Raw genomic sequence first — 57,671 nt, 5'->3', positions numbered from 1 at the left:
AGCGGGCCCGAAGGGCATCTACCACGAGACCCGCGCCGACGATCTCGTCGTGAAGGCCATCCGGGAGCTGCTGCGCCGCAACCCGGACCTGGACCCCGCCAGGATCGACGAGGTCGCCATCGCCGCGACCACGCAGATCGGCGACCAGGGCCTGACGCTGGGCCGGACCGCCGGAATCCTGGCCGGTCTGCCGCAGTCCGTCCCCGGCTACTCGATCGACCGCATGTGCGCGGGCGCCCTGACCGCCGTCACCTCGACGGCCGGCTCCATCGCCTTCGGCGCGTACGACGTCGTCGTCGCCGGTGGTGTCGAGCACATGGGCCGCCACCCGATGGGTGAAGGCGTGGACCCGAACCCGCGCTTCGTATCGGAGAAGCTGGTCGACGAGTCCGCCCTGTTCATGGGCATGACCGCGGAGAACCTGCACGACCGGTACCCCACGATCACCAAGCGGCGCGCCGACGAGTACGCGGTGCGCTCGCAGGAGAAGGCCGCCAAGGCGTACGCCAACGGCAAGATCCAGCAGGACCTGGTGCCGGTCTCCGTGCGCCGCACCAACGCCGAGGCCGGGGAGACGGGCTGGGGCCTGGTCACCGCGGACGAGCCGATGCGTCCGGGCACCTCGATGGAGTCGCTGGCCGGTCTGAAGACCCCCTTCCGTGCCCATGGCCGGGTGACGGCCGGTAACGCAGCCGGGCTGAACGACGGCGCCACCGCCTCGCTCATCGCCGCCGAGGACGTCGCCCGCGAGCTCGGCCTCCCGGTCAGGATGCGCCTCGTGTCCTACGCCTTCGCGGGTGTGGAGCCGGAGGTCATGGGCTACGGCCCGATCCCGGCGACCGAGAAGGCGCTGGCCAAGGCCGGTCTGTCGATCGACGACATCGGTCTGTTCGAGATCAACGAGGCGTTCGCCGTGCAGGTGCTCGCCTTCCTGGAGCACTACGGCATCGCCGACGACGACGCGCGGGTCAACCAGTACGGCGGCGCCATCGCCTACGGTCACCCGCTGGCCTCCTCGGGTGTGCGTCTGATGACGCAGCTGGCCCGCCAGTTCGAGGAGCAGCCGGAGGTCCGCTACGGCCTGACCACCATGTGCGTCGGCTTCGGTATGGGCGCCACGGTCGTCTGGGAGAACCCGAACTTCGAGAACGCAGCCGGAGGCAGCAAGTGAGCTCCACCACCGAGCTTCTGAAGGGTGCGGCCGAGCTGTTCCCCGGTGAGGTCGTCACGCAGGCGCACGTACGCCACTTCGACCTTCCCGCGGGCGCGGGCAGGTTCGCGCTGATCACGCTGGACAACGGCCTGGACCACACCAAGCCGACCACCTTCGGACCGCAGTCGCTGGCGAACCTGAACACCGCCATCGACCAGGTCGAGAAGGAGGCCGCCGAGGGCGCGGTCACCGGTGTCGGCATCACCGGCAAGCCGTTCATCTTCGCCGTCGGCGCCGACCTCAAGGGTGTCGAGCTGCTCGGCCGCCACGAGGACGCGCTGGCCATCGGCAAGGGCGGTCACGACGTCTTCCGCCGCCTCTCCTCGCTCGCGGTCCCGACGTTCGCGTACTACAACGGCGCGGCGATGGGCGGCGGTGTCGAGGTCGGCCTGCACTGCTCGTACCGCACCGTCTCCAAGGCGCTGCCCGCCTTCTCGCTGCCCGAGGTCTTCCTCGGGCTGGTCCCCGGCTGGGGCGGCTGCGCGCTGCTGCCGAACCTGATCGGCGCCGACCGCGCGGTTTCGGTGATCATCGAGAACTCGCTGAACCAGAACCGTCAGCTCAAGGGCAAGCAGGTCTTCGAGCTCGGGATCGCCGACGCGCTCTTCGAGGGCGCGGACTTCCTGGAGCAGTCGCTGATCTGGACCGCGGACGTGCTCAACGGCACGGTCACGGTGGAGCGCCCCGACGTCGACCGCGGGGAGGCCTGGGACCAGGCCGTGGCCCGCGGCAAGGCGATCGCCGACTCCAAGGTGCACGGTGCGGCCCCGGCCGCGTACCGCGCGCTGGAGATCATCGCCGCGGCCAAGGACGGCGACCTGGGCGCGGGCTTCGACGCCGAGGACCGGGCCCTCGCGGACCTGATCATGGGCGGCGAGCTGCGCTCCGGCATCTACGCCTTCAACCTGGTCCAGAAGCGCGCCAAGCGCCCTGCCGGGGCCCCGGACAAGTCGCTGGCCCGCCCGGTCACCAAGGTCGGTGTCGTGGGCGCGGGGCTGATGGCCTCGCAGCTCGCCCTGCTGTTCCTGCGCCGGCTGGAGGTGCCGGTCGTCCTCACGGACATCGACCAGGCGCGCGTCGACAAGGGTGTGGGCTATGTCCACGCCGAGATCGACAAGCTGCTCGGCAAGGGCCGTGTCAACCAGGACAAGGCCAACCGCCTCAAGGGCCTGGTCTCCGGTGTGCTGGACAAGGCCGAGGGCTTCGCCGACGCCGACTTCATCATCGAGGCCGTCTTCGAGGAGATCGGCGTCAAGCAGCAGGTGTTCGCGGAGGTCGAGGCGGTCGCCCCGGCGCACGCGATCCTCGCCACCAACACCTCCTCGCTGTCGGTGACCGAGATGGCGTCGAAGCTGAAGCACCCCGAGCGGGTCGTCGGCTTCCACTTCTTCAACCCGGTCGCGATCCTCCCGCTGCTGGAGATCGTCCGCGGTGAGCGGACGGACGACGCCGCGCTGGCCACGGCGTTCGGTGTGGCCCGCAAGCTGAAGAAGACCGCGGTCCTGGTGAAGGACGCCCCGGCGTTCGTCGTCAACCGCATCCTCACCCGCTTCATGGGCGAGATCCAGAACGTCATCGACGAGGGCACCCCGGTCGAGGTCGCCGAGAGGGCCGTCGAGCCGCTCGGCCTGCCGATGTCCCCGCTGGTGCTCCTGGAGCTGGTCGGCCCGGCCATCGGCCTGCACGTCTCCGAGACCCTGAACCGCGCCTTCCCGGACCGCTTCACCGTCTCCGAGAACCTGGCGGCCGTGGTCGAGGCGGGCAAGCGGGGCTTCTACGTGTACGACTCCGGCAAGCCGGAGCTGGACCCGGAGGTCGCCGCACTCCTGAAGCAGGGCGATGTGGTCCTGTCCGAGGAGCAGACCCGTGACCGCGTCCTGGACGCGGTGGCGCAGGAGATCGGCCTGATGCTGGACGAGGGCGTCGTCGCCGAGGCCCAGGACATCGACCTGTGCCTGATCACCGGCGCGGGCTGGCCCTTCCATCTGGGCGGCATCACGCCGTACCTGGACCGGGCGGGCGTCTCGGAGCGGGTGAACGGCAAGAAGTTCCTGCCGCAGGGTGTGGCGAGCGTGCCGGCGTAACACCCAGCACGTCTTCACCAAAGACACACATGCATGACCGCAGCGGGCCGTACGAGCTACTCGTACGGCCCGCTTTCGTTGACGAAAAGTCCGAAACGTAGCCGGATCGGAATCTTTTCCTTGCAGTCTCAACCTTATTTTCTTGTTAATCTTCACCCCTGCGACACGTTTGTTTCACTCGGCTGTACTGAACGGTGGACGCCCCACCCCCACAATCCGCCGGACCGGGCAAACCCGCGCGTCGCCGTCACAGGTACTGGTTGCTCGCCGAGAGGCCGAGCGGGGGAAGCACGAGGTAGTCGAGCGATGGGCAATCCCGAGACGTCCACCCTCGTGCGTCTCTACCGGCGCGCCCTCCCCCACGCGCTCAGACAACGGCTCGTCAGGATCTTCCCCGCGAACGGCCGGCTGCTCCTCCAGCACGGTCTCGCGGGTCTGGGCAGCGCCTGGCGCGGTCTGCGCAAGCAGCTGGGCCTGCGGTTCAGCAGGCGCCTGCGCCGGGAGGCGCGGCGGCCCGGGGTGCGGCTCGTCTGGTCCGGACGCAAGGTCCGCGCCGCCGAGATCACCGAAGGCCTCACCCCCTCCGTCGCCCGCGCCACCAACCTCCTGCGCGTCTGCGACGTACTGGAGCGGCACGGCATCCCGCACTTCTGTGTGCGGGGCAACTCCGTCACGATGACCGCCGTCGCGGTCCCCGCGAGCGAGCGCGGCCGGGCCGAACGGGCGCTGCGGGTGAGCGCGCTCGCCGAGGGCGCCCTGCTCGCGGGCGGCCCGGCGGGCGGCCGGCCGCTGCGCGCGGATCACCGGGGCTCCTGGTCGCAGCTCGATGAAGAAACGGTTCTGCGCATCTGGTGGCTGCTCACCGACCCCCAGGGCCGGTGGACGCTGGGCCCCAATCACGCCTGTGCGGTCGAGTTCTGGGACGAGCAGGACGGGCTGCTGATCGCCCCCGTCCCCAACCTCACCGCCACCGCCGTGGTCGCCGCCGAAAGCCCCGTGCAGGTCCCGGTCAGCCACTTCTCCGGCCCGGTCAGCGGCGCGGTGGACACCCCGCCTCGGGTGGCCACCCGGTCGGAGTTCACGCTCTCCCTGCCGGACGAGGTCACCTTCCCGGTGGACGCCGTCTACACCTGGGTCGACGGGGCCGATCCCGAGTGGATCCGCCGCCGGGCCACCGCGCTGGGCCGGACCGACTACCACGAGCAGGCCATCAGCGCGGCCCGCTTCACCAGCCGCGACGAGCTGCGCTACTCCCTGCGCTCGCTCCACCAGTTCGCGCCCTGGCTGCGCACCGTCTACCTGGTCACGGACGGACAGACACCGGCCTGGCTGAACCGCGACCACCCCGGCATCAAGGTCGTCCACCACCGCGACATCTTCACCGACGCGTCGGCGCTGCCGACCTTCAACTCGCACGCCATCGAGAGCCAGCTGCACCACATCCCCGGGCTCTCCGACCACTTCCTGTACTTCAACGACGATGTCTTCCTCGGCCGCAGCGTCACACCGGGCGAGTTCTTCCACGCCAACGGGCTCTCGAAGTACTTCCCCTCGAACGCGCTGGTCCCGATGACCCCGTCCTCGCCGCAGGACCCCCCGTCCGAGGTCGCCGCGAAGAACAACCGCGTCGTCATCGCCGGGACCTTCGACCGGGTCCTGACCAGGAAGATGAAGCACGTGCCGCACTCGCTGCGCCGCGACATCCTCCAGGAGATCGAGGAACGCTACGCGGCCGAGCACCTGCTGACGCAGCACTCGCAGTTCCGCAGCCCCGGCGATCTCTCGATCACCTCCTCACTGCACCACTACTACGGGCAGCAGACCAGCCGTTCGGTGACCGGCAAGATCCGCTACACGTATCTGGACCTGGCCGCGCCCAACACCGGGCGGCATCTCAACCGGCTGCTCGCCCAGCGCGATTACCACACCTTCTGCATCAACGACACGGTCGACGACCCCGCTACGGCGGAAGCCCGCACATCGATGCTCAGGACGTTCCTGGAGAGCTACTTCCCCGTACCCAGCCCCTACGAGAGATCCGGACCGGACACCCCGCCGCCTCCCGCGAACCGGCAGACGGCGCAGCGGTCCGAGCAGCACCCAGCACCCCGACCTTTGTGAAGTGGAACGATGACTACTGACCAGCGCATGATCCGCGCAGCAGCTCCGGTGATCGGAGAGGACGAGATCGAGGCCGCCGTACGCGTACTGCGCGGCGGTATGGTCGCGCAGGGCCCCGAGGTCGCCGCCTTCGAGGAGGAGTTCTCGGAGTTCGTCGACGGCCGGCACTGCGTCGCCGTCAACTCCGGTACCAGCGCGCTGCATCTGTCGCTGATGGCGCTCGGCATCGGTCCCGGCGACGAAGTGATCGTCCCCTCCTTCACCTTCGCGGCCACCGCCAACGCGGTCCGTCTCGTCGGCGCGACCCCGGTCTTCGCGGACATCGAGCGCGACAGCTTCTGTCTCTCCCCGCAGGCCGCCGAGGCCGCGATCACCCCGCGCACCGCGGCGATCATGCCCGTACACCTCTACGGGCACCCGGCCGCGATGGGCCCGCTCACCGCGCTGGCCGAGCGGCACGGTCTCGCGATCGTCGAGGACGCGGCACAGGCCCACGCCGCTTCCCTGGACGGCACCCCGGTGGGCGCGTTCGGCGCGGCGGCCTGCTTCAGCTTCTACCCGACCAAGAACATGCACAGCCTTGAGGGCGGCATGATCACCACGGGCGACGCGGCCCTCGCGCGGACCCTGCGCCTGCTGCGCAACCAGGGCATGGAGCAGCGGTACGCCAACGAGATCGTCGGCTTCAACGTCCGGATGACCGATGTCGCCGCCGCGATCGGCCGCGTGCAGCTGCGCAGTCTGGGCACCTGGACGCGGCAGCGCCGCGCGAACGCGGCGGCGCTCGACGCCGGGCTGCGCGGGGTCCTGACCCCGCCGGTGGCACCGGGCGCGGAGCACGTCTACCACCAGTACACGATCCGGGTCGACGGCCAGGGCGGCAAGGACCGCGACACGGTCTCCCGCGAGCTGCTGGAGCGGGGCGTCGGCAACGCCGTGTACTACCCCACTCCGGTGCACCGTCTGACACCGTTCCGGACGGGCGAGAAGGTGCTCGGCTACGCCGTCGGTGAGCTGCCCGAGACCGAGCGGGCCGCCGCGGAGGCGCTGTCCATCCCGGTGCACCCGATGCTCACGCCGCAGGAGCTGGACCGCCTGACGGCCACCGTCAACGAGGTCGTGGAGGCCCGCGCATGAGCACCCCGAAGCCGCTGCGGGCCGGACTGATCGGCCTCGGCTCGATGGGCCGCAACCACGCCCGCGTGCTGCACGGCCTGGACGGCGTCGAACTCGTCGCCGCGGCGGACCCGGTGGCCGGCCCGGACAGCGCCCCCGCGGGCGTGCCCGTGGTGCGGTCGGTCGCCGAACTCGCCGCCGAGGGCATCGACTACGCGGTCGTCGCCTGCCCCACGGCCCTGCACGAGGAGGTCGCGCTCGATCTGGCCGAACGGGGCATCCACGCCCTCATCGAGAAGCCGATCGCTCCCTCGGTGGAGTCCGCCGAGCGGATCACCCGTGCCTTCGGCGAGCGCGGCCTGGTGGCCGGGGTCGGTCACATCGAGCGCTTCAACCCCGCGCTGCGCGAGTTGCGCACCCGGCTGGACCTCGGCGAACTCGGCGATGTGCACCAGGTGGTGACGCGCCGTCAGGGCCCCTTCCCGGCCCGCATCGCCGATGTCGGCGTGGTGTACGACCTGGCCACGCACGACATCGACCTGACCGCCTGGCTCACCAGCAGCCGCTACGAGTCGGTGAGTGCGGCGACCGTGTCGCGCAGCGGCCGTCCGCACGAGGACATGGTGGCCTTCGTCGGGCATCTGTCGGGCGGGGTCGTCACCAGCCACCTCGTCAACTGGCTGTCCCCGCTCAAGGAGCGGGTCACCATCGTGACGGGAGAGCACGGCTGCTTCGTGGCGGACACCCTCACCGCCGACCTGTGGTTCTACGCGAACGGCTCGCAGCCCACCGAGTGGGAGGGGCTGCGGCAGTTCCGGGGCGTCTCCGAGGGCGATGTGACACGGTACGCGATCGTCAAGCGCGAGCCGCTGCTCGTCGAGCACGAGACCTTCCGCGACGCGGTGCTCGGCAAGGAGGCCGACATCGTGACGCTGGAGCAGGCCACCGGGACCGTCGCGGTGGCCGAGGCCGTGCTCGCGGCCGCCGCGAACCGGACCGCGATCGACCTGACGTCCGGCCTGCCACTGGCCTCCGTCTGACCCCGTCCGGTGCCCGGGGCCCCCGCCCGGCGGGGGCCCCGGGCCCGACGGAGTCGTTCCGGCGTCTTGAGGACGCACTGATGTACTGGAGTATTCGGTGATCCACCCGATCAATGCCACGGTCGACCCTCAGCAGCGCCCGCTGCCGCCGGGCCTGCACGAGGTTCCCGTGGGCATGCACCGCCGGCTGGCGCACGTGCAGCCCGGTCTCACGCCGCTGGCGGTGCGCGCGCAGCATCTGTCACTGGTGTCCACGGCGCTGACCCAGGCGGGCGTCGAGCACTTCGTGGTGCCCGGGACCGAGGACACCTCGTCCGCGATCGGTGTCCGGGACGTCCACCGGGGCCGCGTCGCCCAGACGCTGCGTTCGCTGTTCGGCCGGAGCCCCGGGTACATCCAGCGCAAGGTGCCCGTCCAGCGCACCAGCGAACTGCTCCACCTCGGCGCCCGCGAGTCGTCCTGGCAGGGGCTGGAGACCGTCGACGTACTGCGCGCCATCTGGTTCCAGGCCGATCCGTCGGGCGACCTCGTGTACGGCACCGAGTACGGCTGCGACATCGAGTTCTGGCGGGAGGAGGAGGGACGGCTGCTGCCGCCGCGGATCAACCGGGGCGCGAGCTTCCTCCCGGTGCAGGGTGACATGACACTCGTCTCGCCGCACCGCTTCTCCCGGCTGGCGCCGCCGGAGCCGGACCTCCCGCAGAAGCAGCGCCGCTGGGGCCGGAAGCCGGAACGGACCGGGCTGCCGACCCGCCAGGAGTTCGTCTGCACCGGCGCCGACGAGATCACGTTCCCCATCGATGTCGTCTACACCTGGGTGGACAGCGACGACCCCGCCTGGCAGCGCCGCCGTGCCGAGGCGTCCGGCGACGTGTTCCACGAGGAGTCGGCGAGCGCCGGGCGCTACATCAACCGTGACGAGCTGCTCTACTCGATGCGCTCGCTGCACATGTACGCCCCCTGGGTGCGGCACATCTTCCTGGTCACCGACGACCAGGTCCCGCACTGGCTCGACGCGGACGCCGAGGGCATCACGGTGGTCTCGCACCGGGAGATCTTCCGCGAGACCGGCCGGCTGCCGGTCTTCAACTCCCATGCCATCAGCGCCCAGTTGCACCGGGTCCCGGGGCTGTCGGAGCACTTCATCCACTTCAACGACGATGTGTTCGTCGGCAGGCCGGTCACCCCGCACGAGTTCTTCCTGGCGAACGGGGCCTCGAAGTACTACCCGGACAGCGTCCGCATCCCCATGGGCGCGGTCCAGCCGGAGGACCTGCCGCACGAGGTGGCCCGCAAGAACGTCCGGGCCCTGCTGGAGGACCGCTTCGGCCGCACCATCATCGACGCGATGAAGCACACCCCCGTACCGCTGCGGCGCAGTGTGCTGGAGGAGATGGAACGCGAGTTCGCCGAGGTGTTCCGGGCGACCGCCGCCGCGCGTTTCCGCAGCCGGACCGATATCGACGTCGGCACCTGCATGTATCCGTACTACTCCTACTTCACGGGGCGCGGGGTGCCCGACACCATTCCGTACGCCTATCTCCACCTCTCGATGGTGCAGCTCTCCAGGAAACTGGACCGGCTGCTCAAACGGCGTGACGCGGCGGTCTTCTGCGTGAACGACTCCTTCACCACCGAGGACGACGTGGCCGATCAGGAAGCGCTGATCCACCCCTTCTTCGAGGCGTACTTTCCGCTTCCGAGTCCGTACGAGAAGTCCGCGGTCCCGCGATGAAGATCGAATTCCTGGTTCAGAACGCGTATGCCGCGGACGGCGCCACGCGCGCCGTGCTCAATCTCGCGGGGGCGCTCGCCGATACCCACGAGGTCCGCGTCGTCTCGGTGTTCCGCTGGCTCGACCGGCCCGCCATCGCGCCCGCCCACGGGGTACGCGTCGTCCCGCTGCTCGATCTGCGCGAGGGCCGTCGTCCGGACAAGCAGGATGTCCGCCGGCTCACGCCGTCCCGGGTCATTCCGCGTACCCAGGAGATGTCCTGGCGCTACAGCGAGCTGACCGACGACAAGGCCGAGGAGTACCTGCGGGCGAGCCAGGCCCAGGTGGTGGTCGGCACCAGCCTCGAACTGGCCGCCTATGTCTCGCGCTGGGCACGTCCCCGGGCGCTGCGCCTGGGCCAGCTGCACCAGTTGAGCACCGTGCTGTCCCCGCAGGAGCAGAGCCGCGCGTGGGCGGGGCTGGGGCGGCTCGACGCGGTCGTGGTGCCCAGTGCCGCCGAGGCCCGGGAGGTCACCCGGGCGGGACTGCCGGGAGACGTCGCGGTCCACGCCCATCCCGACTGTGTGCCCGACCCCCGGGTGCGGCCCGCCGACGGGCACTCCCGGGTGGTGATGGCGGCCGGGCGGCTCGTCCCGGAGAAGCGCTACGACGTGCTCGTCCAGGCGTTCGCACAGGTCGTGGAACACCACCCGGACTGGCAGCTGCGGATCTTCGGGACCGGTCCGGAATACGGCCAGCTCCGCGGACTGGTCGCCGAACTGGACCTGTACAACCATGTGTTCCTGATGATGGAGGAGCCCCGGCTGGAGGCCCGGTGGGCCGCCGCCGCCATCGCCGCGGGGACGTCGGACCGGGAGTCCTTCGGCCTGTCGCTGGCCGAGGCCATGCGCTGCGGGCTGCCCGTCGTCTCCACCGCCTGTCCGGGCGGGCCGCCGGAGATCGTCCGGGACGGGATCAACGGTCTGCTCACGCCGGTGGACGACGTCGACGCCTTCGCCGCCGCGCTGCTGCGCCTGGTCGAGGACGAACCCGCACGCCTCGCGATGGGGCGTCAGGCCCGCGAGGACGCCCGCGCGTTCGGCCCGGAGGTCTCTGCGGGCCGGTTCGAGAGCGTCATCCGCACGGCCCGCCGCCACCGCCGGCTGGGGCGCCCCGCCGCCGAGGTGACCGTCTCGTGCGAGGTGGCGCGCAACGGGACGGTCGTCCTGCGGCTGGCCGGCGTACGGGAGGGACGCAAGGACCTCGAACTGGTGCTGCGCAAGCGGAAGGCGGCGCGCGGCGAACAGCCCGTCAGGCTGCCGCTGCTGCCCGCCGAGGGGCTCGGGCCGCATCTGTACGAGGCGTTCGTCCCCCCGGACCCGGAGGTGCTGGCGGAGGGCCGCTGGGATGTGCATCTGGACACCGGGGAGGGCCGGCCCGCGAAGGTGCGGCCGGGCTCCCTGGACCTGCGCGGCCTCGGCCCGGTGGCCACCGGGCCCGCGTACACCGTGGTGCAGCTGCCCTACGCGTCCGAGAGCGGCCATCTCGTGCTGCGGACCTGGACCCGCGAGCGGCACGCCGAGGCGACCGAGGTCTGGGTCGACCAGGGGGTCATGCATCTGCGCGGGCTGCTCTACGGCTCCGACTTCGGCGCGGCGGAGCCGCTGCTGCTAATGCGCAGGCGTGGTGTGCAGGAGCCGGGGTTCTGGCTGCCCGGTCTCTCCTCGGGCGGCGCCGACTTCTCCTTCTCGTTGCCCGCGTCCGATCTGGCCGAGCAGCTGGTGGGCCGGCACGAGCTGTGGGACCTGTGGGTGGGCCGGCGTCACGACCCGGTCGTGGCGCGGCTGGGCCGCTTCCTGACGGACGTGGTGGACGTGAAGAGCGTGTTCGCCTACCCCAACATCGTGGTGCCCACCGGCGAGGGGCAGCCGGTCATGGTGAAGCCGTACTACACGGCCGGGACCGAGCTGTCGGTCCGGGTGTCCGAGAAGGCCGAGTAGCGGCGGAGCGTGGACATGACTGGGACAGCGGACGTACGGGAGTGCCCGGCGCGGGAGGCCGTCACCGGCTCACACCCGGAGCCAGCCCTCCAGCGCCATGCCCTGCTGGTCGGCACGCTGCCTGGTGACCTTCAGCCGACCGTCCGGGCCGATCGCGGCGACGACGAGGCGCCCCTCCCGGTCCAGGGCCAGCGCGGGGGCGCCCTCGCAGGGTTCACGGGTGTCCGCCCACCAGGCACCGGCGGATTCCAGCTCGGTGGGGTAGGCGGTGAGGGCGAGGGTCCCCGTCTGCTCCGCCTGGGCCAGCACGGTGCAGTCGTAGCCGTCGACGAGACACCGGGTGAGGGCGAGCGGGCCGTGACCCGAGCGGCCGTCCAGCGGGGCGGGCGCGGTCTCGGGGGCGCCCTCGGCCGGCAGCCGGTGGGCGACGACCTCGCCGGAGGTCTCGTCGCGCCAGTAGTGGGTGATCCGGCCCTCGTAGGACTCGATGCCGGAGGCCGTCCGGGGCAGGGCGATGAAGACCAGGTTGGGGGCGCGGTCCAGCGGGCCCCCCGGCGTTTCCTGGCGCCAGACGTACACGCCCTTGTCGGCGGGCATGAGGAGTTCGACGCGGCCGGAGCGGGTGACGACGGCGGAGATCCCCTCGCGTACCCGCTTGCACGGCATGGCCGTCCACTTGCCCCAGCCGCCGTCGGCGGCACGCCTGCGCATGGACACGCCCCCGTCCGCGTTGCGGACGAACACATGGAGGGCGTCGGCGCCGTCCACGACGGCGACCGGTGCGCCGATGGCCGACGCCTTCGCGGCGTCCTTGCCGTGCGGGTTGCCGATCGAGTGCCAGCCGGTCATCGGGCGGCCCGCCTGGTACTGGGAGGCGTACACGATCTCGACCGGTCCCTGGGGACTGTCGCCCGTACGCCGGAGGCCGAACAGGTCGACGAAGCCGGCCGGAGCGTGCGCGGCGCAGAGGTACGGCAGTATCCGGGCGTCCGGGAGCAGGAGTTCGGGAGCGTTCCAGCCGCCGCGGCCGGCCGGCCGCTCCGTCCAGCGGACGATGCCGCCGGTCCTGGCCGGGGCGAACGCGCTGAGACGTCCGTCCGGCGCGGGTATCAGCCAGTCCGTCCGCGCCGGTGCCGCCGCCAGGGGCCCGGGGACCGCCTCGGTCTCCTGGGCCGGTCCGGCAGGGGTCCTCCCGGAAGGAACCGCGGCACGCCTACGCCCCGTACGCAAACTCATCGTTCCCCGACCGTTCTCCACTGAATTCTTTCTCCGGTGCCGAACGGCGTTGGGCGGAGTCCCATGTGTCTCTGTTTGAGTGACCGGTTTCGCCATAACAGCAACAACCGGTGTCACAATAATACTCGACAGGGGTCGATTTCCGGGTGATTCCTGTCGCACTATGTGACTTTGAGGCACTCATCATGCCCGAGCAGAAGCGCGGTACCCCACGGAGCGACTTCGGCACGCATGGACCCGCCCGCCATCCATTCCTCTCCTCCCGCACGCGCTTTCAGGCGTGTCCCGACGGAAGATCCAGACGAGCCCATGACAGACCAGACCTCCGGCACCGGATCGCGCGTATCCGAGGAAAGCCGGTCGAGACGCGCTCCGCGCAAGCGCCGCCGCGGCCTCAAGATCACGCTCGGTGTCCTGCTCGTCCTCCTGCTCGCGGGGGGTGGCGGCGTCTACTGGCTGTACAGCCAACTCGACGGGAACATCAAGGGCGTCGACATCGACAAGGCGCTCGGCGACGACCGCCCGGAGAAGCTGCCCACCACCGGCCAGAACCTGCTGGTCCTCGGCTCCGACTCGCGGGCCGGGGCGGAGAACAAGGAGCTGGGCGGCGGCGGCGACGTCAGCGGCGCCCGCTCGGACACGGCGATGGTGGTCCACATCCCCGAGGGCAGGACCAAGGCAGTCGCGGTGTCCATCCCGCGTGACACGCTGGTGACCCGGCCCGAGTGCGCCGGGGCCGACGGCTCCCAGCAGCCGTCCGGGAAGCGCGTGATGTTCAACTCCGTCTACTCCCAGCTCGGTCCGGCGTGCGTGGTCAAGACCGTCGAGAAGATGTCCGGCGTCCGGATCGACCACTACCTGGAGATCAACTTCGCCGGGTTCAAGGATCTGGTCGACGCCATCGGCGGTGTCACCGTCGACGTCCCGCAGGACATCGACGACAAGTCCTCCGGCCTCCACCTCACCGCCGGTCCGCACAAGCTCGACGGCACCCAGTCCCTCGCCTACGTCCGCACCCGGCACGGTGTCGGCGACGGCAGCGACCTCGGCCGCATCGGTCTCCAGCAGCAGTTCCTGCTGGCCCTGCTGAGCGAGGTCAAGTCCCAGGACCTGCTGGGCAGTCCGACGAAGTCGTACAAGATCGCCAACTCGGCCACCAAGTCCCTGACCACCGACTCCGGTCTGGCCTCGCTGAAGTCGCTCGGGGACTTCGCCCGTTCGATGAACGGTGTCGACCCGGCCACGATGGAGACCATCATGCTGCCGGTGGCGTACGACAAGAAGGACCCCAACCGGGTCGTGGCGGCCGAGCCGCAGGCCGGTGAGCTGTGGAAGGCCATCCGTTCGGACAGCACCATCCCGGAGTCGGCGAAGAAGTCGCCCGCCACCGGGGGCTGAGCGGGCCCGGCGCCCCGGCGGGTGACACGCTGCCGGGGCGCCGGGCGGACCGGTACCGGTGGTCGTCGACGCCGGGGACGGGACCTTCGGCCGGTTCCGCCCCCGACGGCTGGTGGCGGGACCGGCGCGGGGCGTCGGAGCGGCTGCGGGACTCCCTGGTCCCGTACGCCGCGGACGGCCTGCCCGGACTCCCCGGCCCCGTCGAACTCGTGCCGGGCGTCGTGAACGCCGGCGGCGGGAGCGGGTCGAGGCGTACGGTGCGCGGTGCGTGGGCCGGGGCGCGGTACGGCCGCCGGCCCCGCGCCACGACGGCCGGGCGCGGCCGTGACCGCCCTCAGCGGCCGGCCGTCACGCGGCTGTGGCCGCGCCCGTACAGGAAGTAGAAGATCACCCCGAGCGCCATCCAGGCCCCGAACCGCAGCCAGGTCTCCGCGGGCAGGTTGAACATCAGCCAGACCGAGGCGGCCACCGACGCGATCGGGAGCAGCGGCACCCACGGGGTACGGAAGGCGCGGGGCAGGTCGGGGCGGGTGTGGCGCAGGACGATCACCCCGAGGGCCACGACGACGAACGCGAAGAGCGTGCCGATGTTCACCAGGGTGGCCAGTTCGTTGATGCTGGTGAACCCGGCGATCACCGCGATGATCACGCCGAGCAGGATCGTCGGACGGTACGGGGTGCGAAAGCGCGGGTGCGTCTTGGAGAAGAACCGCGGGAGCAGTCCGTCGCGGCTCATCGCGAAGAACACCCGGGTCTGGCCGAGCAGCAGGATCATGCAGACCGTGGTGAGGCCGACCGCGGCGCCGAAGCTGATCACCCCGGCGTAGAAGGGGTGCCCGACCGCCTTGAAGGCGTCCGCGAGCGGGGCGCTCACCGAGAGTTCGGAGTAGGGCTGCATGCCGGTCACCACGACGGACACGGAGACATAGAGCACCGTGCAGATGATGAGGGAGCCGAGGATGCCGCGCGGCATGTCCCGCTGCGGGACCTTGGTCTCCTCCGCCGCGGTGGCCACCACGTCGAAGCCGATGAAGGCGAAGAAGACGATGGAGGCGGCGGTGAAGATGCCCATGACGCCGAAGTTCGTGGGTGCGTAGCCGAACATCAGCTGGACCAGCGGGGCGTCCAGGCCGGAACCGGAGGGCTGCGGTTCGGCCTTCGGGATGAAGGGCGAGTAGTTGTCGGCCTCGATGAAGAAGAGGCCGGCCACGATCACGATCAGGACCACGGCCACCTTGACCGCGACCACGACCGTGGTGACCCGGGCCGACAGCTTCATGCCGAGCACCAGAATGACGGTCAGCAGCAGTACGAGGGCGAAGGCCAGGATGTCGAAGCCGAACCCCGCGGCCTCATCGGTCCCGGAGAGCACATCGGGGAGCTTCCAGTGGGCGTTGTCCAGCAGCGAGCGCACGTAGCCGGACCAGCCGACGGCGACCACCGCCGTGCCCAGGGCGAATTCCAGCACCAGGTCCCAGCCGATGATCCAGGCCACCAGTTCGCCCAGTGAGGCGTACGAGAAGGTGTACGCGGAGCCCGCCACCGGCACGGTGGAGGCGAACTCGGCGTAACAGAGCGCGGCGAGGGCGCACACGACGCCCGCGGCCACGAAGGCGATGGCGGTGGCGGGCCCCGCCGTCTCCTTGGCCACCTTGCCGGTCAGCACGAAGATGCCGGTGCCGATGATGACGCCGACCCCGAAGACCGTGAGGTCCAGGGCGGAGAGGGACTTCTTGAGCGCGTGCTCCGGTTCTTCGGTGTCACGGATGGACTGTTCGACCGTCTTGGTACGGAACAGCCCGTTCCCGCTGGGTGGTGTGTCCTGCTGCGCGCTCACCGGCGTACCTCCACGCGTTCGTCGTGAACGCCATGATTGGGACACCACCGGCCGCCCAGCGCGGCACCGGCCCGCTTTCACGCGAATGGGCCGGTCGGACCACTCGTACAGGGTGGTCCGACCGGCCCATCGGCCGTACGGGTCAGTCGCGGGCGGGCTCCGCGGCGTGGCTCGTGTAGCCGCCGTCGAGCTTGGCGACCAGGCCGGTGACCTGGCGGGCGATGTCCGGCGCGGTCAGCCCGATCTCGGCCATGACCTCCTTGCGGGAGGCGTGGTCGAGGAAGACCGGCGGAATGCCGAAGTCCCGCAGGGGGATGTCGACCCCGGCGTCGCGCAGGGCCTGGGCGATGGCGGAGCCGACGCCACCGGCCCGGCTGTTGTCCTCGACGGTGACGACGACCCGGTGCCGCTCGGCGAGCGGGGCCATCGCCTCGTCGACAGGCTTGACCCAGCGGGGGTCGACCACGGTGGTGGTGATGCCCTGGGCGCCCAGCAGATCGGCGATGTCCAGGCACATCGGGGCGAGCGCGCCGACGGAGACCAGCAGGACGTCCGGCCGGGAGGTGCCGGGCTCGCGCAGGATGTCCATGCCGCCGGCCCTGCCGACGGCCTTGACGGCCGGGCCGACCGCGCCCTTGGAGAACCGGACCACGGTCGGCGCGTCGTCGACGTCCACGGCCTCGCGCAGCTGGGCGCGGACCTGGTCGGCGTCGCGCGGGGCGGCGATCCGGAGCGTGGGGACGCACTGGAGGATCGACATGTCCCACATGCCGTTGTGCGAGGCACCGTCCGTGCCGGTGACCCCGGCCCGGTCCAGGACGAAGGTGACGCCGCACTTGTGCAGCGCGACGTCCATCAGGACCTGGTCGAAGGCACGGTTCAGGAAGGTGGCGTAGACCGCGAAGACAGGGTGCAGTCCGCCGGTGGCGAGGCCCGCCGCGGAGACCGCGCCGTGCTGCTCGGCGATCCCGACGTCGTAGATCCGGTCCGGGAAGGCCTCCTCGAACTTGCCGAGGCCGACGGGCTGGAGCATGGCCGCGGTGATCGCGACGATGTCCTTGCGCTCCTTGCCGAGCTTGACCATCTCCTCGCCGAACACCGAGGTCCAGTCCAGGCCGGAGGTGGAGATGGGCAGACCCGTGTCCGGGTGGATCTTGCCGACGGCGTGGAAGCGGTCGGCCTCGTCCTGGAGCGCCGGGGTGTAGCCGCGGCCCTTCTCGGTGAGGCAGTGCACGATGACCGGGCCGCCGAAGCGCTTGGCGCGCTGGAGCGCGGACTCCAGGGCCTCGATGTCGTGTCCGTCGATGGGGCCGACGTACTTCAGGCCGAGGTCCTCGAACATGCCCTGCGGGGCGATGAAGTCCTTGAGGCCCTTCTTGGCGCCGTGCAGGGTCTCGTACAGCGGCCGGCCAAGGACGGGGGTGCGCTCCAGGAGGTCCTTGCCGCGCGCCAGGAACCGCTCGTAACCGTCGGTGGTACGCAGGGTGGCGAGGTGGTTCGCGAGGCCGCCGATGGTCGGGGCATAGGAGCGCTCGTTGTCGTTGACCACGATGACGAGCGGGCGGTCCTTGGCGGCGGCGATGTTGTTCAGCGCCTCCCAGGCCATACCGCCGGTGAGCGCGCCGTCACCGATGACCGCGACGACATGGTCGTCCTTGGCCAGCACCTCGTTGGCCTTGGCGAGGCCGTCGGCCCAGCCCAGCACCGTCGAGGCGTGCGAGTTCTCGATGATGTCGTGCTCGGACTCGGCGCGGGAGGGGTAGCCGGACAGGCCCCCCTTGCTCTTGAGCCGCGAGAAGTCCTGGCGGCCGGTGAGCAGCTTGTGCACATAGCTCTGGTGGCCGGTGTCGAACAGAACCTTGTCCCGGGGCGACTCGAAGACCCGGTGCAGGGCGATGGTCAGCTCGACCACACCCAGGTTGGGCCCGAGGTGGCCGCCGGTCTTGGACACTGCGTCGACGAGGAACGTACGGATCTCCCCGGCGAGCTGCTCCAGCTGTTCGAGGCTGAGCCGGTCCAAATCACGCGGTCCCTCGATGCGGGTCAGCAGGTCCACCCGTGCCTCCTTGCGTTGAGCTGGTCGAGCGTGCCGATCCGATGAGTCTAATGTTCCGCCCGCCGACGCGGGCATCGGGCGGGGGTGTGCTGTCACACCAGCGGCGGATACACGACCGTGCCCGGCGCCCCGTCAGGGGCGCCGGGCACGGTCCGGTGCAGGCCGGGCGGGATATCGGCCGGGCGGGACGGCCGGACAGCCGTCAGGCGCGGCCTGCGGTCTTCTGGGTGCGGCGGGACACCGAGTCGATCACCACGGCGGCCAGCAGGACCGCTCCGGTGATCATGTATTGCACGGCGTTGGCCATACCGATCATGTTCAGGCCCTGCTGGATCGACTGGATGACGATCATGCCGAGCAGCGCGGACCAGACCTTGCCCCGGCCGCCGAAGAGGCTGGTGCCGCCGATGACGGCGGCGGCGATGACCAGCATCAGGGTGTTGCCCGCGCCGACGTTCTTGGTGGCGCCGCCGGAGAGGCTGGCGATGAAGAGTCCGCCGAAGGCGCCCAGTGTTCCGGACACGGCGAAGACCGTGATCCGGATCCGGTCGACGTTGATACCGGCGCGGCGCGCCGCCTCGGGGTTGCCGCCGACCGCGAAGACCTGGCGGCCGAAGGCCGTCCGGCGGGCGACGAAGTCCGCGATCACCAGGACGGCGAGGAAGAGCACCAGGGCGAGCGGCAGGCCGCGGGCGCCGGACGGCTCGTTGAGGACGTACGCGACGACGAAGCACAGGACCGCGACGACGCCGGTGCGCAGCACGACCTCGGCGGTGGGGCGGGCGGGCAGGCCGGCGGCCTTGCGGCGCCTGCTGTCCACCAGGAGCGAGGCGGCGTACGCGACGACGGCGACCAGCGCCAGACCGTAGCCCGCCGCCTTGTCCGCGAAGAAGTAGTTGGTGAGGTTCTCGACGACACTGCCGGACGGCGTGTTGATCGAGCCCTCCCCGCCCATCATCCAGTCCTGGAGACCGCTCCAGCCGAGGAAGCCCGCCAGGGTGACCACGAAGGCCGGTACGCCGATCTTGGCGAAGAAGAAGCCGTGCAGCGCGCCGAGGGCCGTGCCGGAGAGCACGGCGACCAGGATCGCCGTCCAGTCGTTCCAGCCGTTGTTGACGTTGAGCACGGCCCAGACGGCCGCGCCGACGCCCGCGACGGAGCCGACCGAGAGGTCGATCTCGCCGAGCAGCAGGACGAACACGATGCCGACGGCCATGATGCCGATGCCGGAGCTGTAGACGGCGATGTTGGCTACGGAGCTGGCGGAGAGGAAGTTGCTGTTCTGGAACTGGAAGACGACCGCGATGACGATCAGGCCGACGAAGACCGGCAGTGAGCCGAGTTCACCACCGCGCACCTTGCGGCCGAACTCCGACCAGTAGCCCTTGATGCCCTCCTCGCGGATGAGCAGCCGGGGGTCGACGGCGGGTACCGGGGCCGCCGTCCCCTCGGCGGCGGGCGCCGTAGCGGTCATCCCGCCGGCGGCCGGCGCCCCGGGCTCCTCCGTGGACGTTGCGGGGGTCTTGGCGAGGTCGCTCACTTCACGTCCTCCTTCGTGGCCGTGATCGTGGCCGTGCGTGCCTGGCGACGCGTGACGGCGTTGTCCGTGGCGCCGGTGATGGCGGCGATGATCTCTTCGTGGGAGGTGCTCGCCACGTCGAAGACCCCGTTGTTGCGGCCCAGGCGGAGCACCGCGACCCGGTCCGCGACGGCACGGACGTCGGCCATGTTGTGGCTGATCAGGATGACGCCGTGGCCGCGCTCGCGCAGCCGCTCGACGAGGTCGAGGACTTGGGCGGTCTGCTCGACGCCGAGGGCCGCGGTCGGCTCGTCCAGGATGACGACCCTGGGGTCGCCGATCAGGGCGCGCGCGATGGCGACGACCTGGCGCTGACCGCCGGACAGCGAGGCGACCGGGATCCGGACGCTCGGAATCCGGATGGAGAGCGTGTCCAGGAGTTCCTTGGCGCGCTTCTCCATGGCGATCTCGTCGAGGACGGAGAACGCGCGCAGTTCGCTGCCGAGGAAGAGATTGGCGACGACGTCGAGATTGTCGCAGAGGGCCAAGTCCTGGTAGACGGTGGCGACTCCGAGCTCCTGGGCGTCGTTGGGCCGGTTGATCCGGACCGTCCGCCCTTCCCACTCGATGGCGCCCTCGTCGATCGGGTGGACGCCCGAAATGGTCTTGACGAGCGTCGACTTGCCGGCGCCGTTGTCGCCGACGAGGGCGACCACTTCGCCGGGGTGAATCTCCAGGTCCACGTCGGTGAGCGCCTGGACGGCGCCGAACCGCTTGGAGATTCCGCGCAACGCCAGCACGGGCGTAGCGGACACGTGAATCATCTCCTTCGCCGCCTGACCGGCGGGGATGGTGCTGCTGAGCAGGGAGGTGTACGAGGGGAGCCCGGCGCCCGCCCCTGCCTGCGGGGCGTTGAAGGGGCGGGTGCCGGGCCGGCTGGGGTGCCCGGAGACACGTGTCCGCGGGGGTCGTCGCGCGATCCCGCGGGCTTCCGGGGCCGTACTCGGGCCGGCCGGGGCCGTGATACGGCTCCGGGGCCGTACCGCGGCCCTACTTGATGCCGGCCGCCTCGCAGGCCGCCTTGTACTCGGCCGTGCAGATTTCCGTGGCCTTGTAGACCTTGTCCGCGATGATCGTGGAGGCGATGTTCTCCTTCGTCACGACCTGCGCGTCGTACAGCTTGGCCGGGATGCCCTTGAACTCGCCCGTGAGGCTGTCGACCTTGACCGGGGTCAGGTCGTCGATCTTCTCGCCCTTCAGGAGCCTGACGGCGACCTCGGCGGTCGTCTCGGCCTCCGGCTTGATCTGCTTGTAGATCGTGAAGGACTGATCGCCCTTCAGTATCCGCTGCAGGCCCGCCAGTTCGGCGTCCTGACCACCGACGGGGACCTTGACACCCTGCTTGGCCAGTGCGGTGATGATGCCGCCGGCCATGCCGTCGTTGGCGGAGTAGACGCCCTGGAAGCCCGACTTGCCCAGCGAGTCGATGGCGGCACCCATCTTCTTGTTCGCCTCGTCCGACGACCAGTCCGGGATGTCCTGCTCGTAGACGACCTTCTTGACCTGGGTGTCCAGGACGCTGTGGGCGCCCTTCTTGAAGAGCGGCGCGTTCGGGTCGGTCGGCGATCCGTTGATCATGACAACGTTGCTTTCCTTGGCCTTGGCGCCCAGCGCCTTGACCAGACCCTCACCCTGGAGACGGCCGATCTTCTCGTTGTCGTACGAGACGTACGCCGAGATCGGGCCTTCGGCGAGCCGGTCGTACGCGACGACCTTGACGCCCTTCTTCTCCGCCTGCTGCACCCAGGACTTGGTGGCCTTGTAGTCGACGGAGTCCAGGATGATGACCTTCACACCCTGCGTCACCAGCGCGTCGAACTGCTTCTTCTGCGTCTCGGTGTCCTGTGCGGCGTTGTTGTACTTGACCTCGCAGTCGTCGCACAGTTCCTTGATCTTCGCCTCCATGATGGGGCGGTCGAACGTTTCGTAACGCGTCGTCTTGTTCTCCGGCAGCAGCAGGCCGATGGTCTTGCTGTCGCCTCCGCTGCCCGACTCCGCGTCGTCGCCCGCCTTGCCGCAGGCGGCGAGGGAGACGGCCATGGAAATGGCTGCCGTGCCGATGACGATGCGTCGCGTCATTGCGCTCATGGGGGTTTGCCTCCCTGACGTGGCCGCAACGTCGCGGCCGAGGTGGACGGCAGTCAACTCGGCCGCAACGCCAGCGTCAAGGAGTAAATCCTTAACGAGATGACAACGGTGCCATTCGTTATCTAAGTGAAGGCAGGAGTGGCTGCGGGGAGGGTGTTCTCCAAAAGGGTTGAATCCCCCATCTCGCTGAGCACCAGGGCCAGCGCGCCCAGCACCTCCGCCCGCCCGCCGAGCGCCCCGGGCAGCACCGAGAGCTGCCGCGCCGCGCTGGGGATGGCGTACCGGGACACCGAGTCGCGGATCGGCCCGAGCACCAGTTCCCCGGCCTCCGCCAGGGAACCGCCGAGCACCACCCGGCTGGGGTTGAGCAGGTTGCACAGATTGGCCACCCCGCTGCCGATGTGCCGCCCCACGTCACCGACCACCCGGCGGCAGCCCGGATCGCCCTCGCGGGCCAGCTGGACCACCCGCTCCATGGTGAGGTCGGGCCCGTGGCTGGGCTGGAGCAGGGGCAGGACGTACCGGGCGGCCGTGAAGGTCTCCAGGCAGCCGCGGTTCCCGCAGCGGCACACCGGTCCCGACTCGTCGAGCGTGATGTGCCCGATCTCGCCGGCCGTGCCGCCGGGGCCCCGGTAGATGGTCCCGTCGATCACCAGACCGGCGCCGACACCGCTCGCGACCTTGATGTACGCCAGGTCCCGGACCCCTCGTCCGCTCCCCCAGACCAGCTCTCCCAGCGCCCCGAGGTTGGCGTCGTTGTCGACGTACACCGGAACGCCGAGCCGCCCGGCGAGCTCCTGGCTCGGATTGATGCCCGTCCAGCCCGGCAGGATCGCGGTGGAGCCCAGGGTGCCGGACTCGACGTCGATGGGGCCGGGGACCCCGAGACCGACGCCGATCACCTTCTCCGGGCTGATCCCGGTGTTCTCGATCAGACGCCTGACCAGCGTCTCCGCCCGCCCGAAGCCCTGCGCGGACGAGGCGTCGACGTCCAGCGGCTCGGCCTCCTCCGCCAGCACCTGGTGGGCCAGATTGCCGACGGCCACCCGCAGATGGGTGTGGCCGAAGTCGACCCCGACGACGATGCCCGCGTCCCCGCTGAGCGAGACGCTGCGGGCCCGGCGACCGCCCGCCGACGTGGGGGTCACCTCGACCGTTCCGCCGTCCTTCAGCTCACGGACGATATTGGAGACGGTGGCCGCGGAGAGGCCGGTGCTCCTGGCGATCTCCGCCTGGGTGAGCGACCCGGCCATCCGCACGGCTCGTACGACCCGCTCAAGGTTGGCCCGATGCAGAGACGTCTGCGACCCGGGAGTCTCCATCGACTCATCCACTCCTGCCCTTGGCGGACGGCACGGAAGGCCGTCCCGGTCGGCGCCGCACCAGCGGGACCCCGACTTTTCTCCAACATGTGAACTCTAAGCTGAACGTTCGGGGGTACCTCCCGTCAAGACCTGAGCCCGCAGGGCCTGCGGGGAGGCGGGCGCGGCACGCCCCCCGCCGCCGGATCGGGAGGAAACCCCAGGTGAACGGGGAAATGCCCCGGCGGATGTACCTGCCGGGGCATTCACCGTCCGCACGGAATGCGCGAACGCGGAGAGCGAGGGACCGGGATTACTTAAGGGCGCCCGCCGTCATACCCGAAACGACCTGCCGCTGGAAAATGATGTACGCCGCCAGAACGGGAAGCATCGCGATCACCAGACCGGCGAAGAGACCGGAATAGTCGCTCTTGTATCCCTGGCTGGCCGCCAGCTCGACCAGCCCCTGCGCGAGCACCCTCTTGTCCGGGTCGGTGTTCAGCACCGTGGGCAGCATGTACTGGTTCCACTGGCCCAGGAAATTGAAAATGCCGACGCTGATCAGACCGGGCTTGGCCATCGGCAGCATGACCTGGAAGAACGTACGGGTGTGCGAGGCGCCGTCGATGATCGCGGCTTCCGCGATCGAGGTCGGCAGCGTACGGAAGAACGAGGTCAGGAAGAACACGGTGAACGGCAGCGAGTACGCGATGTACACGAGGATCAGACCGTGGATCGTGTTCAGCAGCCCCAGATTGTCCAGGACGTAGAACAGCGGGACCAGCGCCAGCATGACGGGGAAGCTCATCCCGCCGACGAACAAGAAGTAAATGAACCGGTTGCCGGGGAACTCGAAGCGGGCGAGCACATAGGCGGCCATCGATCCCAGGACCAGTGTGCCGACGAGCGACCCTCCCACCACCAGGATGGTGTTGAGGAAGTACTCGCTCATGTTGGCCTGGTTCCAGGCCCTGCCCCAGCTGGAGAAGTCCAGCGAGTCGGGCAGCGACCAGGGGGAGTTGAAGATGTCCGTGTCGCTCTTGAAGGAGGACATCACCGCCCAGAACAGCGGCATGACGACCATGATGGCCCAGAGGATCAGCATCCCGTGCGAGAAGACGTTGAGGACGTGGCCCTCGCCGCCCTTCCTCGGGGCGGAGCCGCCCCCGCGGACCCCGCCGGTGCGCTGCTCCGGTACGGCCGGCCCGCCGGGGCCCGAGGGTCCGGTGGAGCCGGCGGGACCCGGGTGACCGGACGGGCCGGTGGGAGGGGTGTCAGTGGTCTTCATCAGAACTCCAGCCGCTCGCGCCGGCCCAGCCGCATCACGACGGCGGCGAACGCCAGCGTCACGATGAGCAGGGCGACACCGATCGTGGTCGCGTAGCCCGCCTGTCCGTCACGGAACGCCGCCTGGTACACGTACAGCGGCAGGACGGTCGTCGAGTAGTCCGGCCCACCGGGACCGACACTCATGATGTGCACGACGGCGAAGCCCTCGGCACCCAGCGCCAGGATGCCCATGTAGACCCAGCCGGACTGGACCGTGTCCCACAGCAGCGGCAGCGTGATCCGGAAGAAGGTCGTGAAGCGGCTCGCGCCGTCCAGCAGAGCCGCCTCGTAGAAGTCCTTGGGGATGGAGGCCATGCCCGCGGAGAACAGCACCACGAAGAAGCCGACCGTGCACCAGACCAGGACCGCGGAGATGCACCACAGGGCCAGCTGGGGGTCGCCCAGCCAGTCCGGCACGTCCTCGAAGCCGAAGGCCTTGAGCGTGCCGTTGATCATGCCCTGGGCCGGGTCGAAGGCGAACTGGAACAGGATGGCCACGATCGCGATCGAGAGCACCTGGGGGAAGAAGTAGGCGATCTTGTAGAAGCCCGAGCCGCGCACACCCGCGATGGCGGCGCCCCCGCGCCGCCGCCCGCCCACATTGAGCATGAAGGCGAAGAAGAGCGCCAGGCCGAGCGTCACCAGCGGCAGCAGCACCGCCAGCAGCACACTGTGCCGCAGGGATTTCCAGAAGACGTCGTCAGCGAACATCTTGGTGTAGTTGTCGAAGCCGACCATCTTGAAGTCGGGGCTCAGACCCGTCCAGTCCGTGAACGAGTAGTAGATGGACTGGATGAACGGCCAGATGACGAAGATGACGTACAACGCCATCGGCACCACCAAGAACCCGACTATGAACCGGTATTTACCGTGTTGCATCGTTACCGACTCCGACCTTCCTGCGCTGCCGCCGCTGGTGACGCATTGTCACTGGTGCTTGTAGTGCTTGATGGACTGGTCCTTGGCCGCCGCGTCCGCGAAGGCCTGGATCTTCTTGATGGTCTCCGCCGGGGTGGCGCGGCCGGCCATCATCTCGCCGAGCGCGGCGACACCGATCTGCTCCTTCTGGAGCTTCACGTACCAGTCCTGCAGGCGCGGGTTGACCACATTGGTGCCGGCCTTCTCCAGGGCGGCGACGCCCGCCTTCAGGCCGTCCGACAGCTCGATGCCGTCGGTGCCGCCGTTGAAGGCGGACAGGGACTTGCTGCTGGAGGTGAAGACCTTGGAGGACGCCTCGCTGAGCATGATGCGCAGCTGCTCCATGCCGCCCTCGGGGTTCTTCGCCTTCGCCGGGACGATGAAGGGCTCGCCGCCGGAGGCCCACATGGTGCCGAAGGGCAGCTTGTCGGACGAGTCGAGGCTGGAGGGAGCACCCACGGACAGCTTGAAGTCCTTGGGGATGATCGCCGCTTCCTCGTTCTCGACCCAGGAGCCGTTCGGGATGAACAGCGCCTTGCCGCGGGCCCAGGCGCCCTGCGAACCGCGGTGGTCCAGACCCGGGGTGCCCTTGAGGATGTAGCCCTTGGCGTAGAGCTCGTAGTACGCGTCGAAGGCCGCCTTGACGGCGGGGTGCTCCCAGGCCTTCGGCTCCAGGTTGTCGATCGCGTCGAGGACCCCGACGCCACCGATCTTGGCGATGAAGGGGTAGAGCGAGAAGGGCAGGTAGTAGGGGTGCTTGCCGGGGTAGGTCCAGCCCGCGATCCCCTGCTTCTTGGCCTTCGCGCAGAGCGCGAGCATGTCGTCCCAGGTCTCCGGGTACTGCGCGTCGAGCTTGTCCAGCGCGGTCTGGGAGTACCAGACCCCGTAGACGGTGTACGCGTAGTAGAGGATCCAGCACGGGTCGCCGTCGAACTGGCCCATCTCGACGATGCCCGGACGCAGCGTGTCACGGACCTTCTTGGCCGGGTCGTCGAGGGAGGGCGCGTCGAGCAGCGCGGTGAGGTCCGCGAGCTGCCCCTTCCCGACCAGCACACCCATGTCCATCTGCTGGGCGCCGGAGTTGTCGATCAGGTCCGGAGGCGTGCCGCCGTTGAAGCGCGGCTGCAGCACGGACTGGATCTTCTGCGTCTTGGAGAAGGTGACCTTCGCCTTGGGGAAGGCCTTCTCGTAGGACGCCTGGGCGTCCTCGGCGTACTTCGTGCCGTATCCACCGTCGAAGATGACCAGTTCGAGGGGGGCGCTCTCATTGACCGCCAGCGGATTCTTGGCGGACTTCGTGCCCTTTTCGACCTTGTCGTCGCTTCCGCTGTCTCCGCTCGCGCAGGCGGACAGGAAACTCATCGTCGGAACAGCGATCAGGCCGAGTGCGGCAGACCGCTTGATCAGATCGCGACGGCCAAGGCCCTCATTGTTGTGGGCGGAGGTGGATCCCATGCTCAAGTCCTCGCCTTCTCCAGGACTCAGGCGGTGTGCCGGTCACCCGTCATGATTCGCCTCAGGCGAAGGGCCCCGCCACCGCGGTCAGTTGCGCTTGGGTCAAACAGATATGTACCGGAATTGACGTGCCGCGGGGTATGGGGAGATGACCGTACAGCGCGAACACCTCGGCGTCCCCGCGAACATCCCCCGTCCCCCCGCCGCGCAACCGTATGAAACGGCTGCGCGGGTGCCGACAGGTATAGTCCACTTGTTGCCAACTGAGCAAGATCGAATACCGGTTTGGACAGCAGTCTTTCCCGAGTTGAGACCTCTTGGAAGCCTCGGCACCGTGCGCCCCGATCCCGGGGCACCTATTTCCGCATTACGGTCGATTCACCTGAGCAATCCCTTGCAACACCCTTGACACATCCGACCACTGGGCTCCCTACTGGACCTTGCATCGCGCTATGACAACGTTGTCCAGCACGCTTCCGGGGAGGAATGGCTCGGCATGCAGCCACCACGTGGTCTCCACCAAAGCTCTCGAAAGAGACGAAGCCACACAGCCGCCACCATCGCGGCATCGCTCGCTCTGGTGCTGGCGGCCCCCACGGCCTCCGCCGCACAACCGGCCGGAACGCCCCAAAAGCCCTCCGGCGAGCGAACGTTCAGCTCCTCGTTCGAGGCGGACGAGAAGCAGCCGGACTGGCGCAACACCGTGGAGGAGGGCCCGGACGGCAGGCCGAGGGCCTCGGGCGTCGACGGCGGGTTCGCCGCCGGGATACCCGGCAATGTCACCGACAAGGTGACGGATCTGCGCGCCAGCGGCGAGAACACCGGCGGCGGCGAGGTCAAGGAGAATCTGACCGACGGCGAACCCGGCACCAAATGGCTGGCGTTCCAGCCGTCCGGCTGGATCGAGTTCGATCTGGCCGAACCGGTCGAGGTGGTGACCTACGCACTGACCTCGGCCAACGACCACGCCGAGCGGGACCCGAAGGACTGGACCCTGAAGGGCTCCGCGGACGGCCGGACCTGGACCGACCTGGACACCCGGACCGGCCAGACCTTCGCGAAGCGGCTCCAGACCACGTCGTACGACTTCACGGCCGGCAAGGCGTACCGGCACTTCCGGCTGGAGATCACGAAGAACAACGGCGCCCCGGACGCGACCCAGCTCGCGGACGTCCAGTTCTCCGACGGCGACACCTCCGCCCCGGCCCCCGACGAGATGCGCAGCCAGGCCGGCCGGGGCCCCTCCGGCTCACCCACCGCCAAGTCCGGTGCGGGATTCACCGGCCGGAAGGCGCTCCGGTACGCGGGTACGCACCGGCCGGGCGGCCGGGCGTACTCGTACAACAAGGTCTTCGACGTGAACACGGCCGTCACCAAGGACACCCAGCTCTCCTACCTGGTGTATCCGCAGATGGGCGAGACCGACCTCTCCTACCCGGCGACGCATGTCGCGGTGGACCTCGCCTTCACCGACGGCACCTATCTGAGCGGGCTGAAGGCCACCGACTCCCACGGCGGTGCGCTGACCCCCCAGGGCCAGGCCGACGCCGAGCGGCTCTACGTCAACCAGTGGAACAAGGTCTCCTCGCGCATCGGAACGGTCGCGGCGGGCCGGACCGTCGACCGGATTCTGGTGGCGTACGACTCCCCCGAGGGCCCGGCGAAGTTCCAGGGCTGGATCGATGACATCACCATCGCCCCGAAGGCTCCGGAGAAGCGCAGGGCGCATCTGTCGGACTACGCGCTGACGACCCGCGGCACCAACTCCAGCGGCGGCTTCTCCCGAGGCAACAACATCCCGGCCACCGCGGTCCCCCACGGCTTCAACTTCTGGACGCCGGTCACCAACGCCGGCTCCACGAGCTGGCTGTACGACTACGCGCGCGGCAACAACGAGGACAACCTGCCCACGCTCCAGGCCTTCAGCGCCAGCCACGAACCGAGCCCCTGGATGGGCGACCGCCAGACCTTCCAGCTGATGCCCTCGGCGAAGGCGGGCACCCCGGACGCCTCGCGCACGGCACGCGCGCTGCCCTTCCGCCACGACGAGGAGACCGCGAAGCCGCACTACTACGGCGTGACGTTCGAGAACGGCCTCAAGGCCGAGATGACGCCGACCGACCACGCGGCGCGGATGCGGTTCACCTACCCGGGCAAGGACGCGAGCATCGTCTTCGACAACGTGTCGAACGACGGCGGTCTGACGCTCGACGCGAAGTCCGGTTCCTTCTCCGGGTATTCGGATGTCCGCAGCGGCGGCTCGACGGGGGCGACCCGGCTCTTCGTGTACGGGGTGTTCGACGCGCCGGTCACCGACAGCGGACGGCTGGGGGGCGGCGGCGGTGACGACGTCACCGGCTTCTTCCGCTTCGACGCGGGCAGGGACCGTACGGTCAACCTGCGGCTGGCCACCTCGCTGATCAGCCTGGACCAGGCCGAGCGGAACCTCGCCATGGAGCTCCCGGCGTCCGCCTCCTTCGACCGGGTCGAGAGCCGGGCGCGGAAGGCGTGGGACGGCGTCCTGGGCGCGGTGGAGGTCGAGGGCGCGAACGCCGACCAGCTGACGACGCTCTACTCCAGCCTGTACCGGCTGTACCTGTACCCGAATTCGGGCTTCGAGCAGGTCGACGGGAAGAGCAGATACGCCAGCCCCTTCTCCCCGCGGACCGGCACCGACACCCCGACACACACCGGCGCGAAGATCGTCGACGGCAAGGTGTACGTCAACAACGGCTTCTGGGACACCTACCGCACGACGTGGCCCGCCTACTCCTTCCTCACCCCGAAGAAGGCGGGCGAGATGGTGGACGGCTTCGTCCAGCAGTACAAGGACGGCGGCTGGATCTCCCGCTGGTCCTCACCCGGCTACGCGGACCTGATGACCGGCACCAGCTCGGACGTGGCGTTCGCCGACGCGTACGTCAAGGGCGTGAAGTTCGACGCGGAGGCGGCCTACGACGCGGCGGTCAAGAACGCCACGGTGGTCCCGCCGTCCTCCGGGGTCGGCCGCAAGGGCATGCAGACCTCGGTCTTCACCGGGTACGCCGACACCACCACGCACGAGGGCCTGTCCTGGTCGCTGGAGGGCTACCTCAACGACTACGGCATCGCGCAGATGGGCAAGGCGCTCCACCGGAAGACGAAGAAGAAGCGGTACCAGGAGGAGTCCGCGTACTTCCTCAACCGCGCCCGCAACTACGTCAAGCTCTTCGACGACAAGGCCGGCTTCTTCCAGGGCAGGGACGCCAAGGGCGACTGGCGCCTGCCCTCCGGCCAGTACGACCCGCGCGTCTGGGGCTACGACTACACGGAGACCAACGGCTGGGGCTACGCCTTCACCGCCCCGCAGGACAGCCGGGGCCTGGCGAACCTGTACGGCGGTCGGGCCGGTCTGGGCGAGAAGCTGGACACCTACTTCTCCACGCCGGAGACCGCCGGACCGGAGTTCGTCGGCTCGTACGGGGGCGTCATCCACGAGATGACGGAGGCGCGTGACGTACGGATGGGCCAGTACGGCCACAGCAACCAGGTCGCCCACCACGCCACGTACATGTACAACGCGGCCTCGCGCCCCTTCAGGACGCAGGAGAAGGTGCGCGAGGTCCTCGGACGCCTCTACACGGGCAGTGAGATCGGGCAGGGCTACCACGGCGACGAGGACAACGGCGAGCAGTCGGCGTGGTTCCTGTTCTCCTCGCTCGGCTTCTACCCGCTGGTGATGGGCAGTGGCGAGTACGCGATCGGCTCGCCGCTCTTCACGAAGGCGACCGTGCGCCTGGAGAACGGCCGCACGCTGGTGGTCAGGGCCCCGGAGAACAGCGCGAGGAACATCTACGTTCAGGGCCTGAAGGTCAACGGCAGGAAATGGACCTCCACTTCGCTCCCCCACGATCTGCTGGCCAGGGGCGGCACCCTGGAGTTCGACATGGGCTCCCGGCCGTCCGCCTGGGGCACGGGGAAGGACGCGGCCCCGGTGTCCATCACCGAGGACGACAGGGTTCCGACGCCGCGGGGTGATGTGCTGAAGGGTGGGGGCGCCCTCTTCGACAACACGTCGGCGACCTCCGCGACCGCGGAGTCGGTGGACCTGCCGGTGGGTACGGCGACGAAGGCTCTCCAGTACACGCTGACATCGGGCACGGCGGACGGGGCCCCGAGCGGCTGGGTCCTGCAGGGGTCCCCGGACGGCACGGCGTGGACGGATCTCGACAAGCGGTCCGCGCAGACCTTCGCCTGGGACAAGCAGACCCGGGTGTTCTCGGTGGACCGGCCGGGCACCTACGCGAAGTACCGGCTGGTGCTCGACGGCCCGGCGGCCCTGGCGGAGGTGGAGCTGCTCGGCTGAGGCGGCACCCCTTTCGGCCCTGGTCGCCGCCGCGACCTGGTGACGGGAGACGGACGGGCCACCCGCGCGGGAGCGGGTGGCCCGTCCGTGCGTGGTGGGCGCGGGTGGGCGGGCGCGCGCCCGCGGTGGGCGGCGCGTGGGCGGCGCGCCCGTGGTGGGCGCGGGTGGAAGGCCGCTCGTGGTGGCACGCGAAGGCGGTCATGTCATCCGGACAACCCATCCCGTGTATCGGCTAGTCAGGGTACTTCCGTGATTTCGCTTGTGTCTTTATGAGCTTTTGGGGCATTTCATGGGATCTCTTGGGCGATCAGGTGATCAGTACGACAATCATCTCGGCTAGAAGGAGCTTCCATGCCCATCTCCGCCTCCGTCCGCTCACGCGGCACCCGCACCGGTACCGCGGTGGCCGCGGCCCTCACCGTCGCCGGACTCACCCTGGCCGGAGCGCCCGCGGCGCACGCGGCCCCGGGCGACAGCGGCGACCTGAGCGTCCAGTCGGCCGGCCAGCAGCGCGGCAACAACCGCGACGGGGCCCCGGTCTGCGCGTTCAAGCTGGTCGCGGCCAACTTCGAGACCCTCCCGGCGGTTCCGTTCACGGTCACCGCGCAGCCCCCGACCGTGCCCCCGGGGGACACCCTGGTCGGCACCCTCGCCCTCTCCCAGGGCAGGGGCATCAGCCAGGAGTACCTGCTGCCGGACGGCACGTACCAGCTCCAGTGGGTGGTTCCGGTCGGCCTGAAGCAGAAGACCTTCACCATCGACTGCGAGCGTCAGGACCGGAACCAGGGACGCCAGGGCAACCAGGGGGGCGAGGGCGGTCAGGAAGGCCAGGGCGGCCAGGGAAGCCAGAGCGGTCAGAGCGGTCAGAGCGGCCAGAGCGGCAGCGAGGGCTCCTCGTGGTCCGGTGAGGACAAGGGCAACCAGCCCTCAGGTGCGGTCCCCGCCGGTGGCGGTGGCGTTCCGACCATGGAGACCGTCAGCTCGGAGAGCGGCTCCGGCTTCGGGACGGGCACCGCACTGGCGGCGAGCGCGGCCGGAGTGGCCGGGCTGATCCTGGTCCGCAGGTCGGCACGCCGCCGCGCCAGTGGCGCAGCGTAACGGCCCGCACCGGCGACAGCGGCAGCGAAGAGGCCCGAGTCGCGCATGCCGTCTCACCATGACGGTGTGCGTGACGCTCTCCCTGGTGGCCGGCGCCGCCTGGGCGAGCAGCGGCTCGTCCGAGGACGCGTCGGCCGCCGCCCACGGCTCGGACGCCGTGGGCGGCGGCGGGGCCCCGGTCCGGCGGGAACCGGTCCCGGCGGCGAAGGACGTCCCGGCCTCGCACGCACCACTGCCGCCGTCGGCGCCGGTGAAACTGGCCGTCCCCGCCATCGTGATCGAGGCCCCGGTCACCGGCCTGGGCCTGGACAAGAAGGGGCGGCTGGACGCTCCGCCCATGAGCAGGCCCAAGGAGGTCGGGTGGTACCGCGACGGCCCGGCCCCCGGGGAGGCGGGCACCGCCCTGATCGTCGGCCACCGGGACACCCGCACCGGCCCCGCGATCTTCCTCAATCTGAACGCCCTGCACCGCGGGGACACCGTCAAGGTCCGGCGGGCCGACCGCCGCACCGCCGTCTTCACCGTGGACGACGTGAAGACGTACAAGAAGGAAGATTTCCCCGACGACAAGGTCTACGGCCCGACCGGACGTCCGGAACTGCGGCTGCTGACGTGCGGCGGGCGGTTCGACAAGAAGAAGGGGTACTCGGCGAACGTGGTCGTTTTCGCCCATCTCACCGGCATCAAGAAAGCGGCATGAGCCGGCCCCCGGGCAGGATGACGACGGGCACGGAGACGGGCCGCGGCGAACGGCTGCCGGAACGGACGACGGCCGACGCGGAGAACGGCTGCCGGGATGGAGAACGGCCGGACGGACGGCGGGCGGGGCTGACGGCGGGCGGCGCTTCGCACGGCGTGCCGGCCGCGTCCTCTCCGTAAGTCTCAGCGGGTCTCGCTGCCCACGGCCGCCGACAGCCCTTCGGGAAGTGCCAGGTTCAGCGCGGTGACGACCGGCTGCCCGTGCTCCGTACCGAGCCGGGAGAGTGCGCCCGTCGCCAGCTGGAAGAGCCGCCCCTCCGCCGGGGTCAGCCCGAGATAGCGGGCGATGAGGACACGCAGGAAGTGCGAGTGCGCGACGAGCACGATGTCCCCGTCCCCGGTCCGCTCGGTGGCCGACCGCACCCCCGCGAGGACCAGGTCCGCCCGTGCGCCCACCTCGTGCGGGCTCTCCCCCGGGTGTGCGTCGGTGCCGGGGTCGACACCGTCGGTCCACAGGTTCCACAGGGGGCGGGTGCGGTGGATCTCCACGGTGGTCACACCCTCGTAGCCGCCGTAGTCCCACTCGCGCAGCTCCGGGGTGACCCGGGGCGCGGTCAGCCCGGCCAGCTCGGCGGTGCGACGGGCCCGTACGTACGGGCTGACCAGGGTGAGCGCGATGTTCCGGCCGGCCAGGAGCGGGACGAGTGCACGGGCCTGGCGTTCACCGATGTCCGTCAGCGGCATGTCGGTGTAGCTCGTGTGCTGCCCGGATCGGGACCACTCGGTCTCGCCGTGCCGGATCAGGATCAGCTCGCCCATGGTCTTTCCGCTCTCCGCGCCGAGGATGCGCGCCTTCCGGCGCTCCGTCATGGTCCGTACCCACGTACCGTATGGCTCGTACACATGTCTTGATCGATTCCCGTGGGGGGACCTCTTGCCGGACAGCTTTCCACCACCTCCGCCACCGTCAGCGCCGCAGTCGCCCTTCTCTTCTTCCGCGCCGCCTCCGCCACCTCCGCCGCCGCGCAGGCAGCGCACCGGGCTGATCGTCACGCTGTCGCTGAGCGGCGGGCTGCTCGCCATGTCAGCCGTGGCGACACTCGTCTACACGGCGATGGACAGGGCGGCCCCCGAGTCGCTGAAGAGGCCGATCTCCTCGTCGGCCGAACCGGGCGGGACCCCCTCCGCCGAGGCGCTGACGGAGGAGGAGCCCTCGGCGGAGCCGACCGAGACCGGTACGGCCGCCAGGGCCGACATCTCGGTCGCCCGGTGCGCGAGGGACTCCGTGATCGGGTGGCCCGAGGCCGATGTGAAGGTCGTGAACGGGTCCGGGAGCACGGCGGACTACATCGTGTTCGTCGAGTTCGTGGACAAGGACGGCACCCAGGTCTCCGAGGGTGTCACCACGGTGACCGGCCTGGCTCCCGGCAAGTCGGCCAAGTCGAAGGTGCAGGGCCTCGGTGAGGTGCCGCGCGGTACGAAGTGCCGGATCGCCGAGGTCGAACGGACCCCGTCGAACGGCTGACCCGCGGCGTTGCGCGGCCGGGCACAGCGGCCCAGGACACGCACGCCGCACGCCGCACGCCGCACGCCGCACGCCGCACGCCGCACGCCGCACGCCGCACGCCGCACGCCGCCGCGCAACGCGGAGGGGCCGCACCCCGTCACCGGAATGCGGCCCCTTCTGATGCTGCGGGCCGACCTACTTGCGGATCAGGCTGCGGAGCACGTACTGCAGGATGCCGCCGTTGCGGTAGTAGTCCGCCTCACCGGGGGTGTCGATGCGGACGACACCGTCGAACTCCACACCCGTGTCGGTGGTGACCTTGACCGTGCGCGGCGTGGTGCCGTCGTTCAGCTCGGTGACGCCGGTGAAGGAGAAGGTCTCCTCGCCGGTGAGGCCGAGCGACTCGGCGGTCGCGCCCTCGGGGAACTGGAGCGGGAGGACGCCCATGCCGATGAGGTTCGAGCGGTGGATGCGCTCGTAGGACTCGGCGATGACGGCCTTGACGCCGAGGAGCGCGGTGCCCTTGGCCGCCCAGTCGCGGGACGAGCCGGAACCGTACTCCTTGCCCGCCAGGATGACGAGCGGGGTGCCCGCGGCCTGGTAGTTCTGCGAGGCGTCGTAGATGAACGACACCGGGCCGTCGGCCTGGGTGAAGTCGCGGGTGAAGCCGCCCTCCGTGCCCGGCGCGATCTGGTTGCGCAGACGGATGTTGGCGAACGTGCCGCGGATCATGACCTCGTGGTTACCGCGGCGCGAGCCGTAGGAGTTGAAGTCACGGCGCTCGATGCCGTGCTCCGTGAGGTACTTGCCGGCCGGGGTGTCGGCCTTGATCGCACCGGCCGGGGAGATGTGGTCGGTGGTGACCGAGTCGCCCAGCTTGGCGAGCACCCGGGCGCCGGTGATGTCCTCGACCGGGGTCGTCTCCATCGTCATGCCCTCGAAGTACGGGGGCTTGCGCACGTAGGTGGACTCGGAGTCCCACTCGAAGGTGTTGCCGGTCGGGATCGACAGCGCCTGCCACTGGGCGTCGCCCGCGAAGACGTCCTGGTAGGACTTGTTGAACATGTCCTCGCCGATGGAGTTGGCGACGACGTCGTTGACCTCGGCCTCGGAGGGCCAGATGTCCGCGAGGTAGACCGGCTTGCCGTCCTGGTCGGTGCCCAGGGCGTCCTTGGTGATGTCGACCTTCATCGAACCGGCGATGGCGTACGCGACGACCAGCGGCGGGGACGCCAGGTAGTTCATCTTGACGTCGGGGTTGATCCGGCCCTCGAAGTTACGGTTGCCGGAGAGCACCGAGGTCACGGCCAGGTCGTGCTCGTTGACCGCCTTGGAGACCTCGTCCGGCAGCGGGCCGGAGTTGCCGATGCAGGTGGTGCAGCCGTAGCCGACGAGGTTGAAGCCGACCTTGTCGAGGTACGGGGTCAGGCCCGCCTTGTCGAAGTAGTCGGTGACGACCTTGGAGCCCGGGGCGAGCGTGGTCTTGACCCACGGCTTGCGGGACAGGCCCTTCTCGACGGCCTTCTTGGCCACGAGCGCCGCGGCGACCATGACGTACGGGTTCGAGGTGTTGGTGCAGGAGGTGATCGCGGCGACGGTGACGGCGCCGTGGTCGATCTCGTACGTCGAACCGTCGGGGGCCGTGACCGTGGTGGGACGGCTCGGGACACCGTTGGAGGCGGCCGGGGAGTCGGAGGCCGGGAAGGACTCCTTGCCCGACTCCTCGTCGTCCGCGACGTAGTTGCGCACGTCCTGCGCGAACTGCGCCTTCGCGTTGGCGAGGACGATGCGGTCCTGCGGGCGCTTCGGGCCGGCGATGGAGGGGACGACCGTGGAGAGGTCGAGCTCCAGCTTCTCGGAGAAGTCGGGCTCGGCGGCCGGGTCCAGCCAGAGGCCCTGCTCCTTGGCGTACGCCTCGACGAGGGCGACCTGCTGCTCGTCGCGGCCGGTCAGGCGCAGGTACTTCAGGGTCTCGTCGTCGATCGGGAAGATCGCGGCGGTGGAGCCGAACTCCGGCGACATGTTGCCGATGGTGGCGCGGTTCGCGAGGGAGGTGGCGGCGACGCCCTCACCGTAGAACTCGACGAACTTGCCGACGACGCCGTGCTTGCGGAGCATCTCGGTGATGGTCAGCACGAGGTCGGTGGCGGTGGTGCCGGCCGGCAGCTCACCGGTCAGCTTGAAGCCGACGACACGCGGGATGAGCATGGAGACCGGCTGGCCGAGCATCGCAGCCTCGGCCTCGATGCCGCCGACGCCCCAGCCGAGCACGCCGAGGCCGTTGACCATGGTGGTGTGCGAGTCGGTGCCGACGAGGGTGTCGGGGTACGCCTGGCCGCCACGGACCATGACCGTGCGGGCCAGGTGCTCGATGTTGACCTGGTGCACGATGCCGGTGCCCGGGGGGACGACCTTGAACTCGTCGAAGGCGGTCTGGCCCCAGCGCAGGAACTGGTAGCGCTCCTTGTTGCGGCCGTACTCCAGCTCGACGTTCTGGGCGAACGCGTCGTTGGTGCCGAACTTGTCGGCGATGACGGAGTGGTCGATGACCAGCTCGGCCGGGGCCAGCGGGTTGATCTTCGCCGGGTCGCCGCCGAGCTCCTTCACGGCCTCACGCATGGTGGCGAGGTCCACGACACAGGGGACGCCGGTGAAGTCCTGCATGATCACGCGGGCCGGCGTGAACTGGATCTCCTGGCTGGGCTGGGCCTGCGAGTCCCATCCGCCCAGCGCCCGGATGTGGTCGGCGGTGATGTTCGCGCCGTCCTCGGTGCGGAGCAGGTTCTCCAGCAGTACCTTCAGGCTGTAAGGGAGGCGCGCGGAGCCCTCCACCTTGTCCAGCTTGAAGATCTCGTACGACTCGTCGCCCACGCGCAGCGTGCTGCGGGCGTCGAAGCTGTTCGCCGACACGACAGTCTCCTTCTTCAATGTGCGCGTACTACCGCGCCGCGCCTCATTGGCGGCCGGCGCCGCGTGGTGCCGCCTCCGGCCCCGACCATCCGCTAAGGTAAGACTTAGTTAGGTAACCCTTACCAAGCGGCGGCTGCGGTACGCCTCGGCAGATATCTCGATGTCGAGATAACTCTAGTACATCGCCGCCGTCCGGTCATGCCCGGGCGCCCCCGACCGTCCGCATCCATTCGGGGCGTTCGCCGGGCGGACCGGTCCGCTTTCCCCTTCCACCGCGTACGGGACGACCTCCTCCGCATACGGGGCAGACCCGGGCGGACTCCCCCGCATACCGGGCGGAACCCTCTCACGTACGGGGCGGACTCCCCCGCGCATGGGGCGAGCCCCCCTGCTTTGGAGCGGGCCCTCCCGCATGCGGGGCAGGCTCTCCCGCATACGGGTCAGGCGTCGGGCCGCTCGGCGTACTGGCCGCACTCGCCGGTGAATACCGCCGCGAGCTCGTCGGCGAGGACCGAGGCCACCAGCTCACCCGCGGCCACCCCGTTCACCCCGGCGGGATCCCGGTAGACCTGCATCGCGAGGCCTTCCGTCACGGCGGTGAGCCGGACGGCCGCGGGCCAGGGATCCAGATCCGGCTCGACCTCGCCGCACTCCTTGCCGTTGCGAACGGCCTGCGCGATGTCCTCGCGCAGCCGCCGCGCGGTCTCGATGTCGACCTCGGCGAGGGCGGGCGCGTCCAGGGCCCGGCCGGCGAACGCCCTGGTGACACGGAACTCGGCGCGGCGCCCGTCGTCCAGGGGAATGAACTCGGCCATCGCCTCGCCCAGAACCTGCGAGATGGGCCGCCGGTGCGCGATCCCCGCCCGGATCCGCTCGTCGGCCCGGATCCGGATGCGCGCGGTGACCGCGTTGAACGCGTGGAGCAGCATCTCGTCCTTCGTGCGGAAGTAGTGCTGCACGAGTCCGACCGACATCCCGGCGGCGGCCGCCGTGCGGGCGACCGTCACGGCGTCGAGCCCGTGTTCCGAGATGAGTTCACACACGGCGACGGCGATCTGGCGTCGGCGTTCTTCATGGTCCGCGGTCCTGGGCACTTGATAACCGTACCAGCGTACGGTAAAAACCGTATCGCCATATGGTTATCCGTCCCGCCTTCGACAACGGTGAGGAAGTCCCATGCGCAACCGCCCGCGGTGCGCCACCGCGAACACGGTGGTCCTTCTGCTCTGCCTCTTTCTCTGCACTCCGGTGGCCACGACTGCCTCCGCAGCCACTTCTGCCTCTGGTGCCTCTGACACCCCTCCCGCTTCGGGCACTTCGGGCACTTCCGCCGCCGCGGCTGCCGCCTCGGGTGATGTCATGTCCGACCGCTATGCCGCGATCGACGCCTATGTCCGCGACCGGATGCGGGCCACCCGCACGCCCGGAATCTCCTACGCCGTGGTCGGACCCGACGGCCCGGTCCATCAGCGGTCCTGGGGCAGGGACGGACGGGGCGAGCGCGTCCGGGCCGGAACACCGTTCCTGTGGGGGTCGGTCGCCAAACCGATCACGGCGACCAGCGTGATGACCCTCGTCCAGGACGGGCGCCTGCGCCTCGACGACCGGGTCGTGGACCATCTGCCGGGCTTCCGGTTCGGCGGCGCGGCACACGCGTCCGGGGTCATGGTCCGCCATCTCCTCAACCAGACCAGCGGACTGCCCGAGTCGGCCACGTTCGAGGTCGCCGACTGCCTCGCCGCCGACTGCCCCCGCCCGGCGGAACGCCTCGGTGCTCTGGACGGAGTGCGGCCTCTCGGGCCGCCCGGGACCACGTACGCCTACACCAGCGCCAACTATCTGGTCCTCTCCGCCCTGGTCGAGTCCGTCACCGGGCTCCCCTTCGCCGAGCATCTCAGACGGAGCGTGCTCGACCCGGCGGGCATGGACGGCGCCATCGCCGACCGGGCCTCGGCCCGGGAGCGGAATCTGTCCCCGGGGCACCGGCTCCTGTGGGGCATACCGTCCGCGACGGTCGACGGCATCGACGACCACGGCGCGGCCTACGGCTACACGGGCGGCGACCTCAACGATCTGGCCGCCTTCGCCTCGTTCCAGCTCAGATCGGGCAGGACCGCCGGGGGCGAGAGCGTCCTCACTCCCGAATCCGTACGGCTGATGCGTGAGGAGGGCAGGCTCCGGCCCACCGGCGCCGGGACCGGATACGGAATGGGCTGGCGGGTCGGCGGCCTGGACGCGCCGCTCGACGACGCCCTCTGGCACACGGGCGCGACGCCCGGCTACGCGGCGATGCTGTTCCTACTGCCGAAGCTGGACACCGCCATCGTGCTGGAGCAGAACCTGTACGGCCTGCTCCAGGACGAGGCGATCATGCAGGTCGGATTCGGTGCCGCCCGGATCCTGGGGACCGGCGCAACTCCCACGAGCAGCCCATCCGCCGCTGTCTATTACGCGACCGTCTGGGGCACCACCGCCCTCGCCATGACCCTGCTGCTGGCGGTCGCGTGGCAGGTCGGGCTCCTCCGCCGCCCGGTCACGGCAGGCTCCCGCCCTCGCCGCGCCGCAGCGACCGCCCTCTGGTACCTGGCAGGCGCGGCCCCGGTGGCCGCGTCGGTATCCGCGGTCGCCCTGATAGGTCCCGACCAGCTGATGAACTGGGTGCCCGACACCTTCGTCGCCGTGTGCGTCGCGGCGGCAGCCGGCGCCACGACGCTCGCCCTGCGCCTCACCCTGACGATCCGTTCCTGGCGCGCGGGCCGGCTTCCGGTTCCGGTTCCGGTTCCGGTTCCGGTTCCGGGGCATGGACAACGTCCTGGTCCTGGTTCTGGTTCTGGTTCTGGTTCTGGTTCTGGTTCTGGTCGGGGAGTCGGCTGATGCCGGCGAGGTAGTGGGCGGCCACGCGGCACTCGTGGTCGTCGGCGGCCGGGTCCCACGCGCGCCGGAAGAGAGCGTGCGCCTCGGCGTTACGGGCTTCCGCCTGGGCCCGCTTGCCCCGGGCACACAGGCCTGCGACGGGATGGGCGGGGCCACGGTCACTCCTATCCGCACAAGGAGCGGGGGATGTTCGAGTTTTGACGGGCTGGTCGAGGGACGGTGCTACGCCTCGGCCCCGGCGTCGCGGACCGGCATCACCAGGGTCGTGAAGCTGCCCTGGTCGGCGGAGCGGACGACCACGGGGCGGACCGGCGACACGATCTCCAGCAGCACATCGGGCCCCACAGCGGCGTCGAGCGCCGAACGGAGCAGCTCGGCGTCGAAGGCGATGCGCAGCGGTGGCCCCGTGCACAGCGCGGGAAGCGTGGTGGCGGCCGATTCGCCGACGGTGAGGGTGAGTTGCTGCTCGCCGGTGCGCAGGACGACCGGGGTGCCCCGCGTACCGGTGGCGTCGAGGGCGGCGCCGAGTGCGGCGCGGGCCGTGATCACCCGGTGCGGGGCGTCCGGCAGATCGTCGAGGATCATCCGGTAGTCGGGGAACGTCTCGTCGACGGTCGGCAGAGCCCGTGAGTCTCCCCCGCCACGCAGCCACGCGCCGTTCCGGTCCACTTCGATGCTCACGTCCGGCAGGCGTACCGCCCAGGCCGCGAGATCTTTCATCTCCCGTGCGTCCACGAGGACTTGGTACGCATCGCCCTCCACGGAGGTGGGCCGCAGGGCTCGGACGGCCAGGCGGTAGCGGTCCGTGGCCACCAGACGTACCTCCTCGCCACCGAGCTCGATCAGGACACAGCCGAGCGCCGGAAACTCCTCCCGCGCGGCAGCGGACCCCACCGACGGGGCGACCTGCCGTACGGCACCGGCCAGTTCCGCCCCTCCGACGCGCGCCTTCACCCGCCGCGTCCCGGCGGGCAGGTCGTGGAGGATCGCCGCGATCGCCGACTGCGCCGATGCCGCCGTCTCCCGCACCCTTCCGGCATGCTCCTCAAGGACGGCACGGGCCTCCTCATCAGTGCCGTCGAGCACCACCGAGGCATCGCCGAGCGGCACCCCCGCGGCCCGCAGGCGCCGCGCCAGCACCGCACGGGCCACCTGGTCCGGGGCGTAGTAGCGGTACCCCGTCGCCACGTCCACGTGGGCGGGGCGCAGCACGTCGCAGTCGTCGTAGAATCGCAGTGCGCTGGGTGCCAGTCCGACCCGGCGCCCGAAGGCGCCGATGCTCATCAATGCGTCGATGTCGTCCATGAACGCGATTGTCGGCGTTCAAGCAACTTGAAGGTCAAACCGCCCGCGCCGGACACGGGCGGGGCCCGGACGGTGAGCCGGCCCGCCGGCTTCCCGGACGGCCGCCGGGTTCGCGGAGCACCCTGATGGGCGCACACCACGGGCCGGGCCGGGCCCGCGGCAGGACGATGGGTGAGGACCGGGTCCGGATGTGGGCGCACGGCTGCCCGCCGATGCGGGTGAGCGGCCGTCACCCGCCCGCTCGTCACCCGAACGCACACCCCCGCGCGATCTTCATCTCATATCTGAGATAGCCTGTCGACATGTCAGACGATTACCTCGTACGCATCGGCAAGCTCATCCGTGACGCCCGTCAGCACCGGGGCTGGACACAGACACAGCTGGCCGAGGCGCTCGCCACCAGCCAGAGCGCCGTCAACCGCATCGAGCGCGGCAACCAGAACATCAGCCTTGAGATGATCGCCCGCATCGGTGAAGCCCTCGACAGCGAGATCGTGTCCCTCGGATACGCCGGGCCCATGCATCTGCGGGTCGTCGGCGGCCGTCGCCTCTCCGGCGCCATCGATGTGAAGACCAGCAAGAACGCGTGCGTCGCGCTGCTGTGCGCGACCCTGCTGAACAAGGGCCGCACGGTCCTGCGCCGCGTCGCCCGGATCGAGGAGGTCTTCCGGCTGCTGGAGGTGCTGAACTCCATCGGCGTCCGCACCCGTTGGATCAACGACGGCGTGGACCTGGAGATCGTCCCGCCCGCCCAGCTCGACATGGAGGCGATCGACGCCGACGCCGCGCGCCGGACCCGCTCCATCATCATGTTCCTCGGCCCGCTGCTGCACCGTATGGACCAGTTCAAGCTGCCGTACGCGGGCGGCTGCGACCTCGGTACGCGCACCATCGAGCCGCACATGATCGCGCTGCGCCGGTTCGGCCTGGAGATCGCCGCCACCGAGGGGCTCTACCACGCGCAGATCGACCACTCGGTCACGCCCGGCCGGCCCATCGTCCTGACCGAACGCGGCGACACGGTCACCGAGAACGCCCTGCTGGCCGCCGCCCGGCACGACGGCACGACCGTCATCCGCAACGCGTCCTCCAACTACATGGTCCAGGACCTGTGCTTCTTCCTGGAGGCGCTGGGCGTACGGGTCGACGGCGTCGGTACGACGACGCTCACCGTGCACGGCGTTCCGCACATCGACGTCGACGTGGACTACTCCCCCTCCGAGGACCCGGTCGAGGCGATGAGCCTGCTGGCCGCCGCCGTGGTGACGGAGTCGGAGCTCACGATCCGCCGGGTGCCGATCGAGTTCCTGGAGATCGAGCTCGCGGTGCTGGAGGAGATGGGCGTCGACTGCGACCGCACGGCGGAGTACGCCGCGGACAACGGCCGCACCCGGCTGGTGGACCTGACCGTGCGCCCCTCCAAACTGGAGGCGCCGATCGACAAGATCCACCCGATGCCGTTCCCCGGCCTCAACATCGACAACGTGCCGTTCTTCGCGGCCATCGCGGCCTCCGCGCACGGCCAGACCCTGATCCACGACTGGGTCTACGACAACCGGGCCATCTACCTCACCGACCTGAACCGGCTGGGCGGCCGACTGCAACTCCTCGACCCGCACCGGGTCCTGGTCGAAGGCCCCACCCGCTGGCGCGCCGCCGAGATGATGTGCCCGCCCGCACTGCGGCCCGCGGTGGTGGTGCTGCTGGCGATGATGGCGGCGGAGGGCACCTCCGTACTGCGCAACGTCTATGTCATCAACCGCGGTTACGAGGATCTGGCCGAGCGGCTGAACTCGGTGGGCGCCCAGATCGAGATCTTCCGGGACATCTGACGTACGGACCCCGTCGCACTCTTTCTGACCTGCGAAGACACGGGTCAAATGGGGGTGTGACGGCGTCTGCGCGACGGCCTTGAGGGCTTCTGTCGTCGCCGGGAGGAAGGCACTTCCTGCGCGAAGGGCATCGGTTCACGGCCACGGCTCGTGGTGTCCGACGGCGGGTCGGGGGCGGTCGGACACGCCGGAGCACGTCCGCCGGCGGACCTCGCCGCAGCGACCGGGCCGAGAGCGGCGTACTCCGCCGTCCTCCGGCCGCTTCGGCCGCGTGGCACCCGGCCGCGCCCCAGGCCGGATATCGCCACCGCGCTCACCGTGGCGACGCCGGACTGGTGCGGGTCGGGCGAGGTGCGGGGCGCAGTGGAGGTCCGGGCCGCCGCATGCGCATGCGCCCGGTTTTCTCCGACTGGAGAAAACCGGGCAACGGCGATAGGCTCGCCACCATCGGGCCGGACCGCAACGTCGGGGACGACGCGGCCGACCCGCCCCGAGGGCAGGCGAGGAGGTGCACCGATACGGGGGCGGGAGTCCCGGGCGACGCCCGTGGGTCGGGGCGACCCGATCGTGGTGCCCACCGGACGGCCATCGGTTGCCCACTGATCGGCCACCGCTCGGCGCCGGCGCGGAACCGGAAACGCCGCCGGTCCAATGTGTTTCGCGTGCGCTTTTCCGTCGCGCGCAATTCGGCGACATGCGTGGGAAATTGCGTTGGCGGGCCGAAATTCTTTCTGCGGCATCCGGGATCCGACCGAGTACATTTCCGGGACGGCGCACGCTTCACACGGACTTCGTTTCTTCGTCCGGGTTCGGTAATGTGCGATGCCGTCCGCCCCAACATTCGAGGATTTCGCGCCGATACGTCTCCGGTGTACGCGCCGGCGGGCACGGGAAGCGTCTTTTCCGCCCGCCGGCCCGCGCGGCGCGTGAGCGACCGCTACCCGTCGTCCCGCAGTCGCGCGATCAGTTGTGTCCGGGAACGGACCCCCGCCTTCTCGAAGACGTGCTGCACGTGCGTCTTGACGGTGGCCACGCTGATGAACAGCGCGGCGGCGATCTCGGCGTTCGCGGCGCCCTCGCAGACCAGGCGGACCACCTCGCGCTCGCGAGGGGTGAGTCCCCACGCGGCGAACGGCGGCCCGGTCTCGACGGGGTGGCGGGCGGCCTGGAACGTGTGCTCCAGGAACGCATGGACCTTGTCAAGAAATCCCAGGTCGGACGGGGTGAACTCGCCGAGCTCCGCAGTCCGCAGCAGGGACAGACCGCCCACGATCCGCGCACCGCTGTAGAGGTAGAGCTCCGCCTCGTGGCGGAACCCGAGCGGCGCCATGAAGCGGCGGTAGTACTCGCCGCACTCGTATCGCTCCGGCAGGTCCCGCATGGTCACCAGCGGTCGGCGGGGGCCGGCGAAGCGCCGCGGGTGGAACGGGTCGAGGCGGTGGTAGTGCGCGGTGTAGCTCCGGTTCTCGACAGGCCGAATCCGGTGGAACGCGTGATCGACGGCGTTCAGTCGCGCGTCGACGGAGTAGAAGACGATTCCGGAGGAGCTCACCATGTTCGCCAGAAACGTCATTGCCTCGGCCTTGAAGCTCCGGAGGTCTTCGTTCTCGGGAAGAAGTCGCATCGTTGTCGCCACAACCTCGAAGCGGATGTGCGCGATTCTAGCAGGAATCCGGAAAATCGAAACAGGTGCGATCTCATACATTGGAATGATGTTCGGGGTCACGGGACTGGCATAGCTTCGCCCCGGCGATCGGGAATACCGGTCGCAGCGGAGGAAGGGAATGCCCGAGGAAATGACTGGGACCACGGCAGAGCCGGCCACTGGGCCGACCGGCAGGACGATCATCACCGGCGGGCGCGTACACACCCTCGACCCGGCCGCCCCCGAAGCCGAGGCCATCGTGCTGGAGCGCGGCCGGGTACTCGCTGCGGGGCAGGAAGACGACATGCTCGGCCTCGCGGGTCCGGCCGCGCACCGGATCGAGGCGGAGGGCGCCTGGGTGGTGCCCGGCCTGATCGACACTCACCCGCACGTGCTGCACTTCGGGGGACTCACGGGCGGCCTGGTCGACCTGACCGACGCCGTCGACCACGCCGACATCATCGAACGGATCCGGGCCAGGGCCGCCACCACGCCGGCCGGCAGCTGGATCATGTGCACCCCGGTCGGCGAGCCGCACTACTTCATCCGCCGTTCCGAACGGGATCTCGCGGAGCGACGACTGCCCGACCGCCACACGCTGGACCGGGCCACCACCGACCACCCGGTGCTGATCCAGGCGTGGGCGCCCAAGATGCCCGCCGTGGTGGCGTTCAACAGCGCCGGACTGCGCGCCGTGGGGCTGACCGGCTTCCTGCCGGACCGGGTCTGCGACGTCGAGATCGGCAAGGACGAGCACGGCGATCCCACGGGCATCCTGCGCGGCCCGGTCACCAACTACTACACATACGACCCGTTCTGGGGTCAGATCCTGATGAAGCTGCCCGGTGCGGACCCCGCCGACGCGGTTCAGGGAACGATCGACGAGATGGCCCGCTTCACGGCCAGGGGCGTGACCGCGCTCTACGAGGCACACGCGATGGAGCCGGAGCACATCGACGTCTACCGCCGGCTGCGGGCCGCAGACGCGCTCACGGCCCGGGTGCTGGCGACCTGGGACATGGAATCGGCCATCTTCTATCCGTTCGATCCACTGAGTCTCGAAGCGTTCACCGAGCGCCTGCACCGCCTCGGCGCCCACTGCGTCGACCTCGAAGACGATCTGCTGCGGTTCAACGGCCTCACACTCAGCCCCGGCGGGCCATGCTTCTCCGGTCACTTCGCGACCCATGAGCCGTACACGGACCCGTTCGGCCGGCCGGCGCAGGGCACCCGCTTCATCACCCTCGACAAGGAGGAGGCGTTCGTCCGCCACTGCGCCGAGCACGGCATCCGCGCGAACGTGTGTCTGGGTGCCTACCGTGAGCACGACGAGTTCCTGGAGATCGCCGAACGCGTGGTGCGCGAGCACGACTTCCGGGACCGGCGCTGGATCCTTCAGCACGCCATGACCATCACCCCGGCTCAGGTGCGGCGCTACCGTGCCCTCGGCTTCCAGGTCACCACATCGGTCGGCTTCGCCTGGGGCAAGGGCGCGATGTACGGCGAGCGGATCGGCACCCACGTGTGGCGTGACCTGACGCCACTCAGGCGGCTGATGGACGCCGGCCTCGACCTCGCCGGGGGTACCGACTGGGGGCCGAAGAACCCCTGGGAACAGATCAAGCTCGCCCAGACGCACGAGTTCGCGGGCAGCGACCACCGCAACGACGGGCCGGACCAGGTACTCACCCGCGCCGAGGCGTTCGCGATGTGGACCACCGGCGCGGCCGAGGTGCTCGGCTGGTCGGACATCGGCGCGCTGGTCCCCGGCCACCACGCCGACATCGCGATCGTCGACCGCGATCCGCTGCGCTGCGACATCGACGATCTCCCGGGCACGACGGTGCTGCGCACGCTGCTCGGCGGGCGAACCGTACACGACACCGGTGACCTGCGGACCGTCGGCGACGAGCCGGCATCGACGGGAGCGTGACCATGAGCCAGAGCCTGAACCACGACAGCGGCATGTCCGGGTCCCCGGCGACGAGCACGCGCCAACGGGTGCTCACCCGGATCGACCTGCTGCGCGACGAGATGCTCGACACCCTCACCGCCGCGGTCCAGATCCCCAGCATCACCCCGACCTACCCCGGTGAGGTATACGCCGACCTGGTCGGCGCCGAGGGGGAGGTCTCGCGCCTGCTGGCCGACGTCTACGCCGAAGCGGGCGCCGAGACCGATGTCTTCGCCGTCGAACCCGGCCGTGACAACGCGGTGGGTGTGATCCGCGGTACCGGGGGCGGGCGTTCGCTGATCTTCAACGGACACGTCGATGTGGTCCCACCCGGGAACACGTCCGGCTGGCGCTCGGGCGACCCGTTCGACGGTGTCGTCGAGGACGGCTGGATCCGCGGTCGCGGAACCGTCGACATGAAGAGCGGTCTGGTCGCGCAGGCGTTCGCGGCCCGCGCGCTGCGTGAGGCCGGGGTGCGCCTGCGCGGTGACCTGATCCTCCAGGCGGTCGTCGGCGAGGAGAACCTGGAGAACCACCTCGGAACCTCCGCGGTGGTCGACCGCGGCTACACCGCTGACGGGGCCATCGTCTCCGAACCGACCGGCGGCAATTGGCCGTTGTCCGTCATGGCCGCGACCCCCGGCCTGATGGTGATGCGGATCGAGGTGGCCGGCAAGAGCTCCCACTCGTCGATGCGCGGGCGGATGCTGTGCCGCCCCAGCGCGAACGAGCCGGTCGCGGCCAGCGCGATCGACCGCGGCTTCGTGATCTACCAGGCACTGCGCCGGCTGGAGAGCGACTGGGCGGTTACCAAGTTCGATCCGCTCTTCGAGCCGGGGCACTTCACCCTCGCGCCCGGCGTCGTGGACGGCGGCGCGCGCCACTCCCGCAGTGGGGCGTTCATCCCCGACTCGATGAGCATGGTGTACGCGGTCTTCCACCCGCCGGGCGAGGACCAGGCGGACGTGCGCAAGGAGATCGAGGGCCACATCGCCCACGTCGCCGCCACCGACCCCTGGCTGCGTGAGCATCCGCCGGTGGTGGACTGGCCGTTGCGGTATCCGGGCTCACGCGTCGACGCGACCCATCCGCTCTGCGTCGCGGTCGCCGACGCCCGTGAACTCGCCGCCGTCGACACGCCGTTGGCGGGCCGTCCGCCGGTGGCGGCGTTTCCTTCCGCAGCTGACTCCACGTGGCTGTGCGCCTCCGGGATCCCCGCGGTCGGCCTCGGGCCGGGCGAACTCGCGATGGCGCACGCGTACGACGAGCGCTGCGCGGTGGACGAGATCGTCTGCGCCGCGCGTGCGTACGCGTTGGCCGCGATGGACTGGTGCGGATCATGAGCGAGCCGGTCGCACCGTACCTGACCGTCGGCCTGTCGACGGTGGTCCGCAGCATCACCTCGCGCGCCCAGATCGCGCACAACCTCGACATCGTCGAGGAGGCCGTGCACGCCGCGGTGTCCGTCGTCGGCATCAACATGCCGGTCAAGCTGATCGCTCTGGCCGAGGGCGCGTTGACCGGATTCGCGGACGAGATCCTCGACATCCCGCACGTCACCGCGGCCCGCGACCTGTTCATCGACATCCCCGGTCCGGAGACCGAGCGACTGGCCGCGCTGGCCCGGCACTACGACACGTACATAGTCGCGCAGTGCAAGGCGCGCTGGCCGGAGATCCTCCCCGACCGGTACTTCAACATGCTGTTCGTCATCTCCCCGGCGGGCGAGATCGTCCACCGCGCGGCGAAGAACCACGTATGGTGCCGCGAACGCTCCTGCACGCCGCACGACGTGTACGACCGCTGGGTGGAACTCTTCGGCGACGGCATCGACGCGTTCTACCCGGTGCTGCGCACCGACGACATCGGCAACCTCGGCACGATCTGTTGCAGTGACGGCGAATACCCGGAGGCGGTGAGGGCGTTGGCCCTCCAGGGCGCCGAGGTGGTATACCGCCCCAGCGAAGCGGTGCCCATGACCCAGGCCGGTCCGGACCCCGGAGGCACCTGGCTCCTGCAGAACCGGGCGCACGCCCACTTCAACAGTCTGTACATGGTCTGTCCGAACGCCGGACCGGTCTATCCGACGCCCGACTCCCAGCACCCCTACGACATCGCGGGCGGCAACGCCCATGTCGTCGACTTCCACGGGGCGGTGCTCGGGCACACCGTCTCCGGGTACAACTCCTTCGTGTCCGGGATCATCGACATCGAGGCGTTGCGGCAGTTCCGGACGATGAATCTCAACAGCAACTGGCTCAAGGACCTGCGCACCGAGCTCTTCCGGCGGATGTACGACGAACCGATTCATCCGGCCAACCTGTGGCTGACGGACGAACCGGTCCGGCACGCCGAGGCGGACGAGATCTACCGCGCGAACATCCGGCGGCTGGTGGAGCGGAGCACGTACACCCCACCGGCGCACGCGTTTCCCGGCGCACGCTACATCGCGCCGCCGGAGCCCGGTCCGACCAGGTAGCGCTCGATCGCCGGGAGCAGCCGGGTGTGCTCGAAGTCAGGGTCGGGAGCAGCCAGTTGCTCCAGGATGAGCCCGTTGAGCAGGGTCAGCAGGTGCGCGGCGTCCCCTTCGGGGTCGTCGGCGCCCGCGGCGGCCAGCTCGACCGCGAACGCCCGGCGCTGCGCGTCACCCCACGCGTCGAGGGCGGGGCGAAGGTGCGGGCGCCGGGCGACCTCCAGGAACAGTTCGTAGCGGGCGATGCACGCGTCCCGGTCGTCGTCGACGGCGCCGGCCAGGTAGTGCGCCAGGCGGACGGCGTGGGCGTGCGGTGTGGCGTCGGGCGCCGGGGACAGGCGGGTCTGTACCTCGACGATCTGACGTGCCGCCAGTCGGCGCAGGGCCTCGTCGAGGAGCCGGTCGCGGGTGCCGAAGTAGTACCGGGCCGACCCGTGGGTCGTGCCCGCCTCCTCGGCGACCGCCCGGTGCGTCACGGCGCGGGCGCCCTCGCGGGCGAGCAGTCGCACAGTGGCGTCGAGCAGGGCTTCGCGACGGGCGGCGCCGCGGGCCAGGCGCGGCTCACTGACGGGGTTGGGCATGGCCTCACTGTACGCGGGGCGACCAGCGGGGCCGCGGACGGGAAGGAGACCACGAGACGCCGCTCACCACCCCCTGCTCGGCGCACCCCCTGCTCGCGCACCGCCTCGGTGGCCGTGGGCCGGGGCGGCCAACGCCGTCGTGCGGATCGCCGAGCCGGTTGGGCCGCGCGTCGTGGCCGAACAGGACGTGGACGTCACCTGGACAGGCGCTCGACGTGCAGTCTCAGCGCATTCGCCGCGAACCGCGCTGCTTCTCGGGTACCGAAGATGCGGTGGAAGTCGGGGCTGGACTCGTACAGGTCGGCCATGCCGCGGACCATGTCGGCGGATCGGGCTGCGTCGCCGGCGTGGGTGGGGGTTCCCGGGATGTCGGCGAACCATGCCAGGTGAACGGCGGCATGCTGCTGAGCGACGGCGGAGTCGGGGGCGTGCCCGTCCTCGTGGAGTTCGCGCCATCGGGCGAGCAACGCTTCGGCGTCGGCCTTCCAGGCTTGCTGCTGGTGCACGGACTTGCCGTGCCACCACTGGTTCGAGGCCTCGAACGCCTCACGGCCCCATCGCTGGACGACCTCGGTCTCGTAGCGGTCGTTGAAGCCGTCGAGCATCACGTCCATGCGGGGCTCGCGGCCCCGGCGACGCATCTCAAGGGTGTGCTCGACCGCGGTAATGCGTCGTTCCAGAGCTTCGCGTTCCCGGGCGAGCTGACCCAGGTGCGCCTCCAGCGCGTCGATCTCCGCTGTCGGGGACTCGTGTGCCGCAAGGACGGAGGCGATGCCGGCCAGCGGCATGCCCGTGTCGCGCAGCAGGAGGATACGTTGAAGGCGTGCGACCGCGTCGGGCCCGTAGTAGCGGTAACCGTTGGATCCGACGCGGTCGGGTTCGAGCAGCCCGATCCGGTGGTAATGGCGCAGCGTGCGGCCGCTGATGCCCGCACGCTCGGCGAGCTCGTGCACGGTCCACTCCATCGTTGGCTCCCCTCCGGCGGTGTCGTACTCAGTCTCGCCGGGCGGGACGTGTCTGGGAACGGCCGGCGGACAGACCGAGCCGCGATGTGGCCAGGCGCAGGATGTCGCCCGCCGGAGTGTGGACGTTCTGCGCCGCGGTACCGCCCGTGGCATCGAGGTAGGCCCGGACCAGACGCGCGCCCGCCGCGTAGCCGGCGCCGGTGGGCAGACCCACAGGCTCGGCCCCGAAGAGCCGCGCACTGGCATCGCCGTGCACCCAGGCGGTGAAGTTCTGCATCCCGGTGACGTCGAGGCCGGTGGCGACCTTCGCCAGGACCTGGTCGTCGGTGCGGGTCGCCTCGCTCACGAAGTGGGTGTAGCCGGCGTCGCCGTACAGCTCGGCGGCGAACACGTCCGCGAGGCCCTCGGACACGACGTGCTCGCCCACCGTCACCGTCATCGGGTCCCAGACGATGCCGCCGGGCGCGTAGCGCACGTTGTGGTGCAGCTCATGGACCGCGATGGCCTCCAGCCGGTTCAGGACCAGCGGAGTGGGCCAGACCGTGATGGCGATGTATCTGCTGATGCCCCCGAAACCCGACATGCCCTGGACCTCGTCGACGAAGTGGGCATTGGTCGGGTCGCCCACGACCAGCAGGACCGTCAGGTCGGGCACGGCCACCGCGGGATCGGCGGCCCGCAGGCACACGATCGCTCCCTCGATCGCCTTCTCGACGCGGTTCCAGGCGTCGGCGGCGGCCAGGGCATCCACTGCGTCACGCACCTGATCGTTCGCGCTGTCCCAGTCGAACCCGAAGTTCTGCCGGTGCACCGTGGCCATGTCCACCCCGCCGGGGATGAAGTGATACATGCCCGCCATCGGAGCCCACATCCCGCGCACCAGGTCGGGACGCTTCGGCGGAGCCGCCGCCAGGATCCGGGCCATCGCCGAAGCGCTGTCAATCACTGAGATCGTCATGACACCCGACCGTAAACATTGTCGCTACGACAAGGTCAACCAACACCCCGCGCGCCCCGGTCGGGGAACCCCGACCGCCTCGGCTCGGGCCACATCCCCGGTCAGTACACGGTGGGTTCTTGTCGTCGGACCTGCCCTTGCCGAACGGTGGCGGCATCCACTGGTATTTCAGGGAACAGTCCGTAAAAGCGCTGTTGCGGGAGGACTTCGGTTGACAGGGTGCGAAGTGATGGGGCAACGGGCTCATCGGAGTGAGCGAGGTCGACGTGGTACGGCGAAGAAACCTGATGGCATCGGGTGTGGCGGTTGCCCTGGCAGGCGGAGGCGCAGCCGCCTACGGGTTGGCAGGCCGGGGAAGCACGGGTCCTGATGCTTCTTCCGGCGATTTTTCCGACATACCCGCCCAGTTGCGCGGACTCTTGCCGGAGCGGCACGCCGCGTTGATCGCGCTCGATATGGAACGGCCTCGGGGCGGGCTGAGAGAATTCGTGAAGCGGGTTCGCGCTGCCACCGAGCCTGGCGCATCTGTGGGGTTCGCTCTTGGGGCGACATTCTTCGGGCCCAAGGATTCACTTCCCCGTCAGCTCAAGGCGATGCCGCACTTCGCGGGCGATCTTCTAGAGCCTGAGATGTCGCACGGAGACCTTCTTGTGCACATCGCGGGCGACAGGGCCGCGGCGATACGAAGGACCGTCGAAGGCATCAGAAGCACCGCCTCCCCGCACGGGAATGTTCGGTGGCACATCGATGGCTCTCGTCCCGCCAACCGGGTCGAGGGCGGCAAGGGCCTGACCCGTAACCCGTTCCACTTCACCGAGGGCTTCGGCAATCCGGGCACCGAGAGGGAAACCCTCGACCGCGCGCTCATCACCACCGATCAGGACGAGCCCCAGTGGGCCGTGGGCGGCAGCTATCAGGTGGTGCGCATCATCCGGTTCGCGACCGACCTGTGGGACAAGGACTCGGTACGTGAGCAGGAACGGATCATCGGCCGCCGACGCGACGGGGGTTGGCTCGACGGCACACCCGTCGACGAGCGGCCGAACTATGCGGCCGATCCGACGGGCAGGCTTACGCCGCTCGATTCACATGTACGTCTCGCGGCCCCCGACCGCCGCAGCCCCCCACCGATCGTGCGACGCAGTTACAGCTACGACCGGGGCAACGGCGACACGGGGATCATCTTCTCCTGCTTCCAGCGAGACCTGACTCAAGGATTCGAGGCAGCCCAGAAACGCCTGGAAGGAGAATCCATGGCGAAGTACCTGCTGACCACGGGCGGCGGGTATTTCTTCGTCCCTCCGCCCGGTGACGGCTGGATGGACGCACTCACGCACTGAGCACGTCCCCGCCCGTCTCCGCGTGCAGCCGGACGGCCGCAGAAGAGCGTGCTGTCCTGGCGGGGGTGCTTGATAACTGGCGTGCTGTCAGCTGTGCGGGGGGACCGTGACGACGTGTGAGGATCCGCCTGTGGAGTGTGATGTGTACGGACCGGCGATATGTATGGACGGGCGATGTGGCGGTGGCCGGTGCGGCCGACGGTCCGGGAAGATGAGAGCTGGTCGGAGTCGGACGTGGGTGTGGACGGTGGCGGTTCCGACGACTGCTGAGAGACTCAAGTTATGGGATCTTGGCTAACGTTGGGGCCGGCGTTGTTGTCGTTGGCCGGTGTTGCGCTCGGCGCGGGCGGATCGCTGTTCGGCCAGTACCTTGTGTCACGAGCCGGCACTCGGCAGCTCGAAGTACAGGAGTCAGCTGCGCACCGGGCGGAGCTCAAGAACGCGGTCCTGAAGTTCCTGGGTCTTGCGTCGCGGGTGGAGAAGGCGGCGCTAGCGAGGTCGGGCGGTGGTGACACCGCGTCCGATGCCGAGCTCGATCAGCTCGTCGATGATCTGTGGCTGGCGCATGCGGAGATCGACTTGGCAGCGAGAACCGAGCCCCTGCGAGGCGCGGCCTATCGCCTTGCAGCCCGCCTGGCGGAGGCAGCCAGGGGCGGTATATCCGACGGGTCCGTGCTGCGCGGGTCGCAGGCGCAGTTCTTCGACGCGGCGTATGACGATATGTGGCCCGGCCATCGGCGGGCCCCTGGTGCTTCCGTGACGCCTCAGTGAGACGGCGTCACGGGTGGAACGATCTTGTCGTGGCTGGTGTGATCACGGCGTCAGAGCCGTCTTGGACAGCCCTGTTCAGCGGTTGAGCCCGCGTAGCTTCCGCAAGCTGATCACCGCGCTACGACGAGACGGCATGGATCCAGTGCGGCAAGGTCGCCCCTGAAGCCTGCCGCTGGAGGACCGCGTGCTGCTGGTCACCACGTATTGGCGTACCAACCTGACACTTCGCCAGTCGGCCCCGCTCTTCGGCATCTCGAAGCCCGCGGCCGACCGGATCATCGACCACCTCGGCAGCGTGGCTGCGTACCTGACCTACTGGCTGGAGACGTCGCCGTCGACCAGCTCCGCACCACCTGCCAGTGCTGCACGCGCGGCCTCGATGTCCGCCGCGACCAGCCCCGCTGCTGCGCCACCGGCCAGTGCTGCCACATGCAGCTCTCCCCACTGACGCTCACCTACATCCACTCCGTGCTCAAGTCCGCCCTGGAGCATGCCGTGTGTGAGGAGGAGATCCCGCGCAACGTCGCCCGCAACGTCCGCACCGGCACGCCCCGCCCACGCCGCTCCGAACCACTCACCGCTGACGAGGCCCGCCAGTTCCTCGCAGCCGCGCGCGGTGACCGCCTGCACGCACTGTTCGAACTCGCCCTCCGCACACCGGCCTCCGGAAAGGCGAACTCCTCGGCCTCCAGTGGGAAGACCTCGACCTCCAGACCGGCACTGCCAGCATCCGCCGCATCCTCCAGCGCACCCAGACCGGCGGCCTGACAGCCCTGCCCACCAAGACCCGAGCCTCCGAACGCCGCATCGCCCTCCCCAGCGAGTGCATCCACTCACTCAAGGAACACCGTGAGGTGCAGGAAGGAGAACGAGAGGCTGCAGCGGAGGGCTGGCGGGACAACGGCCTCGTCTTCAGCACGCCGACAGGAGGGCCGATCGATCCAGCGAACCTCAATCGCAGCTTCCGCGCCCTCCTCGATCGGGCAGGGCTCCGCCGCATCCGCTTCCACGACCTCCGCCACTCCACCGCCACCCTGCTCCTGGAACAAGGCGTCGAACTCGTCGTGATCAAGGAACTCCTCGGCCACGCCCACATCGGCGTCACCGCCACCGTCTACGCCCACGTCCGACTCCGCCTCCAGCGCGACGCCATCGACCTCCTCGGCCACGCCCTCGACCGTCCTTGACACACGCACGGCAACGGCGGCGGACACCAAGTGGTGTCCGCCGCCGTTGCCGTCATCTACTGCCGTCAAGCCGCAGAACGGCCCCTGTGGGCGACTCAGCCAGGGCGCGGATGATCCGCGTCGGGTTCTTTCCCTCTTGGACAGGGTGGCGGCGGCCATGTTTGTGGCGTCGTAGAGCCACTTGCCGTGGGGACCGCACAACAACAGCTTCCAGGGTCCCGGTGGGGCGTCGAGTCCCAGGGTCAGTTTCTTGCCCTGGGTTCCGGTGAAGGTGTAGCGGGCGTTCTGCCCCGCCGCGGTGATGGCCGCGGACTTCCTGCCGCTGTCGACGGTCAGGGATCCCGCCTGGGCATCGGGCAGCAAGGTCGCTGTCGCTTGACCCGCTGCGGGCGTGTCGGGCTGGACGAGCACCGTGTGCGTACCAGCCGTCAGAGGGGCCCGGAGCGCGGCATCGAACCCCGTTCCTGACATGGAGCCGAGGTGTACGGCCGCGCTCGCGCCCGGTGCCCAATGCGCGATAAGGCTTGCGCCGGCGAGGCTGTTGTCACGAAGGACCAGAGCGGCTCCCTCTCCGCTCTCCGCCTCGTACGTGAACTCCAACTGCTGACCTGGCCGCGTGATCTCTCCGCGCCCCGGTGGGCTGATCGACGGAAGCCCCCGCCACCCGGCCCGGTCCCGACCGGCCACCACTGCCGTCAAGACGCCGCAAGGCCTGAGCACAGGTGATCACGTGCGCGCGAAACCCGGCGCACGCCCTCGCGTCATGGCAACGGGCGCGTGAGCCATACCACTTCACCGCTGTCGTCCGTGGTCACGCGATCACGCTCGAACCCGAGCTTCTCAAGGACCCGGAACGACGGCGCGTTCCACGACCCGACCGTCGCCCAGAGCCGTTTCCGCCCGGTCGCGATGGCGGCGTCGAGCACCGCGCGGGCCGCCTCGGTGGCGTAACCGCGCCCGTGGGCGCGCTGGAACAGCTCGTACGCGATCTCGGGCTCCTCCACGGTGGAGCGGCCGATGATCAACCCGCAGTAGCCGATGAAGTCACCCTCGTCACGGCGCTGGATGGGCAGCAGGGCGATCCCCGTCGCCTCGGTCGCGCTGAGCAGATTCGCGATGGACGTCCTGATGTGCTCAACCGTGGGCGTCCCCTTGCCCCGTTCGGAGAGGAGGGCGCAGAACTCGGCGGCGTCGGAGTCGGCCCACGGCCGCAATATCAGCCGCTCGGTCTCAAGGTGATACGACATCGTCTCGTACGTAGACATGGCCCCACTCTGCCTCACGGGTCACTGCGGACCGCAGCTGGAGTGCGGGCGATGGGGCCGAGCAGTCACCGACCCCGCCGGTCTCCTTCAGGGCATCCGGACGGTGTACGCGGGATCCCTCCGGAACGTTGCGGCCGAGCGGAGGCACCCGCCGGAGCAGGTGCGGCTACACGCCGCGCCGCAAAGGCGCCGTGATGGCGCCATAAGCCGAACAGATCGGCGGGATGCGATGTGACCAGTGGCGCCAGACGCCTCATCCCGAACGATGGTGAGGCCCTCGAATGGGTTCGCGCGGCGGTCGTCGAGGCCACCCCGCGACAACTTGACACCGCCAGCCTCTCACCCATGCAAAGCCCCTGACCTGCAATGACACGGAACAGCACAGCCCAACTCCCTCACCCTGCGCCACCCATCGCACTCTTGGGCTTGCCAATGGCACCACAATGGTGCCACTATTGCGTCATGGACCTCACGCCGTACGTCGAAACGCTCCGCAGGGAACTCGCGGTGGCCGCCGAGGCCGGGGGCGAGGAAGCCCGCGAGCTGGCAGAGCTGCTGACCGCTCCGCTGGAGTCGGCCACCCGGCTGGCCATGCTCCACGTGCTCTCCGCCGCTGTGGACGAGATCACCCGTGAACTCGCCCCCGGTTCGGTCGACGTACGGCTGCGGGGCCTCGACCCCGACTTCGTGGTGGTGCTGCCGCAGCACGAGGACCGGAGCGGACCACTGGACGCACCGGCGCCCGCCCCGGCGCCGGTACCCGCCGGTACGGACACGGGCGGCGCCGCGCGCGTCAATCTGCGCCTGTCGGCCCAGCTCAAGACCCGCGCCGAGGAGGCCGCGAACCGCGAGGGCCTGTCGGTCAACTCGTGGCTCGTACGTGTCGTGTCGGCCGCCGTCGACGCGGGCGGCATCACCACCCCCCACACCTCCGAGAAAACCAGGGCCATCGGCCAGAGCTTCACGGGCTGGGTGCACTAGCGGCGCCCCGCCCCGTACTGCTTCACCCACCCAACACACGTCCCATCAGCGAGGGCGTGCCAGAGAGCCAAGAGGACGGGACAGCCATGCCTTCTTTCGACACTTCCCAGCCGATCTCGGTCACCGCCCGGGTGGACGCGGGATCCATCCAGTTCACCGCCGCCGACCGCACCGACACGGTCGTCGAGGTACGGCCCCGCGACCCGAAGAAGGACAAGGACGTACGGGCCGCCGAGCAGACCGAAGTCACCTGCGCGAACGGCGTCCTGACCATCAGGGCGAAGCAGCGCCATCTCATCGGGCCCACCGGTGTCGTCGATGTGACGGTCGACCTGCCCACGGACTCGCGCATCGACGTGACCGGGGCCTGGACCCAGGTGCTCGGCGAGGGCCGGCTCGGGGAGGCCCAGGTGAAGACCTCGTCCGGGGACGTCCGCCTCGACACGACCGGCCCGCTGAAACTGACCGCCGCCCACGGATCGATCACCGTCGACCG

39 protein-coding genes and 3 pseudogenes (1 of these 42 running past the window's edge) are annotated in these 57,671 nt (G+C 69.8%); 23 read left to right on the top strand and 19 right to left on the bottom strand.

The genetic code is table 11. The annotated features are described in order from the left end of the window. The 7 genes from ABT170_RS10570 to ABT170_RS10540 form a co-directional block, all read left to right on the top strand. Window positions 1-1,171 carry the 3' portion of a thiolase family protein gene (locus ABT170_RS10570; protein WP_266924930.1) on the top strand. 59 nt of this gene lie to the left of the window's left edge, so the window shows 1,171 of its 1,230 coding nt (coding positions 60-1,230); its start codon lies off the left edge, out of view; its stop codon occupies window positions 1,169-1,171. Beyond that, window positions 1,168-3,297 carry a 3-hydroxyacyl-CoA dehydrogenase NAD-binding domain-containing protein gene (locus tag ABT170_RS10565; protein ID WP_329942534.1) on the top strand — a complete coding sequence of 710 codons (2,130 nt, stop codon included), beginning with the start codon at window positions 1,168-1,170 and terminating at the stop codon, window positions 3,295-3,297. The genes ABT170_RS10570 and ABT170_RS10565 overlap by 4 nt, the downstream gene beginning before the upstream one ends. A 306-nt stretch (window positions 3,298-3,603) precedes the next feature. Further along, complete coding sequence (locus tag ABT170_RS10560) at window positions 3,604-5,418, top strand: stealth family protein (RefSeq protein ID WP_351865808.1); 1,815 nt, start codon at window positions 3,604-3,606, stop codon at window positions 5,416-5,418. 9 nt (window positions 5,419-5,427) lie between these two features. After that, complete coding sequence (locus ABT170_RS10555) at window positions 5,428-6,555, top strand: DegT/DnrJ/EryC1/StrS family aminotransferase (protein WP_329942532.1); 1,128 nt, start codon at window positions 5,428-5,430, stop codon at window positions 6,553-6,555. Beyond that, window positions 6,552-7,574: a Gfo/Idh/MocA family oxidoreductase gene (locus ABT170_RS10550; RefSeq protein WP_351865805.1), complete on the top strand. Its 1,023-nt coding sequence runs from the start codon at window positions 6,552-6,554 to the stop codon at window positions 7,572-7,574. Before ABT170_RS10555 ends, ABT170_RS10550 begins: the two co-directional genes overlap by 4 nt. A 97-nt stretch (window positions 7,575-7,671) precedes the next feature. Beyond that, entirely contained in the window at window positions 7,672-9,309 is a 1,638-nt protein-coding gene (locus tag ABT170_RS10545) for a stealth family protein (protein WP_329942531.1), read from the top strand. Beyond that, window positions 9,306-11,288: a glycosyltransferase gene (locus ABT170_RS10540; protein ID WP_329942530.1), complete on the top strand. Its 1,983-nt coding sequence runs from the start codon at window positions 9,306-9,308 to the stop codon at window positions 11,286-11,288. Before ABT170_RS10545 ends, ABT170_RS10540 begins: the two co-directional genes overlap by 4 nt. 69 nt (window positions 11,289-11,357) lie before the next feature. Here the strand turns inward: ABT170_RS10540 and ABT170_RS10535 are convergent, their stop codons facing one another. Next, window positions 11,358-12,524, bottom strand: a complete 1,167-nt coding sequence (locus ABT170_RS10535) for a PLL family lectin (protein ID WP_329942529.1) — start codon at window positions 12,522-12,524, stop codon at window positions 11,358-11,360. A 309-nt stretch (window positions 12,525-12,833) separates the two neighbouring features. Here ABT170_RS10535 and ABT170_RS10530 point away from each other — a divergent pair, with 309 nt between their 5' ends. Then, entirely contained in the window at window positions 12,834-13,922 is a 1,089-nt protein-coding gene (locus ABT170_RS10530; RefSeq protein ID WP_329942528.1) for an LCP family protein, read from the top strand. A 334-nt stretch (window positions 13,923-14,256) separates the two neighbouring features. Here ABT170_RS10530 and ABT170_RS10520 read toward each other — a convergent pair whose 3' ends face one another. From ABT170_RS10520 to ngcE, 9 genes are all read right to left on the bottom strand, one after another. Next, the gene (locus ABT170_RS10520; RefSeq protein ID WP_329942527.1) at window positions 14,257-15,759 is read right to left on the bottom strand and encodes an amino acid permease; all 1,503 of its coding nucleotides are present in this window, start codon (window positions 15,757-15,759) and stop codon (window positions 14,257-14,259) included. Between the two features lie 142 nt (window positions 15,760-15,901). Further along, window positions 15,902-17,815 carry a 1-deoxy-D-xylulose-5-phosphate synthase gene (gene dxs, locus ABT170_RS10515; protein ID WP_351865800.1) on the bottom strand — a complete coding sequence of 638 codons (1,914 nt, stop codon included), beginning with the start codon at window positions 17,813-17,815 and terminating at the stop codon, window positions 15,902-15,904. 202 nt (window positions 17,816-18,017) lie between these two features. Beyond that, on the bottom strand, window positions 18,018-19,355 hold the full coding sequence (locus tag ABT170_RS10510) for a sugar ABC transporter permease (RefSeq protein ID WP_502970499.1): 1,338 nt from the start codon (window positions 19,353-19,355) through the stop codon (window positions 18,018-18,020). Beyond that, entirely contained in the window at window positions 19,352-20,158 is an 807-nt protein-coding gene (locus tag ABT170_RS10505) for an ATP-binding cassette domain-containing protein (RefSeq protein ID WP_329942525.1), read from the bottom strand. The genes ABT170_RS10510 and ABT170_RS10505 overlap by 4 nt, the downstream gene beginning before the upstream one ends. 226 nt (window positions 20,159-20,384) lie before the next feature. After that, a complete protein-coding gene (locus tag ABT170_RS10500) occupies window positions 20,385-21,482 on the bottom strand; it encodes a substrate-binding domain-containing protein (RefSeq protein ID WP_443034272.1) in 1,098 nt (365 codons plus the stop codon). 122 nt (window positions 21,483-21,604) lie between these two features. After that, window positions 21,605-22,804 (bottom strand): ROK family transcriptional regulator, encoded by a 1,200-nt coding sequence (locus ABT170_RS10495; protein WP_329942524.1) that lies wholly within the window; start codon window positions 22,802-22,804, stop codon window positions 21,605-21,607. Between the two features lie 292 nt (window positions 22,805-23,096). Next, entirely contained in the window at window positions 23,097-24,071 is a 975-nt protein-coding gene (locus ABT170_RS10490) for a carbohydrate ABC transporter permease (protein ID WP_329942523.1), read from the bottom strand. Then, window positions 24,071-24,991, bottom strand: a complete 921-nt coding sequence (locus tag ABT170_RS10485) for a carbohydrate ABC transporter permease (RefSeq protein ID WP_329942522.1) — start codon at window positions 24,989-24,991, stop codon at window positions 24,071-24,073. The genes ABT170_RS10490 and ABT170_RS10485 overlap by 1 nt, the downstream gene beginning before the upstream one ends. Before the next feature lie 48 nt (window positions 24,992-25,039). Further along, window positions 25,040-26,485, bottom strand: coding sequence for an N-acetylglucosamine/diacetylchitobiose ABC transporter substrate-binding protein (gene ngcE / locus ABT170_RS10480; RefSeq protein ID WP_329942521.1), 1,446 nt, complete (start codon window positions 26,483-26,485; stop codon window positions 25,040-25,042). Between the two features lie 496 nt (window positions 26,486-26,981). On the opposite strand from ngcE, the gene ABT170_RS10475 reads away from it, so the two are divergent. From ABT170_RS10475 to ABT170_RS10465, 3 genes are all read left to right on the top strand, one after another. Continuing rightward, window positions 26,982-30,830: a GH92 family glycosyl hydrolase gene (locus tag ABT170_RS10475; protein ID WP_351865794.1), complete on the top strand. Its 3,849-nt coding sequence runs from the start codon at window positions 26,982-26,984 to the stop codon at window positions 30,828-30,830. A gap of 351 nt (window positions 30,831-31,181) precedes the next feature. After that, window positions 31,182-31,928 carry a hypothetical protein gene (locus ABT170_RS10470; protein ID WP_351865791.1) on the top strand — a complete coding sequence of 249 codons (747 nt, stop codon included), beginning with the start codon at window positions 31,182-31,184 and terminating at the stop codon, window positions 31,926-31,928. Window positions 31,929-31,986: 58 nt separating this feature from the next. Further along, window positions 31,987-32,628: a class F sortase gene (locus ABT170_RS10465; RefSeq protein ID WP_329942518.1), complete on the top strand. Its 642-nt coding sequence runs from the start codon at window positions 31,987-31,989 to the stop codon at window positions 32,626-32,628. 182 nt (window positions 32,629-32,810) lie between these two features. Here ABT170_RS10465 and ABT170_RS10460 read toward each other — a convergent pair whose 3' ends face one another. Next, window positions 32,811-33,446 (bottom strand): histidine phosphatase family protein, encoded by a 636-nt coding sequence (locus ABT170_RS10460; protein ID WP_329942745.1) that lies wholly within the window; start codon window positions 33,444-33,446, stop codon window positions 32,811-32,813. Window positions 33,447-33,708: 262 nt separating this feature from the next. Here ABT170_RS10460 and ABT170_RS10455 point away from each other — a divergent pair, with 262 nt between their 5' ends. Continuing rightward, on the top strand, window positions 33,709-34,152 hold the full coding sequence (locus tag ABT170_RS10455) for a hypothetical protein (RefSeq protein ID WP_351865788.1): 444 nt from the start codon (window positions 33,709-33,711) through the stop codon (window positions 34,150-34,152). 177 nt (window positions 34,153-34,329) lie between these two features. On the opposite strand, the gene acnA is transcribed toward ABT170_RS10455, so the two are convergent. Both acnA and ABT170_RS10445 read right to left on the bottom strand, forming a co-directional pair. Next, window positions 34,330-37,044: an aconitate hydratase AcnA gene (acnA, locus tag ABT170_RS10450; protein ID WP_329942516.1), complete on the bottom strand. Its 2,715-nt coding sequence runs from the start codon at window positions 37,042-37,044 to the stop codon at window positions 34,330-34,332. A gap of 440 nt (window positions 37,045-37,484) precedes the next feature. Continuing rightward, on the bottom strand, window positions 37,485-38,138 hold the full coding sequence (locus tag ABT170_RS10445; RefSeq protein ID WP_351865785.1) for a TetR/AcrR family transcriptional regulator: 654 nt from the start codon (window positions 38,136-38,138) through the stop codon (window positions 37,485-37,487). 265 nt (window positions 38,139-38,403) lie between these two features. Here ABT170_RS10445 and ABT170_RS10440 point away from each other — a divergent pair, with 265 nt between their 5' ends. Beyond that, complete coding sequence (locus ABT170_RS10440; protein WP_351865782.1) at window positions 38,404-39,918, top strand: serine hydrolase domain-containing protein; 1,515 nt, start codon at window positions 38,404-38,406, stop codon at window positions 39,916-39,918. 222 nt (window positions 39,919-40,140) lie between these two features. Here the strand turns inward: ABT170_RS10440 and ABT170_RS10435 are convergent, their stop codons facing one another. Next, complete coding sequence (locus ABT170_RS10435) at window positions 40,141-41,223, bottom strand: DNA polymerase III subunit beta family protein (RefSeq protein ID WP_351865779.1); 1,083 nt, start codon at window positions 41,221-41,223, stop codon at window positions 40,141-40,143. 302 nt (window positions 41,224-41,525) lie between these two features. On the opposite strand from ABT170_RS10435, the gene ABT170_RS10430 reads away from it, so the two are divergent. Continuing rightward, entirely contained in the window at window positions 41,526-43,055 is a 1,530-nt protein-coding gene (locus ABT170_RS10430; protein WP_329942512.1) for a helix-turn-helix domain-containing protein, read from the top strand. A 937-nt stretch (window positions 43,056-43,992) separates the two neighbouring features. Here the strand turns inward: ABT170_RS10430 and ABT170_RS10425 are convergent. Beyond that, window positions 43,993-44,628, bottom strand: a complete 636-nt coding sequence (locus ABT170_RS10425; RefSeq protein ID WP_329942511.1) for a helix-turn-helix transcriptional regulator — start codon at window positions 44,626-44,628, stop codon at window positions 43,993-43,995. A gap of 223 nt (window positions 44,629-44,851) precedes the next feature. Between ABT170_RS10425 and ABT170_RS10420 the strand changes: the two genes are divergently transcribed. The 3 genes from ABT170_RS10420 to ABT170_RS10410 are packed head-to-tail and all read left to right on the top strand — an operon-like array spanning window position 44,852 to window position 49,133. Next, window positions 44,852-46,633 carry an amidohydrolase gene (locus ABT170_RS10420; protein WP_329942510.1) on the top strand — a complete coding sequence of 594 codons (1,782 nt, stop codon included), beginning with the start codon at window positions 44,852-44,854 and terminating at the stop codon, window positions 46,631-46,633. A 2-nt stretch (window positions 46,634-46,635) separates the two neighbouring features. Next, on the top strand, window positions 46,636-47,997 hold the full coding sequence (locus tag ABT170_RS10415) for an ArgE/DapE family deacylase (RefSeq protein WP_351865774.1): 1,362 nt from the start codon (window positions 46,636-46,638) through the stop codon (window positions 47,995-47,997). Continuing rightward, complete coding sequence (locus tag ABT170_RS10410; RefSeq protein ID WP_329942508.1) at window positions 47,994-49,133, top strand: nitrilase-related carbon-nitrogen hydrolase; 1,140 nt, start codon at window positions 47,994-47,996, stop codon at window positions 49,131-49,133. Before ABT170_RS10415 ends, ABT170_RS10410 begins: the two co-directional genes overlap by 4 nt. On the opposite strand, the gene ABT170_RS10405 is transcribed toward ABT170_RS10410, so the two are convergent. The 3 genes from ABT170_RS10405 to ABT170_RS10395 all read right to left on the bottom strand — a co-directional run bounded on the left by ABT170_RS10405 (window position 49,097) and on the right by ABT170_RS10395 (window position 51,631). Continuing rightward, window positions 49,097-49,708 carry a TetR/AcrR family transcriptional regulator gene (locus ABT170_RS10405; RefSeq protein ID WP_351865771.1) on the bottom strand — a complete coding sequence of 204 codons (612 nt, stop codon included), beginning with the start codon at window positions 49,706-49,708 and terminating at the stop codon, window positions 49,097-49,099. The two genes, ABT170_RS10410 and ABT170_RS10405, sit on opposite strands and share 37 nt — an antisense overlap. A gap of 194 nt (window positions 49,709-49,902) precedes the next feature. Next, a complete protein-coding gene (locus ABT170_RS10400; protein WP_351865768.1) occupies window positions 49,903-50,673 on the bottom strand; it encodes a MerR family transcriptional regulator in 771 nt (256 codons plus the stop codon). Between the two features lie 28 nt (window positions 50,674-50,701). Further along, window positions 50,702-51,631, bottom strand: a complete 930-nt coding sequence (locus ABT170_RS10395) for a DUF2268 domain-containing putative Zn-dependent protease (RefSeq protein ID WP_351865766.1) — start codon at window positions 51,629-51,631, stop codon at window positions 50,702-50,704. 251 nt (window positions 51,632-51,882) lie between these two features. Here ABT170_RS10395 and ABT170_RS10390 point away from each other — a divergent pair, with 251 nt between their 5' ends. From ABT170_RS10390 to ABT170_RS10375, 4 genes and pseudogenes are all read left to right on the top strand, one after another. Next, complete coding sequence (locus ABT170_RS10390) at window positions 51,883-52,971, top strand: Dyp-type peroxidase (RefSeq protein ID WP_351865763.1); 1,089 nt, start codon at window positions 51,883-51,885, stop codon at window positions 52,969-52,971. Window positions 52,972-53,253: 282 nt separating this feature from the next. Further along, window positions 53,254-53,742 (top strand): hypothetical protein, encoded by a 489-nt coding sequence (locus ABT170_RS10385; protein WP_351865760.1) that lies wholly within the window; start codon window positions 53,254-53,256, stop codon window positions 53,740-53,742. Window positions 53,743-53,771: 29 nt separating this feature from the next. Next, window positions 53,772-54,046 (top strand): annotated as a pseudogene (locus ABT170_RS10380) (helix-turn-helix domain-containing protein); the annotation flags it as partial. Window positions 54,047-54,054: 8 nt separating this feature from the next. Continuing rightward, a pseudogene (locus ABT170_RS10375) lies at window positions 54,055-54,929 on the top strand (tyrosine-type recombinase/integrase); the annotation flags it as partial. A 761-nt stretch (window positions 54,930-55,690) separates the two neighbouring features. Here the strand turns inward: ABT170_RS10375 and ABT170_RS10370 are convergent. Then, window positions 55,691-56,194, bottom strand: a complete 504-nt coding sequence (locus ABT170_RS10370; RefSeq protein WP_351865757.1) for a GNAT family N-acetyltransferase — start codon at window positions 56,192-56,194, stop codon at window positions 55,691-55,693. A gap of 462 nt (window positions 56,195-56,656) precedes the next feature. Between ABT170_RS10370 and ABT170_RS10365 the strand changes: the two genes are divergently transcribed. Beyond that, entirely contained in the window at window positions 56,657-57,175 is a 519-nt protein-coding gene (locus ABT170_RS10365; RefSeq protein WP_329940601.1) for a hypothetical protein, read from the top strand. An 86-nt stretch (window positions 57,176-57,261) separates the two neighbouring features. Then, a pseudogene (locus ABT170_RS10360) lies at window positions 57,262-57,671 on the top strand (DUF4097 family beta strand repeat-containing protein); the annotation flags it as partial.

The sequence above is a fragment of the Streptomyces sp. NPDC001787 genome (assembly GCF_040297465.1).
Classification (GTDB): domain Bacteria; phylum Actinomycetota; class Actinomycetes; order Streptomycetales; family Streptomycetaceae; genus Streptomyces.
This window is presented reverse-complemented; position numbering and strand designations above follow the sequence as displayed.

Coding starts and splice junctions, on each gene's coding strand:
- ABT170_RS10475 (WP_351865794.1), top strand. CDS start 26,982: ATGCAGCCACCACGTGGTCTCCACCAAAGCTCTCGAAAGAGACGAAGC.
- ABT170_RS10455 (WP_351865788.1), top strand. CDS start 33,709: ATGTCAGCCGTGGCGACACTCGTCTACACGGCGATGGACAGGGCGGCC.
- ABT170_RS10550 (WP_351865805.1), top strand. CDS start 6,552: ATGAGCACCCCGAAGCCGCTGCGGGCCGGACTGATCGGCCTCGGCTCG.
- ABT170_RS10540 (WP_329942530.1), top strand. CDS start 9,306: ATGAAGATCGAATTCCTGGTTCAGAACGCGTATGCCGCGGACGGCGCC.
- ABT170_RS10460 (WP_329942745.1), bottom strand. CDS start 33,446: ATGGGCGAGCTGATCCTGATCCGGCACGGCGAGACCGAGTGGTCCCGA.
- ABT170_RS10495 (WP_329942524.1), bottom strand. CDS start 22,804: ATGGAGACTCCCGGGTCGCAGACGTCTCTGCATCGGGCCAACCTTGAG.
- ABT170_RS10420 (WP_329942510.1), top strand. CDS start 44,852: ATGACTGGGACCACGGCAGAGCCGGCCACTGGGCCGACCGGCAGGACG.
- ABT170_RS10370 (WP_351865757.1), bottom strand. CDS start 56,194: ATGTCTACGTACGAGACGATGTCGTATCACCTTGAGACCGAGCGGCTG.
- ABT170_RS10440 (WP_351865782.1), top strand. CDS start 38,404: ATGTCCGACCGCTATGCCGCGATCGACGCCTATGTCCGCGACCGGATG.
- ABT170_RS10485 (WP_329942522.1), bottom strand. CDS start 24,991: ATGCAACACGGTAAATACCGGTTCATAGTCGGGTTCTTGGTGGTGCCG.
- ngcE (WP_329942521.1), bottom strand. CDS start 26,485: ATGGGATCCACCTCCGCCCACAACAATGAGGGCCTTGGCCGTCGCGAT.
- ABT170_RS10560 (WP_351865808.1), top strand. CDS start 3,604: ATGGGCAATCCCGAGACGTCCACCCTCGTGCGTCTCTACCGGCGCGCC.
- ABT170_RS10505 (WP_329942525.1), bottom strand. CDS start 20,158: ATGATTCACGTGTCCGCTACGCCCGTGCTGGCGTTGCGCGGAATCTCC.
- ABT170_RS10385 (WP_351865760.1), top strand. CDS start 53,254: ATGGGATCTTGGCTAACGTTGGGGCCGGCGTTGTTGTCGTTGGCCGGT.
- ABT170_RS10395 (WP_351865766.1), bottom strand. CDS start 51,631: ATGACGATCTCAGTGATTGACAGCGCTTCGGCGATGGCCCGGATCCTG.
- ABT170_RS10555 (WP_329942532.1), top strand. CDS start 5,428: ATGACTACTGACCAGCGCATGATCCGCGCAGCAGCTCCGGTGATCGGA.
- ABT170_RS10400 (WP_351865768.1), bottom strand. CDS start 50,673: ATGGAGTGGACCGTGCACGAGCTCGCCGAGCGTGCGGGCATCAGCGGC.
- ABT170_RS10500 (WP_443034272.1), bottom strand. CDS start 21,482: ATGAGCGCAATGACGCGACGCATCGTCATCGGCACGGCAGCCATTTCC.
- ABT170_RS10535 (WP_329942529.1), bottom strand. CDS start 12,524: ATGAGTTTGCGTACGGGGCGTAGGCGTGCCGCGGTTCCTTCCGGGAGG.
- ABT170_RS10530 (WP_329942528.1), top strand. CDS start 12,834: ATGACAGACCAGACCTCCGGCACCGGATCGCGCGTATCCGAGGAAAGC.
- ABT170_RS10465 (WP_329942518.1), top strand. CDS start 31,987: ATGACGGTGTGCGTGACGCTCTCCCTGGTGGCCGGCGCCGCCTGGGCG.
- ABT170_RS10470 (WP_351865791.1), top strand. CDS start 31,182: ATGCCCATCTCCGCCTCCGTCCGCTCACGCGGCACCCGCACCGGTACC.
- ABT170_RS10490 (WP_329942523.1), bottom strand. CDS start 24,071: ATGAAGACCACTGACACCCCTCCCACCGGCCCGTCCGGTCACCCGGGT.
- ABT170_RS10405 (WP_351865771.1), bottom strand. CDS start 49,708: ATGCCCAACCCCGTCAGTGAGCCGCGCCTGGCCCGCGGCGCCGCCCGT.
- ABT170_RS10365 (WP_329940601.1), top strand. CDS start 56,657: ATGGACCTCACGCCGTACGTCGAAACGCTCCGCAGGGAACTCGCGGTG.
- ABT170_RS10430 (WP_329942512.1), top strand. CDS start 41,526: ATGTCAGACGATTACCTCGTACGCATCGGCAAGCTCATCCGTGACGCC.
- ABT170_RS10410 (WP_329942508.1), top strand. CDS start 47,994: ATGAGCGAGCCGGTCGCACCGTACCTGACCGTCGGCCTGTCGACGGTG.
- ABT170_RS10415 (WP_351865774.1), top strand. CDS start 46,636: ATGAGCCAGAGCCTGAACCACGACAGCGGCATGTCCGGGTCCCCGGCG.
- ABT170_RS10435 (WP_351865779.1), bottom strand. CDS start 41,223: ATGGACGACATCGACGCATTGATGAGCATCGGCGCCTTCGGGCGCCGG.
- ABT170_RS10425 (WP_329942511.1), bottom strand. CDS start 44,628: ATGACGTTTCTGGCGAACATGGTGAGCTCCTCCGGAATCGTCTTCTAC.